Annotated in this window: 65 protein-coding genes, 1 other RNA gene and 1 pseudogene (2 of these 67 only partly in view); 36 read left to right on the top strand and 31 right to left on the bottom strand. The window is 51.5% G+C overall.

What is annotated here, in order from left to right:
• From ACSOSI_RS20060 to ACSOSI_RS20020, 9 genes are all read left to right on the top strand, one after another.
• Positions 1-332, top strand: the end of a protein-coding gene (locus tag ACSOSI_RS20060; protein WP_115183981.1) for a fimbria/pilus periplasmic chaperone. The gene continues 418 nt to the left of window position 1, outside the view; the window shows 332 of its 750 coding nt (coding positions 419-750); its start codon lies beyond the left edge, outside the window; the stop codon is at positions 330-332.
• A 38-nt stretch (positions 333-370) separates the two neighbouring features.
• Complete coding sequence (locus ACSOSI_RS20055) at positions 371-1,033, top strand: fimbrial protein (RefSeq protein ID WP_476706031.1); 663 nt, start codon at positions 371-373, stop codon at positions 1,031-1,033.
• A 9-nt stretch (positions 1,034-1,042) separates the two neighbouring features.
• Positions 1,043-1,549, top strand: a complete 507-nt coding sequence (locus tag ACSOSI_RS20050; RefSeq protein WP_112350009.1) for a fimbrial protein — start codon at positions 1,043-1,045, stop codon at positions 1,547-1,549.
• 14 nt (positions 1,550-1,563) lie between these two features.
• Entirely contained in the window at positions 1,564-2,046 is a 483-nt protein-coding gene (locus tag ACSOSI_RS20045) for a fimbrial protein (protein WP_476706030.1), read from the top strand.
• Positions 2,047-2,059: 13 nt separating this feature from the next.
• Complete coding sequence (locus ACSOSI_RS20040) at positions 2,060-2,551, top strand: fimbrial protein (protein ID WP_476706029.1); 492 nt, start codon at positions 2,060-2,062, stop codon at positions 2,549-2,551.
• A complete protein-coding gene (locus ACSOSI_RS20035) occupies positions 2,548-3,081 on the top strand; it encodes a fimbrial protein (protein ID WP_476706028.1) in 534 nt (177 codons plus the stop codon). Before ACSOSI_RS20040 ends, ACSOSI_RS20035 begins: the two co-directional genes overlap by 4 nt.
• Positions 3,074-4,042 (top strand): reverse transcriptase domain-containing protein, encoded by a 969-nt coding sequence (locus ACSOSI_RS20030; RefSeq protein ID WP_476706027.1) that lies wholly within the window; start codon positions 3,074-3,076, stop codon positions 4,040-4,042. The genes ACSOSI_RS20035 and ACSOSI_RS20030 overlap by 8 nt, the downstream gene beginning before the upstream one ends.
• Before the next feature lie 1,121 nt (positions 4,043-5,163).
• Positions 5,164-5,778 carry a helix-turn-helix transcriptional regulator gene (locus ACSOSI_RS20025; protein ID WP_476706026.1) on the top strand — a complete coding sequence of 205 codons (615 nt, stop codon included), beginning with the start codon at positions 5,164-5,166 and terminating at the stop codon, positions 5,776-5,778.
• A 96-nt stretch (positions 5,779-5,874) separates the two neighbouring features.
• Complete coding sequence (locus ACSOSI_RS20020; protein WP_476707285.1) at positions 5,875-6,327, top strand: cupin domain-containing protein; 453 nt, start codon at positions 5,875-5,877, stop codon at positions 6,325-6,327.
• Positions 6,328-6,703: 376 nt separating this feature from the next.
• On the opposite strand, the gene ACSOSI_RS20015 is transcribed toward ACSOSI_RS20020, so the two are convergent.
• From ACSOSI_RS20015 to smpB, 11 genes are all read right to left on the bottom strand, one after another.
• Positions 6,704-9,037 carry a primase-helicase zinc-binding domain-containing protein gene (locus ACSOSI_RS20015; protein ID WP_476706025.1) on the bottom strand — a complete coding sequence of 778 codons (2,334 nt, stop codon included), beginning with the start codon at positions 9,035-9,037 and terminating at the stop codon, positions 6,704-6,706.
• A gap of 14 nt (positions 9,038-9,051) precedes the next feature.
• Entirely contained in the window at positions 9,052-9,387 is a 336-nt protein-coding gene (locus ACSOSI_RS20010) for a DUF5375 family protein (RefSeq protein WP_151415990.1), read from the bottom strand.
• Entirely contained in the window at positions 9,384-9,647 is a 264-nt protein-coding gene (locus ACSOSI_RS20005; protein ID WP_017891201.1) for a hypothetical protein, read from the bottom strand. The genes ACSOSI_RS20010 and ACSOSI_RS20005 overlap by 4 nt, the downstream gene beginning before the upstream one ends.
• A complete protein-coding gene (locus ACSOSI_RS20000) occupies positions 9,644-10,189 on the bottom strand; it encodes a host cell division inhibitor Icd-like protein (protein ID WP_262211165.1) in 546 nt (181 codons plus the stop codon). Before ACSOSI_RS20000 ends, ACSOSI_RS20005 begins: the two co-directional genes overlap by 4 nt.
• A 5-nt stretch (positions 10,190-10,194) precedes the next feature.
• Positions 10,195-10,440: a hypothetical protein gene (locus ACSOSI_RS19995; protein WP_262211164.1), complete on the bottom strand. Its 246-nt coding sequence runs from the start codon at positions 10,438-10,440 to the stop codon at positions 10,195-10,197.
• Positions 10,437-10,700, bottom strand: coding sequence for a helix-turn-helix transcriptional regulator (locus tag ACSOSI_RS19990; RefSeq protein WP_476706024.1), 264 nt, complete (start codon positions 10,698-10,700; stop codon positions 10,437-10,439). The genes ACSOSI_RS19995 and ACSOSI_RS19990 overlap by 4 nt, the downstream gene beginning before the upstream one ends.
• A gap of 878 nt (positions 10,701-11,578) precedes the next feature.
• On the bottom strand, positions 11,579-13,354 hold the full coding sequence (locus tag ACSOSI_RS19985) for an ATP-binding protein (RefSeq protein WP_476706023.1): 1,776 nt from the start codon (positions 13,352-13,354) through the stop codon (positions 11,579-11,581).
• A complete protein-coding gene (locus ACSOSI_RS19980) occupies positions 13,342-14,493 on the bottom strand; it encodes an SIR2 family protein (RefSeq protein ID WP_476706022.1) in 1,152 nt (383 codons plus the stop codon). Before ACSOSI_RS19980 ends, ACSOSI_RS19985 begins: the two co-directional genes overlap by 13 nt.
• Before the next feature lie 21 nt (positions 14,494-14,514).
• Positions 14,515-15,708 carry an integrase domain-containing protein gene (locus ACSOSI_RS19975; RefSeq protein WP_476706021.1) on the bottom strand — a complete coding sequence of 398 codons (1,194 nt, stop codon included), beginning with the start codon at positions 15,706-15,708 and terminating at the stop codon, positions 14,515-14,517.
• 192 nt (positions 15,709-15,900) lie between these two features.
• Positions 15,901-16,281: a transfer-messenger RNA gene (gene ssrA / locus ACSOSI_RS19970) on the bottom strand.
• A gap of 49 nt (positions 16,282-16,330) precedes the next feature.
• Positions 16,331-16,813 carry an SsrA-binding protein SmpB gene (gene smpB / locus ACSOSI_RS19965; protein ID WP_012146396.1) on the bottom strand — a complete coding sequence of 161 codons (483 nt, stop codon included), beginning with the start codon at positions 16,811-16,813 and terminating at the stop codon, positions 16,331-16,333.
• A 161-nt stretch (positions 16,814-16,974) separates the two neighbouring features.
• On the opposite strand from smpB, the gene ACSOSI_RS19960 reads away from it, so the two are divergent.
• A complete protein-coding gene (locus tag ACSOSI_RS19960; protein WP_012146395.1) occupies positions 16,975-17,409 on the top strand; it encodes a type II toxin-antitoxin system RatA family toxin in 435 nt (144 codons plus the stop codon).
• Positions 17,402-17,686: an RnfH family protein gene (locus ACSOSI_RS19955; RefSeq protein ID WP_012146394.1), complete on the top strand. Its 285-nt coding sequence runs from the start codon at positions 17,402-17,404 to the stop codon at positions 17,684-17,686. Before ACSOSI_RS19960 ends, ACSOSI_RS19955 begins: the two co-directional genes overlap by 8 nt.
• Positions 17,687-17,946: 260 nt before the next feature.
• Here the strand turns inward: ACSOSI_RS19955 and bamE are convergent, their stop codons facing one another.
• The 3 genes from bamE to nadK all read right to left on the bottom strand — a co-directional run bounded on the left by bamE (position 17,947) and on the right by nadK (position 21,025).
• Positions 17,947-18,285, bottom strand: a complete 339-nt coding sequence (gene bamE / locus ACSOSI_RS19950) for an outer membrane protein assembly factor BamE (RefSeq protein ID WP_012146393.1) — start codon at positions 18,283-18,285, stop codon at positions 17,947-17,949.
• Between the two features lie 113 nt (positions 18,286-18,398).
• A complete protein-coding gene (gene recN, locus ACSOSI_RS19945) occupies positions 18,399-20,060 on the bottom strand; it encodes a DNA repair protein RecN (protein WP_476706020.1) in 1,662 nt (553 codons plus the stop codon).
• An 86-nt stretch (positions 20,061-20,146) separates the two neighbouring features.
• Positions 20,147-21,025, bottom strand: coding sequence for an NAD(+) kinase (nadK, locus tag ACSOSI_RS19940; protein ID WP_012146391.1), 879 nt, complete (start codon positions 21,023-21,025; stop codon positions 20,147-20,149).
• A gap of 124 nt (positions 21,026-21,149) precedes the next feature.
• On the opposite strand from nadK, the gene grpE reads away from it, so the two are divergent.
• Complete coding sequence (gene grpE, locus ACSOSI_RS19935; RefSeq protein WP_017893731.1) at positions 21,150-21,722, top strand: nucleotide exchange factor GrpE; 573 nt, start codon at positions 21,150-21,152, stop codon at positions 21,720-21,722.
• 50 nt (positions 21,723-21,772) lie between these two features.
• On the opposite strand, the gene ung is transcribed toward grpE, so the two are convergent.
• Entirely contained in the window at positions 21,773-22,456 is a 684-nt protein-coding gene (gene ung, locus ACSOSI_RS19930) for a uracil-DNA glycosylase (RefSeq protein WP_476706019.1), read from the bottom strand.
• Positions 22,457-22,800: 344 nt separating this feature from the next.
• Between ung and grcA the strand changes: the two genes are divergently transcribed.
• The 3 genes from grcA (at position 22,801) to ACSOSI_RS19915 (ending at position 25,081) form a co-directional block, all read left to right on the top strand.
• Positions 22,801-23,184 carry an autonomous glycyl radical cofactor GrcA gene (grcA, locus tag ACSOSI_RS19925; protein ID WP_012146388.1) on the top strand — a complete coding sequence of 128 codons (384 nt, stop codon included), beginning with the start codon at positions 22,801-22,803 and terminating at the stop codon, positions 23,182-23,184.
• 186 nt (positions 23,185-23,370) lie between these two features.
• Entirely contained in the window at positions 23,371-24,333 is a 963-nt protein-coding gene (locus tag ACSOSI_RS19920) for a Tle-like phospholipase domain-containing protein (protein ID WP_476706018.1), read from the top strand.
• Complete coding sequence (locus ACSOSI_RS19915; RefSeq protein WP_476706017.1) at positions 24,326-25,081, top strand: ankyrin repeat domain-containing protein; 756 nt, start codon at positions 24,326-24,328, stop codon at positions 25,079-25,081. Before ACSOSI_RS19920 ends, ACSOSI_RS19915 begins: the two co-directional genes overlap by 8 nt.
• Before the next feature lie 60 nt (positions 25,082-25,141).
• On the opposite strand, the gene srmB is transcribed toward ACSOSI_RS19915, so the two are convergent.
• Positions 25,142-26,467 carry an ATP-dependent RNA helicase SrmB gene (gene srmB / locus ACSOSI_RS19910; RefSeq protein WP_012146385.1) on the bottom strand — a complete coding sequence of 442 codons (1,326 nt, stop codon included), beginning with the start codon at positions 26,465-26,467 and terminating at the stop codon, positions 25,142-25,144.
• A 99-nt stretch (positions 26,468-26,566) separates the two neighbouring features.
• On the opposite strand from srmB, the gene trmN reads away from it, so the two are divergent.
• The gene (gene trmN, locus ACSOSI_RS19905) at positions 26,567-27,349 is read left to right on the top strand and encodes a tRNA(1)(Val) (adenine(37)-N(6))-methyltransferase TrmN (RefSeq protein WP_476706016.1); all 783 of its coding nucleotides are present in this window, start codon (positions 26,567-26,569) and stop codon (positions 27,347-27,349) included.
• 40 nt (positions 27,350-27,389) lie between these two features.
• Here the strand turns inward: trmN and nadB are convergent, their stop codons facing one another.
• The gene (gene nadB / locus ACSOSI_RS19900; protein ID WP_174354903.1) at positions 27,390-28,991 is read right to left on the bottom strand and encodes an L-aspartate oxidase; all 1,602 of its coding nucleotides are present in this window, start codon (positions 28,989-28,991) and stop codon (positions 27,390-27,392) included.
• Positions 28,992-29,204: 213 nt separating this feature from the next.
• On the opposite strand from nadB, the gene rpoE reads away from it, so the two are divergent.
• Genes rpoE through rseC form a run of 4 tightly spaced genes read left to right on the top strand, consistent with a single transcriptional unit; the run spans position 29,205 to position 31,896 of the window.
• Complete coding sequence (gene rpoE, locus ACSOSI_RS19895; RefSeq protein WP_012146382.1) at positions 29,205-29,780, top strand: RNA polymerase sigma factor RpoE; 576 nt, start codon at positions 29,205-29,207, stop codon at positions 29,778-29,780.
• 30 nt (positions 29,781-29,810) lie between these two features.
• Positions 29,811-30,464 carry an anti-sigma-E factor RseA gene (rseA, locus tag ACSOSI_RS19890; protein ID WP_012146381.1) on the top strand — a complete coding sequence of 218 codons (654 nt, stop codon included), beginning with the start codon at positions 29,811-29,813 and terminating at the stop codon, positions 30,462-30,464.
• Positions 30,464-31,423: a sigma-E factor regulatory protein RseB gene (rseB, locus tag ACSOSI_RS19885; protein WP_012146380.1), complete on the top strand. Its 960-nt coding sequence runs from the start codon at positions 30,464-30,466 to the stop codon at positions 31,421-31,423. Before rseA ends, rseB begins: the two co-directional genes overlap by 1 nt.
• Complete coding sequence (gene rseC, locus ACSOSI_RS19880) at positions 31,420-31,896, top strand: SoxR-reducing system protein RseC (protein ID WP_041418661.1); 477 nt, start codon at positions 31,420-31,422, stop codon at positions 31,894-31,896. Before rseB ends, rseC begins: the two co-directional genes overlap by 4 nt.
• On the opposite strand, the gene ACSOSI_RS19875 is transcribed toward rseC, so the two are convergent.
• Positions 31,893-32,732 (bottom strand): hypothetical protein, encoded by an 840-nt coding sequence (locus tag ACSOSI_RS19875; protein ID WP_476706015.1) that lies wholly within the window; start codon positions 32,730-32,732, stop codon positions 31,893-31,895. The genes rseC and ACSOSI_RS19875 overlap by 4 nt on opposite strands.
• A 542-nt stretch (positions 32,733-33,274) precedes the next feature.
• Here ACSOSI_RS19875 and lepA point away from each other — a divergent pair.
• The 7 genes from lepA (at position 33,275) to acpS (ending at position 39,778) form a co-directional block, all read left to right on the top strand.
• Positions 33,275-35,071: a translation elongation factor 4 gene (lepA, locus tag ACSOSI_RS19870; protein WP_012146377.1), complete on the top strand. Its 1,797-nt coding sequence runs from the start codon at positions 33,275-33,277 to the stop codon at positions 35,069-35,071.
• Positions 35,072-35,107: 36 nt separating this feature from the next.
• Positions 35,108-36,085: a signal peptidase I gene (gene lepB, locus ACSOSI_RS19865; RefSeq protein ID WP_012146376.1), complete on the top strand. Its 978-nt coding sequence runs from the start codon at positions 35,108-35,110 to the stop codon at positions 36,083-36,085.
• Positions 36,086-36,267: 182 nt separating this feature from the next.
• Entirely contained in the window at positions 36,268-36,948 is a 681-nt protein-coding gene (rnc, locus tag ACSOSI_RS19860; protein WP_012146375.1) for a ribonuclease III, read from the top strand.
• The gene (gene era, locus ACSOSI_RS19855) at positions 36,945-37,853 is read left to right on the top strand and encodes a GTPase Era (protein ID WP_012146374.1); all 909 of its coding nucleotides are present in this window, start codon (positions 36,945-36,947) and stop codon (positions 37,851-37,853) included. Before rnc ends, era begins: the two co-directional genes overlap by 4 nt.
• Positions 37,854-37,861: 8 nt before the next feature.
• On the top strand, positions 37,862-38,593 hold the full coding sequence (gene recO / locus ACSOSI_RS19850; RefSeq protein WP_012146373.1) for a DNA repair protein RecO: 732 nt from the start codon (positions 37,862-37,864) through the stop codon (positions 38,591-38,593).
• Between the two features lie 73 nt (positions 38,594-38,666).
• A complete protein-coding gene (pdxJ, locus tag ACSOSI_RS19845) occupies positions 38,667-39,398 on the top strand; it encodes a pyridoxine 5'-phosphate synthase (RefSeq protein ID WP_017893719.1) in 732 nt (243 codons plus the stop codon).
• Complete coding sequence (gene acpS, locus ACSOSI_RS19840) at positions 39,398-39,778, top strand: holo-ACP synthase (protein ID WP_012146371.1); 381 nt, start codon at positions 39,398-39,400, stop codon at positions 39,776-39,778. Before pdxJ ends, acpS begins: the two co-directional genes overlap by 1 nt.
• 64 nt (positions 39,779-39,842) lie before the next feature.
• Here acpS and ACSOSI_RS19835 read toward each other — a convergent pair whose 3' ends face one another.
• Positions 39,843-40,103 (bottom strand): YfhL family 4Fe-4S dicluster ferredoxin, encoded by a 261-nt coding sequence (locus ACSOSI_RS19835; protein WP_476706014.1) that lies wholly within the window; start codon positions 40,101-40,103, stop codon positions 39,843-39,845.
• 215 nt (positions 40,104-40,318) lie between these two features.
• Between ACSOSI_RS19835 and ACSOSI_RS19830 the strand changes: the two genes are divergently transcribed.
• A complete protein-coding gene (locus ACSOSI_RS19830; protein ID WP_476706013.1) occupies positions 40,319-41,716 on the top strand; it encodes a tyrosine-type recombinase/integrase in 1,398 nt (465 codons plus the stop codon).
• A 160-nt stretch (positions 41,717-41,876) separates the two neighbouring features.
• Complete coding sequence (locus ACSOSI_RS19825) at positions 41,877-42,821, top strand: hypothetical protein (RefSeq protein WP_476706012.1); 945 nt, start codon at positions 41,877-41,879, stop codon at positions 42,819-42,821.
• A gap of 336 nt (positions 42,822-43,157) precedes the next feature.
• Here the strand turns inward: ACSOSI_RS19825 and ACSOSI_RS19820 are convergent, their stop codons facing one another.
• The 11 genes and pseudogenes from ACSOSI_RS19820 to ACSOSI_RS19770 form a co-directional block, all read right to left on the bottom strand.
• On the bottom strand, positions 43,158-43,490 hold the full coding sequence (locus tag ACSOSI_RS19820; RefSeq protein WP_476706011.1) for a hypothetical protein: 333 nt from the start codon (positions 43,488-43,490) through the stop codon (positions 43,158-43,160).
• Positions 43,491-43,548: 58 nt separating this feature from the next.
• Entirely contained in the window at positions 43,549-43,734 is a 186-nt protein-coding gene (locus tag ACSOSI_RS19815) for a hypothetical protein (protein WP_476706010.1), read from the bottom strand.
• A gap of 5 nt (positions 43,735-43,739) precedes the next feature.
• Positions 43,740-43,909, bottom strand: a pseudogene (locus tag ACSOSI_RS19810) (DNA polymerase III subunit theta).
• Positions 43,910-43,943: 34 nt separating this feature from the next.
• Positions 43,944-44,294, bottom strand: coding sequence for a hypothetical protein (locus ACSOSI_RS19805; protein ID WP_476706009.1), 351 nt, complete (start codon positions 44,292-44,294; stop codon positions 43,944-43,946).
• Positions 44,295-44,451: 157 nt separating this feature from the next.
• Positions 44,452-44,679, bottom strand: coding sequence for a hypothetical protein (locus tag ACSOSI_RS19800; protein ID WP_476706008.1), 228 nt, complete (start codon positions 44,677-44,679; stop codon positions 44,452-44,454).
• Positions 44,672-44,962 carry a Lar family restriction alleviation protein gene (locus tag ACSOSI_RS19795; protein ID WP_476706007.1) on the bottom strand — a complete coding sequence of 97 codons (291 nt, stop codon included), beginning with the start codon at positions 44,960-44,962 and terminating at the stop codon, positions 44,672-44,674. Before ACSOSI_RS19795 ends, ACSOSI_RS19800 begins: the two co-directional genes overlap by 8 nt.
• Positions 44,963-44,996: 34 nt before the next feature.
• Positions 44,997-45,215, bottom strand: a complete 219-nt coding sequence (locus ACSOSI_RS19790; RefSeq protein WP_476706006.1) for a ParE family toxin-like protein — start codon at positions 45,213-45,215, stop codon at positions 44,997-44,999.
• Positions 45,212-46,027: a ParB/RepB/Spo0J family partition protein gene (locus ACSOSI_RS19785; RefSeq protein ID WP_476706005.1), complete on the bottom strand. Its 816-nt coding sequence runs from the start codon at positions 46,025-46,027 to the stop codon at positions 45,212-45,214. Before ACSOSI_RS19785 ends, ACSOSI_RS19790 begins: the two co-directional genes overlap by 4 nt.
• 93 nt (positions 46,028-46,120) lie before the next feature.
• Entirely contained in the window at positions 46,121-46,930 is an 810-nt protein-coding gene (locus tag ACSOSI_RS19780) for a DUF2303 family protein (protein WP_476706004.1), read from the bottom strand.
• Between the two features lie 33 nt (positions 46,931-46,963).
• Positions 46,964-47,326 carry a hypothetical protein gene (locus ACSOSI_RS19775; RefSeq protein ID WP_476706003.1) on the bottom strand — a complete coding sequence of 121 codons (363 nt, stop codon included), beginning with the start codon at positions 47,324-47,326 and terminating at the stop codon, positions 46,964-46,966.
• A gap of 176 nt (positions 47,327-47,502) precedes the next feature.
• Positions 47,503-47,631, bottom strand: a complete 129-nt coding sequence (locus tag ACSOSI_RS19770) for a hypothetical protein (RefSeq protein ID WP_410528947.1) — start codon at positions 47,629-47,631, stop codon at positions 47,503-47,505.
• Between the two features lie 181 nt (positions 47,632-47,812).
• On the opposite strand from ACSOSI_RS19770, the gene ACSOSI_RS19765 reads away from it, so the two are divergent.
• Positions 47,813-48,295, top strand: coding sequence for a hypothetical protein (locus ACSOSI_RS19765; RefSeq protein ID WP_476706002.1), 483 nt, complete (start codon positions 47,813-47,815; stop codon positions 48,293-48,295).
• Between the two features lie 433 nt (positions 48,296-48,728).
• Here ACSOSI_RS19765 and ACSOSI_RS19760 read toward each other — a convergent pair whose 3' ends face one another.
• Positions 48,729-49,391, bottom strand: a complete 663-nt coding sequence (locus ACSOSI_RS19760) for a LexA family protein (RefSeq protein WP_476706001.1) — start codon at positions 49,389-49,391, stop codon at positions 48,729-48,731.
• A 104-nt stretch (positions 49,392-49,495) separates the two neighbouring features.
• On the opposite strand from ACSOSI_RS19760, the gene ACSOSI_RS19755 reads away from it, so the two are divergent.
• The 6 genes from ACSOSI_RS19755 to ACSOSI_RS19730 form a co-directional block, all read left to right on the top strand.
• A complete protein-coding gene (locus tag ACSOSI_RS19755) occupies positions 49,496-49,726 on the top strand; it encodes a helix-turn-helix transcriptional regulator (RefSeq protein WP_476706000.1) in 231 nt (76 codons plus the stop codon).
• Positions 49,727-49,785: 59 nt separating this feature from the next.
• Positions 49,786-50,295, top strand: a complete 510-nt coding sequence (locus ACSOSI_RS19750) for a YmfL family putative regulatory protein (RefSeq protein WP_438934536.1) — start codon at positions 49,786-49,788, stop codon at positions 50,293-50,295.
• Positions 50,296-50,790: 495 nt separating this feature from the next.
• On the top strand, positions 50,791-52,314 hold the full coding sequence (locus tag ACSOSI_RS19745; protein ID WP_476707284.1) for a DEAD/DEAH box helicase family protein: 1,524 nt from the start codon (positions 50,791-50,793) through the stop codon (positions 52,312-52,314).
• On the top strand, positions 52,311-53,297 hold the full coding sequence (locus ACSOSI_RS19740; RefSeq protein ID WP_476705999.1) for a toprim domain-containing protein: 987 nt from the start codon (positions 52,311-52,313) through the stop codon (positions 53,295-53,297). Before ACSOSI_RS19745 ends, ACSOSI_RS19740 begins: the two co-directional genes overlap by 4 nt.
• Positions 53,281-53,859, top strand: coding sequence for a recombination protein NinG (locus ACSOSI_RS19735; RefSeq protein ID WP_476705998.1), 579 nt, complete (start codon positions 53,281-53,283; stop codon positions 53,857-53,859). The genes ACSOSI_RS19740 and ACSOSI_RS19735 overlap by 17 nt, the downstream gene beginning before the upstream one ends.
• Positions 53,856-54,155, top strand: the beginning of a protein-coding gene (locus tag ACSOSI_RS19730; protein ID WP_476705997.1) for a hypothetical protein. The gene runs 372 nt beyond the window's last position; only the first 300 of its 672 coding nucleotides appear in the window; it begins with the start codon at positions 53,856-53,858; its stop codon lies off the right edge, out of view. The genes ACSOSI_RS19735 and ACSOSI_RS19730 overlap by 4 nt, the downstream gene beginning before the upstream one ends.

The following is a 54,155-nucleotide window of genomic DNA, read 5'->3' as shown; positions in this document are numbered from 1 at the left end:
GCCCGAAGGCCATTGCGGTGACCAACAGCGAAGCGGCGGTGCCGTGGCAGGAGCAGATCACCCTGAGTAAACAGGGCGACAAGTACCAGGTGAGCAACCCGACCCCGTACTACGTGACTCTGGTTGACGCCAGCAGCAAAAAAGACGGTGCTAGTGCGCCAGGCTTTGAACCGCTGATGGTCGCACCCAAGAGCAGCGACACCCTGAGTGTCAGTGCCGCAGCGCTCGGTGCCACGCCGGTACTGACCTATGTGAATGACTACGGTGGCCGCCCGCAATTGACCTTCCGCTGCAGCGGTGCGTCTTGTCAGGTGAATGCGGATAAAAAATAACGGGTAACACCCGCGAGCTAAACGGCCAGGAGAGCAGCATGCAAAGGATATTTCGGCGAGGAACGCGGTCACCTTACCACCGTCACGATCGGCAGTACGCGCTGGTGATCGCGGCATTGGTGATGATGGTGCCCTTGACCGTGGGTGCGGTGCTGGTGCTGTTACCGGCATCCATGGCGCAGGCGGCGGACAATGCCCATGTGGATGGCGCCAACGGTGTGCTGCGGGTGCGCGGCGCCCTGACCGAGAGCGCCTGCAGGCTGGAGATGGCCTCGGCCCACCAGACGGTGCAGTTGGGTGTGACCGGCACCGGGCGGCTGCTGAAAGTGGGTGACCGTGGCACGCCGGTGGCGGTGCGCCTGCAACTGAAAGACTGCCTGCGCAGCCCGGCTAATAACCGCGATGAACGCACCGGCAGCGTGCTGTGGAGTACGCACCAACCGGCAGTGTCGGTGAGCTTTGCCGCTCCGGCGGATGCCAACAGCCCTGAACTGGTGCAGGTACGGGGTGCGGGTGGGCTGGGGTTGCGCATGACCGACAGCCAGGGGCGGGACATCCGCCTCGGCAGCCGTGGGGCACCCCTGTTACTGACCCCGGGGCAAGATGCGCTGAACTACCAACTGGTGGCAGAACGTACGCGTGCGCCGTTAGAGGCTGGGGCTTATTCGGCCCACCTGGATTTCCGGCTTAACTATGACTGAGGGGCCGCTATGAACAGCATTTTTGATACGCGGTACCTGGTTAGTGCGTTGAGTCTGGCGCTGTTGGTTGTATTTCCTGTCGCACAGGCGGCTGAAACGGCCAACGTCACCGTTAAGGTAACCATTGTGGCGGCGCCGCCGTGCGTGATCAACAACAACAATCTGATCGAAGTGAACTTCGGTAATGATGTGTTGACCACCCGGGTAGACGGCTCGGCCTACAAAAAGATGCCGGTGACCTATTCGATAAACTGCAGTGGTGGCCCGTCGAACGCGGTGAAAATGCTGATAGAGGGCACCGGGGCCGGGTTTGACAACGCTATGTTGAGGACCAATCAGACCGATTTTGGCATTGCGTTGCTCAATAACGACAGGCGCTACCCGATTAACAGTTGGCTGAATTTTAACGCGTCATCGCCACCCCAGCTGGAAGCGGTACCGGCCAAGCGTAGTGGGGCAACGTTGAAGGGCGGGCCATTTTCCGCCGGGGCGACCATGAAGGTCGAATACCAGTGAAGGGAGACAACCTGATGCAACATCGTACTCTTCTGGCCCTGTGGGCCACCGGCATGCTACTGAGTGGCAGCGCGCAGGCAGACAATATGCGTTTTTACGGCACCCTGATTGAGCCACCACCCTGTGTCATCAACAATGGTCAACCGATCGAGGTTAACTTTGGCAACGACGTGATGACCTCGCAAGTGAACGGCACCAGCTATAAAAAAATGCCGGTGCCCTACACCCTGAGCTGTACCGGTAATGCCACCAATGCGCTGCGTATGCAGATCGAGGGGACGGCTGCGGGGTTCGAAAATCGGTGGCTCAACGGCAACAAAACCAACTTTGCCATTGCGCTGTTCAAGGACGGCACAGTGCAGGGGGTTAACCGCTGGTTTAACTTTACCTACCCGACGGTTCCAGTGTTGGAAGCTGTGCCGGCAAAAAATCGAACGGGGGCGCTAACTGGCGGTCCCTTTAATGCCACGGCCACCATGAAGATCGACTACCGCTAACAGGAGCGCGAGCATGACGCGATATTCCGCGATGACCCGAATGCTGTTGCTGACTGGGGTGTGTTTCAGTGCTGCTGTGGCTGCGGCGGACGATGTGACCTTCCGTGGCACGCTGATTGAGCCGCCTGCGTGCAGCATCAACAACGGCGAGGATATTGACGTCGACTTTGGCGAGCGGGTCGGCATCAAGAAGGTGAACGGGGTGAACTACCTGCAGCCGGTCAGTTACCGCATCACCTGTGAGCCGAGCGCCAGCAAATGGAACATGACGCTGGCGGTGATCGGCACTCAGGCGGCCTATGACAAGGCGGCGGTACGTACCGACGTCACCGATCTGGGTATCCGGCTGATACAAAACGGCAAGCCGTTTGAGCTGAACCTGCCGATACCGGTCAACCCGGCCAGCCCGCCAAAACTTGAAGCGGTGCCGGTGCAGCGGCCGGGGGCGACGCTGGAAGAAGGCAAGTTTGTCGCCACGGCGACCCTGCAGGCGGTGTACCAATGAAGGCACAAAAGATAATTTACGGCACGCTGATTGGCCTGCTGTGGGTAGTGATCCAGCCCTCGCTGGCGGCGGACAATATGCGTTTCCACGGTGCGTTGGTGGCGGAACCCTGCATCATTCCGCCGGGGGATGAAAAGATCCTGCTGGATTTTGGCACGGTGATCGATAAGTACCTGTACCTGAACACCCGTACTAACAGCCAGCCGTTCGAGATCCGCCTGACAGAGTGTGACCTGAGCCTGGGCAAAACGGTGAAGGTGACCTTCAGCGGCAAAGAGAACCTGAATTTGCCGGGGCTGTTGGCACTGGAGGCGGGCAGCCAGGCCAGCGGCATTGGTATTGGGATGGAAACCGAGGACGGCACACCGTTGCTGCTGAACAAGCAGGGGCCGGGTTACAAACTGGTGAGCGGGGCCAATACCCTGACCATTCGGGCCTATGTAAAAGGTGAGCCAAAGGCGATCGCCGACCAGACCATTGAGCGCGGCCCGTTTAACGCTATCGCCACCTTTGGCCTGGAGTATGAATAGGGCGGATGCGGATTGGCAGGCGGCCTGGCGTTGGTTATATCAACGCCGACGACATGCGCCGGCCAATGCGGATATCTGGCATCTGCGTTATCACCGGCCACGGCTGGAGCCGGCACTGTATGCCCTGGTGGTGAGCGGCCAATACCGCTTGTCGGCGATGCAGGTGCACCATTACGCAGAACGCAGTTGGGTGCAGTGGTGCGCGCAAGATGCACTGGTACTGAAGTGGGTGGCGTTACAGGCCGAACGGCTGCTGCCGACCCATAAACGCTGTGCGCATTTACGTGGGCATGGCGGCAGCCGCCAGTCGGTAGTAGAAGTGCGTCAGGCCTTAGGCTCCGGCGAGTATGCTTTTGTTTACCGTACGGATATTCGCGGTTATTACCGGCATATGCTCAAAGCGCAGGTGATGCGCCAGGTACGGGGGTATATCGCCAACCCGGTGCTGCATGATGTGATTGCGCAGTATGTGCATTACAGCGTGGAAGATGGCGGGGAGTTTTATACGCCAGAACACGGAATTTGTCGGGGTTGTGCACTCAGCCCGTTAATCGGCGGCAGTTTACTGCACCTCGTCGACCGTTACTTTAGCGTACAGGAGGGCACCTTTTATGCACGCTATATGGATGACTTTTTGGTGTTCACCCGTACGCGCCGGCAACTGCGGCGCTGCGTTAAAGGGTTACATGCATTTTTTAACCTGGGCGGGTTTGAGACCCATCCGGATAAAACCCAGTTGGGCAGGATTGAACAGGATTTTGACTGGCTGGGTGTGCAGTTCAGCACCGCGGGGGCCACCATCGCGCCCCGGGCATTAGAAAACCACCGTGCGCAACGTGTGCGGCTTTACGAGCAAGCTCGTCGACAGCGGCTGTCATTGGCAGATACCGGGGTGCGGGTGCGGGCGTATGAGGCACGGTGGACTTTTTGGGCGGAGGGGATGTTGAAAGAACTCAGATGAAGTTCCGATGCATATCCCACCGTCTGTTCTATTTTCACAGATCGAAAAAAATCGAGAAAATTAATACTATGCTGCCTTCTCCATTAGTCGCCATTGCTATCCTCGCATCTTCTCTTGTCCTCGCCCCACCTCCTGCCTTGGGCGCCGTAAAGCTCGATTGCCCTACCGGCACATCTGTTGGTTCCATCTGTATGGCTTACGGCGTAATAACTGGTTCTTTCACACCTGGCTCCGCATCAAATGCATCTTGTAAGGCTTACCTTATCCAACGAACCCCTTACTACATCAGTGTCGAAGCTAATAGTGACGTGCTGTTCCCCGAACAACCCATACTCTATAGATGCACACAACCCGAACTGCAACAGCGTCTACGGGAAAAACTCCTCAGTGGCTTGCGCGTCCGCGTCCAGGCGTCGTTGCCCAATGGCGGTGAGAACGGCCCGTTCTCTGGCGCATGGACTATTGCCGGTGGCAGACAGTGGCTAGCGCCAACCGATGTTACACTTGGCCCAAAACCCGTAAGTTGCTCAATGGGTCCGCCGCTCACCTTTGATTTCGGAGCGCTACCCCCAGGCCCCGTACAAGCTGAAATGTCCCTACCTTTTCCAATCAACTGCACCGGTAAAACCACCGGGACACTGACTCTCCGCAACTCTCCCAAGTCAGTCATAAAGGTTGGAAATAGCGGGTTGGTGGCCGGGATTTCTGCCAACAATAATCCTTTAGGATCTAAAATCCAATTTTCTAAAGGCGTGACGAATGTAACTATCCGTGCCGTACTCTCTGGTAATACTACGAGTGTCGGTGTTCAAACCGGGTCGGGCGTGCTAGTACTGGAAGTGCCGTGACAAATTATTGGGTGTAACACATGCCATTTTATTTTGGATATTGTGAATTGTATCTATGATTGTCAAGAACCTATTTGTGGTATTGCAATGTCTGTAGCGGTGATTATGATTGTCGAAATAAATTACATATAAAGCCTGATTAGATTTCCGGTAAGTTTATGTGTGCCGGATGGTGGTCAATAAGCGTACTTACGTAATGCTGACTGAATAGCATGCTATCACCTCATTACACTTTGTGGATTGTGTAAAACATAATTATACCAGAATGGTGTTATGAAACTTATGATCCCTGATTTGATCAATATTCTTATAATAGACCACAATACATATTACCGCAGTGGTCTTTGCAGGATGCTGAACGATCACTATAACAACCACGTACAGTCCGTCACGTTTGTGTCGCAATACCCCTGTGACCGTGCAATCGATTTGGTGTTGCATGCCGTCAATTACGGCTCGATCGATCAGGTTTGCCACTATTTTCCTCCCGAGAAGCCTCCTCCGATTTTATTTGTGATCCGGGATAGTCGTGACTATATCTGCCCGTCGGCGCTGCGCTGTACCCGCAAAAGCGGCACTATCTACCGCGACCAACCGGTGGATGATATTTTGGCTATGATCACTGAGACGATGCGCAATCGCCGCTATATGCCTGCCAAACCGCCGCCCAGCTGTGGCCCTTGTACCGACAACCAGCTTAGTGCGCGTGAATGTGAAGTGCTGCGCCACCTTAAACGAGGTAATAGCCAGGTGAAAACCGCCGAAACTATGCAGTTGCAAGTCAAAACGGTGAATTCGCATAAACGCTCGGCTATGAAAAAACTCAACTTCACCCGCAATAACGAATTGCTTAACTGGATGTTGCGCGGAGGGCTTTCATCCCGCTAACAGACAAAGAGATCGAAGGTATCAACACTGATCCTAATTTTAAATTTTGGGGTGGGGTTGTCACGGATTTTTTTAACAAGGAAAGTGTTATTAATGATGAATAAAGCAAAACTCTTGCTGTTACTCACCGCAGGGTTAACGTTCTCACTAGCAGGCCATACGGAGTCGGTTAAAAAGGGCGATGATAATGGTCGGTTACCCGCGTACCGTTTAATCAACACACCAGACAACCGCGCCGCCTTTATTAAAGGCAGCGTTCCGGGGCTAAAGAAAATCCCTGCACACAGCTTTTGGTTCAGTAATACCATTGAAGAGTGGCAAAAAGGGGTTCACCCGGCACCAAGAAAACAGTATGTGGTGACGCTCAAGGGCACATTAAGATTTAAGGTCAGCGACGGTTCTACCTTTATGATCGCCCCCGGCACGGTACTGTTGGCGGAGGATACTGAAGGGGAAGGGCACAGTTGGGAGATGGTCGACGGTGACGAATGGATCCGGGCTTATATTCCCATCAGCGGAACCGATAATTATTTTATTGCGGATAAATAATAGCCTGAATTTGTAGCTTCCGCCTTCAGGGGAGGCTCACTTCAACACGCGACTAAAGGCATGCCAATCCAAGGCACGCTTTACGGCGTCACTTTGTGCATCACTGCAAGGCTGTTACGTGGCGAAGACGGACTGCTTTCCGAAAAGGCAAAGAGTGATAGGAGCTATTGAATAGACAAAAACCGGCCTGAGCCGGTTTAGTGATTATTGCTGTTATTGTTATGATGTCAGCCACAATATGGCTCGCGCGATGCCCTGGTGTTGCTCTGTGTCTTTTCTCCACCGCCACTATAGGCCGCCTCATCAGTAAGCGTCCAATGGGTTCGGCAGATCAATAACTGCTGATTGATCGGTCTCACCGATCTTTAACGCTACATCATGCGCTATCGCACTTGGGCAACCAGTCCGCCTCACACTCCTCACTCAACGTCAGGTTGGTTTGCATGCCCTGATTGGTTCTGCGTTTAAGCAACGTCAGCTCATGCTCCCTGAGCGTTTGTGGCACAGCCAAACCGAAGGAGGTCAGGTTCATGGTATTTTGATGCCCACGCGCCTCCATAAACGACAGGTAGGCGTGATAGAGGTAACGCCGTGGATTGGCCGGTCTGATATTGCCGTTCCCCATTAACATGCCCACCGGGGTACTCAGGGTCGTCAGGTAGCCGCAGAAGTCCATTAACGGGTCGGACTGACGTTTGACGGCTAATGCTTCCTCTGAACTCTGCTGTGCCTGCAGTAAATCACGGGCATCGTTCGGGTTAGCAAAGTGTTGCATCAGGTGACGGACAATGACCGCCAACTCTCCGCTGATTTTCTCCAACAGCTGCGGGTCACGTTCCTTCGCCGGTATCGCTTCGGGAAACGTGATAATCACCCGGCGACGCGAGACACCGCCGCTGCGGTCACTGAAACGCATCGGGTTGTTATTGACCGCCAGAATCACGGCGGGGATGTAGGTTGAGTAGGCATCGCGGTATTTCGGGTCGATAGCCACTGCATCGCCCCCGGTGATGGCCTTGATACCTGCACCGTCACCGCTCCATTTCTCCTGGTCAGGCAGGATAATCAGCGAGAACCCGACCACAGAGGCGCGTTCCCGCGCCGATTCCAGGTTGTCGATGGTCGCAGAGGTGGTGTTGTCGGCACCCGCCAGCAAGCGGGCAATGGAGGCCATCACGCTTTTTCCGCTGCCGCCGGGGCCGGTCACCTCCAGGAACAGTTGCCAGTCGTAACGGTTCGCCAGCACCATAAACAGTGCCGCCAGAATGCGTTCCTGCTTGTCGTGATTGTTCCCTGCCGCCCGCGTCAGCCACTGCCAGAAATGCGGCGCATGGTCGGCCAGGTTTTCTCCCGTGCGCGGCGGGGTGTAGTCCACGCTGTTGACGGTGCGCAGCCAATGCTCTTTATGGTGTGCACTGAATTGTCCGCTAGCGGTATCAAACACCCCATTGCGAAAGCCAATCAGGCGCCTCACCGGTTCACCCATTTGCGGCACCATCAGCTTGAGCGTATCCAGAATGCTGTTGATACCCGCCGCCGAGAACGGCGCACGGACCTTCTGAAACAGCGCGGCAATCTCCCGGCTGAGTTGCCGATGCGGCAACACCTGCCAGGCACCCTGCGTGTAGCGACACAGTTCCTCACCGACTAATGGCACCGCCAGGGTATTGCCATAATGTTCAGCCAGGAGTTCTGCCTTCTCACTGGCGCTCATGGCTTTCAGGTCCGCATCGCTGAGCGTATCAAACGGACTGGGTTGCTTGGGCTGGCTGAAGGCCGTCAACTGCGCGAGCGCGGCCAGTTTGCCCTGTTGTTGGTAAACATCGTTCCAGTCACCGGTTTCTGACGGCAATGCAAGCTTACCGCCGCTCAATTGGGCGGCCTCGGCCGCGCGGGTCTGGCCGGTGCCGTTCTCGTCATTGTCCGCCGCCAGCAGCAGCTCCGCATCGGGGTAGTGAGCGCGCAGCTGTTGCGCCATCGCGGGCAGGTTATTGGCACTGAGCGCCACGCAGACACTTTCCCCTGTCAGTTGATGCACGGTCAGGCCGGTGGCATAACCCTCGGTCAGCCAGATAACGTCAGTATTCTGGCCGGACAGGAAATGGCAGGCGTCTTTCACCTGTCCCCCTGCCAGCGTGCGCTTGTCACCTGCGGCGTTAATCAACTGGACGTTGACCACCTCACCGGCACTGTCGGTCAGGGGTAACAACAGGTCGTCGGGCTGGTAAGTGATACCGCCCACGCGCAGTGGCGGCCCCTGTAATGTCAGGGTATCGGTGTCCGGCCAGCCTTTGGTGGTCAGGTAGGCATTCCCGGCTTGTTGCCGGGCGCTGGCAAATAGCTGTCTGGCCTGCTGCGCTGCGTTATTTCGCGCCTGCGCTTTGTCCTGCTGTTCTTGTTGCAGATTGTACTCCGGCCATGCGGATCCGGTTTGCTCACCCAATACCCCGGCCACCTTCACGGCGGCCTCTTTGACAGTCACAGCCAGTACTTTCTCAACCAGATTCAGACCATCGCCACTGCCGCACTGATTACAGAACCAGGTGCCGCGCCCCTGTTGGTTATCAAAGCGAAACCGGTCTTTGCCGCCGCAGGCCGGGCACGGCTGGGCTTTGCCGTTCGGTTGCAGGGCAATGCCAAGGGCCGGGAGTATCACCGGCCAATGGCCGGTGGCGGTGCGTACGGTCTGTGATACGAAATGGGCGTTCATCGTCTTGTTCTCCCTTAATGCACGGTAGCGTGACTGGCAGTTGCCAGATGGTCGCAGCACAGCTCGTCCATCAGCTTTTGCCCCAGCGTGGTCAGGCGCGGCGGTGCCACCAACACATCCGGCTGCACCATATCGCTGAGCATCGTGCATGCCATGTCCATGCCCGCTTCTGCGCCGTGCTGTTGCACAAAGTACCCTTCCAGGCGATTGGCAATCAGCATCTGCAGTTCGTCCAGCGTGTAGCCAAGGCTCACCCGGTAAAAGGCACAGGTGTCGCTATAGGCCTGTGCCACGGCGCGACGGAAAACGGCGGTACGGACTTCAATCGGTAAACAGGATTGGGTACTCATGCGGCGGGTGCCTCCATGCTGGCAAGAAGTTGGGGTTCACAGGTGTTGACAACGTGGCCGAGCTGGTCAGTCAGCACGGCAATGACCGAGGCGAAAGCCGCCTGTTGAAAGCCGTCGGGACGTTGCCCGCTCAGGTCGAGACTGTCCAGCATGTCAAGGAACAGCACGCCGGTAGAATGTGCGTGCTGAAGACGCAGGAAGTCCGCATGCGGAATGGCGTAATGGGTTTCACTGTGGAAACGGGCGGCCAGCGTATTCATGCCACCCCCTGTACGGGCAGGCGACCGGCAAACGCCAGAATATAGTCACGTGCCAGCAGGCGGCGGGCACTGCGCTCGGAATCCGCCACGGTGCGCAACATGCACGGGGTTGCCGTCAGGGTGTTACGGCGAATAGCCGCAAACAAGAAACAGAATTTGGGGTGAGTCGGGATGAGGGTCGTAGCCATGGTGGCAGCCTCCAATAAGTATTGGTTATTGCTACCACCGAAGTTTCCACGCTTATGGGTGGTAGCCCAGACGGGGGTGGAAATACCGGCCTTATTGGAAACCGGCCTGACCGAAGTCAGCCCCGCCTGAGCCACCATTGTTTGACTGCTGCGATAGCATAACATCCATCGCGCAAAAAATGAGCGCACACAGGCTACGACATAAAAAAACACGCCTGGCGCGTGTTGTGTCGCCAATAAGTTACTCGGGTTTCCACGCCCGGCTGCCGATTTTGCGACAGCGGGGGGACTATAGCGCAGCGCCGGACGTGGGGGCAAGCCGTAAGACGCCCCCGGACGTTCAATCGATCGCATAGTGATCAACGACCGGTTTGCAGGTGGTGATGGGTGTCGGCGGCTGCGTCGCTCAGAGACACCGGCCCGGTGCAAAACAGGTGTGGTGCGCCCTGGCGGCTGGTCAGACGGATGACACCGTGTTTAGTGCTGCGGTGTTCCGGTAAGACAATATCCGGGTGCTGGCGTTGCAGCAGGATAGCTTCGGCCACAAACAGCGCGTCGTTGTCGCTCAGGGTAAAGCTGTGTCGGCCCAGGGTTAACTGCATCATGCGGTGGCCCTCTGATGACGGTTGGCAATGCGCTCATCCATCCACTGCTCCACTTCGGAGGCCAGCCAGGCGACGTTTTTGCCGCCCAACGAGATTTGGGCCGGGAATTGCTCGCGGGTCATCATCTCGTAAACGGTAGAGCGTGACAGACCGGTGGTGTAAAGCACTTCCGGCAGACGAATAAAGCGTTCGCGTGGGGTGTAATCACTGTGCACAGCAGGGGAAGGTGTGGTGTTAACGGGACGGGAAACTGAAAGCATGTATTGCTACCTCTTTGTGTCCGGTCAGCTCTGACCGGGACTGTGTGAACTCTGGTAGCACCCTATTATGTGAATATTTTGGGGGTTGGCAACAAGGGGATGTTGTGTGGTGGATTAGGGAGTCGTATATAAAAACAACAAATTACACCGAATCACATTAACCCATCACTCTTCGTCATTCCTCGTTATTACCCCATAATTTTTAGCAATCAATGAGGGGTTATAAATAGGTAGGAACATCAAAAATAAGCCTAACTGCGGCTAGCCAGAGAAGAGGTTATTTTTGGTTGAGTGCATAGTGGTGAACACTGAGTGATGAGTTTAAAACTCACTAGTCACGGTTTTATTTATTGATTTAATTATGTTTTTTACTTAAGTGAACAGTAGTGAATAGTTTATATAAGAATTAAAACCTCAGTGGTGGTCTTCCAGCCAGCGTTTAGAACGGTTATCCAATAAAAAACTTTGCCGGGAAAACTGCGATGCTGCACGGCAGTCGAGTCGATTGGCCTCACATAGGACGCAGGGTAAACCAGAGATAATTCCCGACCATCAACATGATGTGATGACCAGGTGCACTGTCAAACCGATGTTGTCACATCCTCATTCTTCACCCGAAAACGGCCTTTTTCCTGGCTAGCCTGTGCCAAATTACGCGTGCATGCATAGGGTGCATGATTTTGCATGTAATAAAATGCATGTCGTAGACCCTCCCGCACCAGTGCTGGCGCGGTTTGCATCCATTAATGCACCTGCATGAAAAGCGACACATAAAGCGGGCAGGCGAGGCGGGGGTAGCATTGCGCGCACAGAGGTTTGAGCGACTTTTCGTTTAATGCGTCAGCGCCTCTTTGAGGCGTCTCCTATTTAATAAAATTTTACCAAAATGAATCAAGATCTATTGTGTCACTCTCTGGTGCTAAGGTCGAAGGCAGCCGTTGCATTTGAACTACCATAGGTGTGTGGAATGCGGTTCCTGACACGACACATGCTCCTGCAGGTAAAACTGGTACTAATGCTCGAGATGAACTATCAAGCGTGCTAATTGAGTTTTTGAGTAAGAATAGGTCGTTTTCATTAACCAATCGATGAAGAAAGTAATTGTGAATCTGAGATATTATCGTTGGTGATATATCTGCCGGGCGTTGACTTGCAATAGTAACGAAATAACCAAATTTCCTGCCTTCTTTAATTATCTCTTCGAAAAGTTCAAGCCGATAATCTTTCCATGTTTCTGACTCTCTATTTGATGATTCTGAGAGTATATTATGAGCTTCATCTATTATAAGGTGGAAGCTGTTTTTTGACGTGTCTTTTCTTTTATGTTCTAAAAATGAGCACTTTGCAATCATCATTGGTATTGTTTTTTTTGTCTCTTGATTGCAATTCCTCAATGATATAAACAAGAGAGGCTTCAATCCTGTTTCTAGATCATCAATAATGTCTATTACTTTTTCAAGTGAACTAGTAGAAGAATTTATTTTGCCAATTAATGGGCTTATATGTTCATACTGGACGTAGTTTCTAGATACAGATTGAATCAGTTGTAGTGTTGCCCTGACTGTGATTTGTTGGAAAGCCGAAATATTTTCCATTGAAATATTGGTTTTAGATAATATTGGTAGATGAGCTAAATATGCTTCTGGAGTGTTGAATGAACTCCCATTTTTGTAATATTTATTATTATCGCCTCTAGAATACCAACTAAACTCGGAGAGTTCTTCATTGATTTTTTGACTATTTTTTGGATTGATGATGTTTATTATTGATCGCAGTACACTAATGGTCTCTCTATGTTGGTTTTGACCAAACATTACTTTTATCGTGCTATGAAAGTAATCGTTTAGTTCATCCCCAAATTTATCTCTATTTCGTACCAATATGTTAAGGAAGGGTTTCTGTGTTTTCTCAGTTGCTGAAAATAAAACCGATAACAATTCTGAATCCCAGAACTCTGATTTCTTGATTTTTAGTTTGTTGTTCCCATTTTTTAAATGAGTATCTAGCTCTAAATATGTGCTTTTATCCTTGAACTGGTTATGAATTGGTTTGTATTCTCCGTTAAAATCTATGAAAACAAACGTGGATTTTTTTAATACTGTGTTACCAAGACTCGAGAACAATTCATGGTATATTTTTGCTAAAGAATTTGACTTCCCGCTGCCGGTATTTCCAAATATTCCTATATGAGAGTTAAAAATACCATTTACAGGGATATGAACAGGTATTTCTTCAAGTAGTGACTTCCCTATTAATATCTTTTTTGAACCAATTTTACCATCAAATGCATAAATGGCAGATATTAATTCATCAGAAATTAGATGTAATTCGTCTTGAATCATTGGTAAGTACTTTATGCCAGAACGAAATTTACCATCTAGAATATAACCAATTATTTTGATATCAATGAATCTATCAAACTTATCATTGTTTGGCATCGATTCATTAAAGGACTTCTTCTCAATAATCTCTTCGCCTTCTATTTTTCCAATAATATCGTGATAACCTTTCTTTATGACGATAAATTCATTTATTGCTACACCTCTGTACAAGCTGCCGTCATAAATATAGGTGGTTTGATATAAATTAGGATGTACAATAGCGCGTACAGTTGTACCTCTAACGGCGGTAACATACCCAATTATAAGCTGCATGATAAACCCTCGGTTGCATCCTTGCTATCTAAAGAGAATATACATTCAATGAATCTATTTAAATCGATGACATTATCACTTTCATCAGTATCAGGAGATATGAAGATAACTTTTTTATTATCGATCAATTCTTTTATTTCAGATTTGTTTTGCTTTTTATAGCAAAATACGTAAACAATCAGTGAAGGATTGCTTAGTGAACGATGAATTATCTCTCTTATATGTTCATCTTTGAAAGAAAATCCAAAGCATATCAGAACAGTCTGCGGTTTTTCTAATTCATAACTTAATAACCTTAAAGATTGATAGTAATGCTGCTGAAAAACAGTTTCTTCAAATTTGGCCTTTGTCGGGTTAACTATTGCCAGTTTATTATATTCCTGTCGAAACTTCTTAAGCTTTGACTCATCCTCATCTGCCATGTCTATTATTTCTTTGCAGGTTTTTAATGTTGAGTTTTTTTCTATTTTTGTGACTATTTCTTTTATATCATAATTATCTATTTCAATTTCCAATCCTGATGGAAATTCATTTGCATAGCTTACTTCTATAATGTCATTACTCCTTTTCTGCCATGATACGGAACCATGCATTTTTATAAGGTTTACTGTTGGTATTTCAAATTTATATAAATCATTAGTTCCTTGATGCCATGTGGATGTATGAAAATTACTAATTTTAAGATAGCGCCTAGAAAGACCTCTTGCACCATCATTAAATATAAAATTCAATGATTTACGTAGTAATTGATCAGAGGCTTTCTCGATAAAAAGATCATAGTTAGTTGTAAATATGTTGGCTCTGCTTATTAAGTTGGCACCTTTTTTATCAATTAAATTCACGATGTTTTCTATTAAAATCTTATAGGAACTTAATGTTTCCCTTCGTTTTCTTCGTGATAAAGTTCCATCGGGTAAAAAACAAAAACTCTTCTTTAATATGTTTTTGTAATAACTATGAAGAATCAAATCATTAATATCAGAATAGTTTACATCAGTGAGAATATCCTCATATGTTTTATCTTCATTAATCATTAATGTCGGTATATATGAAGCTGACGCGCCAGAACCAATTAGGAAGTTAATGTTTTTATCACATAGAGCAGAGGCTTTAAATGCTGTAAAAATATCGTTAGCCATGATAGTCCATCTCCTTATTACTCACATGTTTTTTTTGCAAGATATCCCCCACCAATCCATCAATTCTTTTCGATGCTCTAAATAACTTGATCTATTGTATGCCCTTCGTACCTCATTTTTATCGTTATGAGCAAGTGCAGCTTCTATTACGTCAGCATTAAACCCTGCCTCATTCATAGCAGTACTAGCTATAGATCTCAACCCATGGGCAACGAGTTTTCCGCCATAACCGATACGCTTTAGTGCAGCATTCGCTGTCTGGCTGTTCATGGCCTTACGCGGGTCGTTGCGGCTTGGGAATACATGCTCACGTCTGCTGCTGATAGGGCGCATGATTTCCAGTATCTCTAGTGCTTGGTCTGACAGTGGAACGATATGCTCACGCTTCGCCTTCATCCGTTCTGCCGGGATGCGCCATTCACGGTTTTCTATATCGATCTCGGCCCATGCGGTTGCCGAGGCTTCGGAAGGACGTATTAGCGTCAACAGTTGCCATTCAAGCAAGCAGCGGGTTGGGATTGATAGATTGCTCATCGAGATTGTACGCATCAGCTTAGGCAGTTCTTCAGGCCGTATGGTCGGCATATGTTGTTTCTTAGGCCGTTCGAATGCGTTACCAATACCAGAAGCCGGATTAGCATCAATCAAGCCAGTGTTGACGGAGTAGATCATGATTTCGTTAATACGCTGCACTAATCGTCGAACTGTCTCTAATGCGCCACGGGCTTTGATAGGTTCTAGCACTTGGATCAGCAAACGCGCTTTGATGTCCTGAACCGGGATATTTTCAATAGACGGTAATATGTCCTTCTCGAGAGAACGCCAGATGTCTTCCGCATGCTTCGCGCTAACGCTGGCCTGCTTCAACGCGAACCATTGCTTTGCCACATTCAGGAAAATGCTTTCTTGGGCTACCTGCTTTTGTTCTGCTTCTTCTGCTTCTTTGGCCTGTGGGTCAATGCCTCTTGCCAGTATCGCGAGCTTTTCGGCACGTATTTGTCGGGCATCGGCAAGTGACAGGGCAGGGTAGGCACCGAGGCTAACCATTGTTCGTGAACTGGTTCCGGGGCGGAGGTAGCGGAAACGCCACAACTTCTTGCCGGTGGTTTTGACTAACAGGAACAGGCCGTCACCATCATGCAGGGTGAGGTCTTTCTCTATGGCTTTGGCTTTTTGTACTTCGGTATGTGTGAGGGGGCGTGTAGTCCGCGCCATGTAAGGGTTCTTCCATAATTGGTATACGTTTATGGCATACATTTTAACGTATACCTAAACGTATACCAATAAATCCCGGATTTAGCTGGATGCTCTCGGACTGCTACAGACACAAAAAAGCCCGCAAACCTAGGTGGGATGCGGGCTTTCCGTACTTCTCCGGACTTATCTGGTAATACCCGGATCATCATTTGGTGGAGCTGGGGGGATTTGAACCCCCGTCCGGAATTACTACACCGTCGGCACTACATGCTTAGTCCAATCTTCACATTCGCCGGTCAGCTGCGGATGGACACGCCACTAACAAACTAGCCTGATTGGGTTTAACGCTTCAGCCCCAGGCAGGACATCCACGCGATCTCTTTTGGGTTTGACCTCTCTTGATCCCCGTCCTAAGAGCGGAGGCTAGGGAGAGAGGGAATCTTCAGTTTCTTAGGCTGATTAAGCTGCTAAAGCAGCAGATTCGAATTGCGAGTCGTTTGCAATTATTTTTTTTGCGGCTTTTAACGAGGCAAACCGCCCCTCGGCATGCTCCTAAGGCCTCACAATCCCGTCGAATCCAGAATCAGCCCCAAGTTACGTCGCGCAGTATAACAGAAGTTTATCCCGTTAAGCCAGAGGCTTATCGGTTGGCGTGCTTCATGATACGGGATTTCGCCGTCTGCCATTCACGATCTTTGATGTCATCGCGCTTATCGTGTTCTTTCTTACCTTTAGCTACGCCGATTTTGATCTTGGCCCAGGCATTTTTCCAATACATGGACAAGGCAACCACGGTGTAACCGTCACGATTTACACGGCCGAGCAGTGAGTCCAGCTCACGCTTTTTCAGCAGGAGTTTACGGGTTCGTGTCGGATCGCAGACCACATGAGAAGAAGCTACGTTGAGCGGTGAGACAGTGGCGCCAAACAGGTAGGCTTCACCATCGCGAAAAGTCACGTAGCTGTCACTGATGTTGGCTTTGCCGGCACGCAGCGATTTGACTTCCCACCCTTGCAGAGACAGGCCCGCTTCGAATTCTTCCTCAATGGCGTATTCGAAACGCGCACGCTTGTTTTGCGCAATGGTGGCAGAGCCGGGTTTGTGTGCTTTTTTCTTTGTCATAGTGTGTTCATTATACTGGATGCGTCAGCGAAAGAAATCCTTTCCCGCTCAGCACCTGCGCAATTTTTCGCATTTTTGGCCTCTGTGTTGCATAGCAGATTTTTTGTTTGCCGATAGATAAATGGTATGATTTGTATGTTTTGTGTCTCACAGGAAATGATATGCCCCAGATCAGTCGATCTGCGTTAGTGCCATTCAGCGCCGAGCAGATGTATCAGTTGGTTAACGATGTTCATTCTTATCCCGATTTTCTGCCAGGTTGTACCGGTAGCCGGGTGATTAACGCGTCCAACAATGAAATGACCGCTGCAGTAGATGTTGCCAAAGCCGGTATCAGCAAAACTTTTACCACGCGCAACACGCTGCTGGATAACCAAAGCATCAATATGCAACTGGTTGATGGTCCGTTCCGCTCCTTGATGGGGGGCTGGCACTTTACGCCGCTCAGCCCGGAAGCCTGCAAGGTTGAGCTGCACCTTGATTTTGAATTTACCAACAAATTGATCGAGTTGGCGTTCGGCAAGGTGTTTAAAGAGCTGGCGGGTAACATGGTGCAGGCATTCACCCAACGGGCGAAAGAGGTCTACAGTGTCTGAGATACGGGTCGAGGTGGTTTACGCCTTGCCGGAGCGTCAGTATCTGCGCAATGTCACACTGGCGGAGGGCAGCAGCGTTGAGCAGGCGATTGTCGCCTCCGGCCTGCTGGAACTGCGTGGTGATATTGACCTGCAAAGTAACAAGGTGGGCATCTATAGCCGACCGGCCAAGTTGGCTGATGTGCTCAGCGATGGCGACCGGGTGGAAATTTATCGCCCATTGATTGCCGACCCCAAAGAGCTGCGCCGTCAACGGGCAGAGAAGGCAAAAAAATAAGGCGCTAAGAGCGCCTTAATTTGATGACAAACACCCGAAAAACGTGGTTTTCGGATGTTTGGGGTAAACCTGAAGCCATCATCCTTTGTTTTTATTAGTACACAAAACATAACGTTTAAGTACAAAGGACTTTGTCAGCAGTCTGAGGCGCTAAGAGCGCCTTATTTTTTATCAGAATTTTATCTTCCGAGTTGCAGCCTGGTACTGTCATGAAGAACTTGACGCGTCCCTCACGGGCCGGACGATAGTTCCTGCGCGGATTACTTGGTCAGCGCCGGCTTGTTCTGAATATCGGTCAAGACACCCGCGCTGTTAAAGGTCAGCGTCAGGGTTTGCTGGGTGATATTTTCATGACCAGGTTGCTGACGGAACACATAGAACCACGTCTGAGTACCGAACGGGTCCTGCAGCATTGGGGTGCCCAATGTATAAGCGACCTGTTGCTGGGTCATACCTTTTTGAATTTTAGCTACGTCGGTGGACGTCAGGTAGTTCCCTTGGTTGATGTCAGGCCGGTAAACCACCTTCTCAAAAGTAGAACAGCCTGCAGTCAGCATCACAAGAACCACAGCGGCGGCAGTCAGCGTTTTACAGCGCATAGTAATCACATTCCTTTAGGGCATAGGATGCCGATGATAATAGACCTTGCAGCAGTTGGAAACCTTTACAGGGCCCCAATATGACCTCAGGAAAGTAAAAAAGTTGAGCTTTTCTATGCAGCAAGCAGTTCTTTCGCGTTTGCCAGGGTATTTCTGGTGACTTCACTGCCGCCCAAAAGGCGCGCCAATTCTTGCAAACGAGCGCGTTTATCCAGTGGTGACATCTGTGTTTCGGTTTCCGTGCCGTCGGTCTGTTTGCTGACGAACAGATGCTGATGACCACAACCGGCTACCTGCGGCAAGTGAGTAACGCACATAACCTGGGTCGATTCCCCCAACTGGCGCAGCAGGCGACCGACAATGGCGGCGGTTGGGCCGCTGATACCTACGTCCACTTCGTCGAAAATCAGCGCCGGTGTTTCCATCTTGCGGGCGGTAATCACCTGGATTGCCAGCGCGATGCGCGACAGTTCGCCGCCAGAGGCCACTTTCGCCAGCGCCTGCAGTGGTTGGCCCGGGTTGGTGGAAACGCAGAACTCGGTGCGGGTTGCGCCTTCAGCACTCAAATATTGCGGCTCAAAGCGCACGTCGATATTGAATTTACCGTGCGGCATGGAGAGTGCCTGCATGCTGTCGGTAATCAACGTGGTCAACTCAGCGGCATAATGCTGACGCTTTTGATGCAGTTGCTCTGCCAACAACAGCGCTTGTTGATGATGCAGCGTGACCGCCTCGGCCAGATGTTCGTGGTCGTTTTCTTGCTGTGACAGCAGCTGTTGTTCATCCAGCATTTGCTGGTGCAACTGCGGCAGTTCTTCAGGCGCGACGTGATGTTTACGCGCCAGGTTGATTTGCCGCGACAGGCGCTGTTCCAGTTCTTGCAGGCGGTTTGGATCCAGATCCATACGATCGGCGTAGTGGCGCAGTTCATCGCTGGCTTCACTGATTTGGATTGACGCCTCTTCCAGCATATCCAGCAGGCCAGTGAGTTTTTCATCCATGCCGACCAGCTCAAGCAACAGGTGTTTGGCGGTATAGAGCTGGCTCAGCATATTATTTTCTTCGCTATCGGCCAGTAGTTGCAGGGTTTGCTGGCTGATGGTCAGCAACTGGCCGCTGTTGGCCAGGCGTTTGAATTCGGTGTCGATTTGTTCAAACTCACCGGCCTGCGGCGCAAACTCGTTCAGCTCTTTCAATTGGTATTGCAGCAGCTGTTTGCGTGCGTCGCGCTCGATGGACTGTTGCTGATGATGAGCCAGTTCGCGGCAGCTTTGGTGCCAGCGCTGGTAAGCTTGCTGCATTTGCGTCAGCATGGCGGGTTCATCGGCGTAGGCGTCGAGCAGTTGTTTTTGGTGCTCAGGCTTGAGTAACAACTGGTGGGCATGCTGGCCATGGATCTGAATCAGGCGCTGGCCGAGTTCGCGCAGTTGCGAAAGCGGGACGGCGGTGCCATTGATAAAGCCACGGGAACGGCCATCTGCGTTGATCACCCGGCGCAGCAGGCACTCATTGCTGTCGTCCAACTGGTTCTGCTCGAGCCATTGTCGTGCAGAAGGGGTGTCCGCCAGTGAGAAACGGGCGCAGATATCGGCACGGGCGGCTCCCAATCGGACGACGTTACCGTCGGCGCGATTACCGAGGCACAGCCCCAGCGCGTCGATGGCGATCGATTTGCCGGCGCCGGTTTCACCGGTAATCGCCGTCATACCCGGTTGAAAATCAATTTCCAACTCACGAACGATAGCAAAATTGCTGATGGTCAATTGCGCCAGCATGGGAACCTTCCTGTGTATAAATACATAACTGTAGTTTCATACAGTATAGACTGGTTTTATATACAGTAAAGAGGCTGGCGCAGTTTTTAGAATAATTTTTTTGACCAACCCAGCTTGGTGCTTAACGTATTGAAATAGCTGTAGTCCTTTGGATGAATAAGATTCAAATGGAAATCACTACGGCGTATCAATACCTCTTCACCTTCCTGGATAGGCAGGGCGATTTGGCTGTCGCAGCTGATCTCCAGATCGCTACCAATCTGCGAAAATTTCAGCCGGATAGTGCTGTTGCCGTTGATCACCAACGGGCGGGCTGAAAGGGTGTGCGGGAACATCGGCACCAGCGCGATGGCTTCCAGCGACGGCGTCAGGATCGGCCCGCCGGCAGAGAGCGAATAGGCGGTCGAACCGGTCGGGGTGGCGATGATCAGGCCGTCAGAGCGCTGTGAGAAGGCGAAGCGATCGTCGATATACACTTCGAACTCAATCATGTGCGCCACTTTACCGGGGTGCAACACCACTTCGTTGATAGCGGTGCTGATGCGGCACTGCTGGTTTTCCTTGTGGACGATGGTTTCCAGCAGGAAGCGCTGTTCATCGATATATTCGCCTTCCAGCACGTCGGCCAATTGCTGCAATGCGTTGTCGGGATCAAGATCGGTCAGGAAACCGAGATTTCCGCGGTTAACACCGATCACTTTAATATCGTAACGTGCCAGCACGCGCGCTGCGCCCAGCATATTGCCGTCGCCGCCGACCACTACGGCCAAATCGGCCTTTTGGCCAATCTCTGCCAGGCTGCCGGTGACGGCGTCTTTTAGCCCCAAATCCTGGGCTATCTGCCGTTCAACCATCACCGAATAGCCTCGGGCGACCAGCCAGTGAAATAACATCTCATGCGTTGCCAGCGCCGAAGGGTGACGCGGGTGGCCAACAATGCCAATACAGGCGAATTTTTTATTCATTGTTGTGATTTTCCTCACCGGGACCAGTTTATGCCCCACATTGTGACCGGTTGACTTGAAACCCCGGTTTTGATCCCCATAATAAGCCAAGTTGCGAGATTAATGCTAAAACGCGGAGATATTCATGAGTAGTAAAGAACAGAAGACGCCAAACGAGCAAGTCTCGGAAGAAATGGAACAGCAGGAAGTCTTGCCGGAAGCGGCTGAGGGCGTCGATCTGCGGGATGAGCGCATTGCTGAGCTGGAAGCTCAACTGGCCGAAGCCCAGCAGCATGAACGCGACAGCCTGCTGCGCGCCAAAGCGGAAATGGAAAATGTCCGCCGCCGCACCGAGCTGGATATTGAAAAAGCGCACAAGTTTGCTCTGGAGAAATTCTCCGGTGACCTGCTGCCGGTGTTGGATAACCTGGAGCGTGCGTTGGATCTGGCGGATAAAAACAATCCGGAGCTGACGGCGATGATCGAAGGTATCGAGCTGACGCTGAAGTCCCTGCAGGACGTAGTGCGTAAGTACGGTATCGAAATCGTTGGCGACACTAACGTGCCGTTCAACCCGGAAGTACACCAGGCAATGAGCCTGATGGAATCGGCCGATCACCAGCCAAATCACGTAATGATGGTGATGCAAAAAGGCTATACGCTGAATGGCCGCCTGCTGCGCCCGGCGATGGTCGCGGTTTCCAAAGCCAAGGCTTAAGCGAATTAAGTAAAGAAAAGGCACCTTAGGGTGCCTTTTTTACGTCTGAATCAGCTCTGCGGCAGTTGCGGCAGCCAGTCGATAGATTGCAACCCCTGTTGCACCAGCAACTGATTAGCCTGCGAGAAGTGGCGGCAGCCGAGGAAACCCCGGTGGGCGGAAAGCGGTGAAGGGTGCGGCGCTTTCAGCACGTGGTGGCGGTTGCTGTCGATAAAATTGCCTTTCTTCTGGGCGTGAGCGCCCCACAGCAGAAACACCACGCCTTCGCGGTTTTCATTCAGCGCGGCGATCACCTTATCGGTAAAGGTTTCCCAGCCCAGTTTGGCGTGTGAATGCGCCTGGCCACCTTCCACCGTCAACACCGTGTTCAGCAGCAGCACGCCTTGTTCCGCCCAACTTTGCAGACAGCCGTGGCTAGGGCGTTCAAAACCCGGGATATCCGTCGCCAGCTCTTTATACATATTCACCAGCGAAGGAGGAGCAGGCACGCCGGGCAGCACCGAGAAAGACAGGCCATGGGCCTGATTCGGGCCGTGGTACGGATCCTGACCGAGGATCACCACCTTCACGTCTGCCAGTTCGGTATAGCGAAAGGCGTTGAACACGTCTTTTTGCGGTGGGTAAATGGTCTTACCGGCCTGACGTTCAGCGGCAACAAAGGCAAGCGTTTCATGAAAATAGGGCTGCTCTTTCTCCTTGCCGATGACATCATGCCAGGTGAGGGAGGTGGACATAAACGCTCTCCTTTGTTTTCGTTAACAATTCACTGGGCATAGCTTACCGTTTAGCTTCACTCAGTGAAACCCGCTTTTATCCTGGCGTCTTTTCGTTTTATGCAAATATTGTTGAAAATTTACAAAAATAATTGCGAGGTGTCTTGCGGGGAAAATTGACATAAAACATAAACTTGCCCCCTTGTGCTGTGCGGGTACCCCGTAAAAATTGACTTTAATCAAAGAATTGCCCCGGCCAGACTGGTATACAGAACAACAAGACAACAATGGTTTTACCAAATGGCCGAAACCAACATTGGGTTTTTTCGAAGTAGAATTTTTCGCCCTTGTACGGAGGCAACAACATGATTACTGGTATTCAAATCACTAAAGCGAACGACCAGGCGCTGGTGAACTCTTTCTGGCTGCTGGACGATGAAAAATCCGAAGCTCGCTGCGTTTGCGCGAAAGCCAACTACGCGGAAGATCAGGTCGTTCCGGTCAGCGAACTGGGCCAGATCGAGTACCGTGAAGTGCCGCTGGAAATGCAATCTACCGTGCGCGTGGAAGGGGGGCAGCACCTGAACGTGAACGTACTGCGCCGCGAAACGCTGGAAGATGCGGTTAAGCATCCGGAAAAATACCCGCAATTAACCATTCGCGTGTCCGGTTATGCGGTGCGTTTTAACTCGCTGACGCCAGAACAGCAACGCGACGTGATTACACGTACTTTTACAGAAAGCCTGTAATTGGTTGCGTGATTAATAAGGGAGCTTCGGCTCCCTTTTTCATTGCTGAGCCCGCCAAAAAGTGAATCCTGATCACATTCCTTGCAAAGATAATCACTCGCATTACAGAACTGCTCCGACCTGCCGATAGCTACAGCAGCACTCATTTGGGTGCGGCATAGATAAGTCTATCGACAAGGAGTCGGCATGAGTATGTCTTTGAGTTTTACCTCTGCGGTCAGCCCTGCGGCCATTCAACCCCCGGTGGCCCGTGCGGTACCGCAACCCCTGAATTCGCCACAGCCGATTGAGCCCACAGCGGCTAAAGCCCCTGCGGCCACGCTTTCCCCAAACAGTCTGAATGCCCAGAATCTGCTTAATACGCTGGTGAGCGATATGTCGACCGCTGCGCCGGTGGCTGCCAGTCAGGGCGTGACGCGTGGGCAACAGTCACAGCAAGGGGACTATACGCTGGCGTTACTGGCCAAGGACGTTTACAACACCGCCAGTCAGGGCGTTGGCGGTTTCACCCGCTTGAACGACAGTGCCTTGCTCGGCGCAGGCATTGACCCCGCCAGCCTGCATGACTCGGCATCGGGTTTCCAGGCCGGGATCTACAGCGATAATCAGCAGTATGTCTTGGCCTTTGCCGGCACCAATGATATGCGTGACTGGTTGAGCAATGTGCGTCAGGCGACCGGCTATGATGATGTGCAGTACAATCAGGCGGTCGCGGTTGCCAAAAGCGCCAAAGCGGCGTTTGGCGAGGCATTGGTGATTGCCGGTCATTCGCTTGGCGGTGGCCTGGCTGCAACGGCGGCACTGGCGACCGGCACGGTGGCGGTGACTTTTAACGCCGCAGGCGTTTCCGATTACACGCTGAACCGTATGGGGATCGATCCGGCAGCGGCGAAACAAGATGCGCAAGCGGGGGGGATCCGCCGTTACAGCGAACAATACGACATGCTGACCGGCACTCAGGAATCCACTTCGCTAATCCCGGACGCTATCGGGCATAAAATCACGTTAGCCAATAACGATACTCTGAGTGGCATTGACGACTGGCGGCCGAGCAAACATGTGGATCGCAGCCTGACCGCGCATGGAATCGATAAGGTTATCAGTTCGATGGCGGAGCAAAAGCCATGGGAGATCAAGGCCAATGCCTGACAGGCGGCGCGTGCGGCAGACGTTGATTATCGCCATACTGGCGTTGGTTGCGATCGCCGGTTTGCTGACTATGGCTAAGGAGCAACAGATGAATCAGGATATCTCTCCGTTCAACGGACGTGGCAATGCAGCGCTGGCTCAGGCGGTAGCGCGCGGTGATGTACAGAGTATTGCCGAACAGGCCACACAGGGGCGTCTGAGCGAGCTGGGTGAGCGTCAGGTCACTTTGCCGCAGTGGGCAATACTGGCGCAGCAACCGCAAAGCCTGGCCTTGCTGCTGGAACTGGGAGCTGATGCTTCCATTCCGGGTCTGGATGGCAACAGCACGCTGCATACCGCGGCGGCGGTGAAGGATCCGCAGTATTTGCGGCTGTTGCTGGAGCAGGGGGGAGCGGTTAACCCACGTAATGCGGTAACCGGCGCCACACCCTTGGCGACTGCCGTGTTGGCCGGGCGGGAAGAGCAACTGCGGTTGCTGTTGGTCTCCGGGGCGGACGTCACGTTGAGCGATCGGCTGGGCGATACGCCTTTGCACGTAGCGGCAAAAACCAACGCGCCGCAGTTGGCGCTGATGCTGTTGCAGGCGGGGGCGGATGCTAAGGCCCGAAATCAGCAGGGGATGGCCTTTCAGTTCTATTTCTCACAAACGCCAACGTCGTTGCAGAGTGAAGAAATGCGCGAGGGTTATCGTCAACTGAATGCCTGGCTGAAAGCCCATCAGCAGGCAACGCATTACGCGCAGCAGTAAGCAGGCATAAAAAAACCGCCTTCAGGTTAATGGAGGCGGTTTTTATTCACTACGGCAGCATTACTTCGCGCCGTTGCTCTCAGGTTTGGCCTTCGGCTGGCGACGTTTGCCCACGTTTTTCGCGTCGCGATGACGTACTTTCACCTTGGCTTTTTCTTTGTTCTTTTCTTTGTCGGCTGCGCGTTTGGCAATCACCTTCTTGGAAGGCTTGCCGTTGCTTTTTTCGCTCGGTACTTTGGTTGACGGACGCAGCTCTTCGATCACCCGCGCTTTCAGCGGCTCGTTCAGGTAACGGCCCACTTTGCCCAACAGCAGGTGGTCGTGCGCCTCAACCAGCGAGATCGCGGTGCCTTTACGCCCGGCACGACCGGTACGGCCGATGCGGTGCAGGTAGGTATCCGCCGTGCGCGGCATGTCGAAGTTGAATACGTGGGTGATATCCAGGATATCCAGGCCACGGGCAGCAACGTCGGTGGCGACCAGCACGTTGACACGGCCATCCATCATGCGTTTTACCGCTTCGTTACGCTTGGCCTGCACCATTTCGCCTTCGAGGTAACAGGTATTGATACCGGCCTCGCGCAGCCAGGCTGCCAGCTCATGCACGCGCTCGCGCTTACGCACGAAGATTACGGATTTCTGCACGTCCGGTTGTTTCAGCAAATGCACCAACAGGGCGGTTTTATGCACCACGTCGTCGGCGCGGTAGTACCACTGCAGGATCTTTTTGCGCTCACGGCGTGACGGGTCAGCTTCGACTTCCACCGGCTCTTTCAGAATGCGTTCGGCGAATTCGCGGATGGCATCGCCTTCCAGCGTCGCGGAGAACAGCAGGGTCTGGTTACGCCAGCGGGTTTCGGCGGAAATAGTTTCGATGTCCTGCGCGAAGCCCATGTCGAGCATGCGGTCGGCTTCATCAAGGATCAGCGTTTCTACCGCGCGGCAGTCGAAGTTTTCTTCTTTAATGTACTGCAGCAGACGACCGGTAGTGGCAACGACCACGTCCTGGTTTTCGCTGAAGACTTCCGCGTGGTTCATATAGGCGACGCCACCGGTGATGGTAGCGATATCCAGCGAAGTATGAGCAGCCAGTTCACGTGCCTGATCGGCTACCTGCATCGCCAGCTCGCGTGTCGGGGTCAGGATCAGTACGCGCGGTGGGCCGGACTTCTTGCGTGGGAAGTCGAGCAGATGTTGCAATACCGGCAGTAAAAATGCAGCGGTCTTGCCGGTGCCGGTCGGCGCCGAACCCAATACGTCGCGCCCATCCATCGCAGGCGGGATCGCCTCGGCTTGAATGGCGGTTGGGCGTTCGTAGCCTTTATCACGCAGGGCGTTTATCAGGCGTTCATCGAGTTCGAGCTCGGAAAAATTGGTTACTGTCATGGTCTACCTCTACTTGGGGCGCCGATTATAGACGGGTTGGCCGCGTTCTTCACCTATTTAAGCGGAAAGCATCTCTTTTCCCAAAAATCAGATTGCCTTATGCTACGCCAGTTTTGTATTCAGGTGGTTATTGTGAGCACTCAATCGAAAGCGAATTTTACTCCGCGTCGCGGCGGTTTTACCTTTAAGCAATTTTTTGTTGCTCACGATCGCTGTGCAATGAAAGTGGGTACCGACGGCGTGCTGCTCGGTGCATGGGCCCCCCTGGCGCAGGCACAACGGGTGCTGGATATCGGCAGCGGCAGCGGATTGATCGCGCTGATGCTGGCGCAGCGTACCGCCGAGAACGTGCAGATCGACGCTGTAGAGCTCGATGAAGCCGCCGCTGCACAGGCGCATGACAATGTGCTGGAATCCCCTTGGTCGCTGCGCATTCAGGTGCATGCGCAGGATATTCACCATTTTGCCCAATATCATGCCGGTCAATATGACCTGATCGTCAGCAACCCGCCGTATTTCGAGCCTGCGGTCGCCTGTCGCGACCAGGCGCGTCACAACGCACGTTACACCGAAACCCTGACCCACGATGCCCTGCTGGCCAGTGCGGAACAGTTAATCGCACCGCAGGGGACCTTTTGCGTAGTACTGCCGCATGACATTGGTGAAGCTTTCGAAACTAATGCGCAGCGCCGTGGCTGGCATACTGCGCAGCGGCTGAATGTCAGCGATCGCGCGGATACGCCGATGCACCGGGTATTGTTAGCCCTGACGCGTCAGCCTGTGGAAGAGGCAACCGAGCAGAAGCTGGCGATTAAGTTGGCCGATGGCAGTTACACCGATGATTTTCGCCGTCTGATTACCGATTTCTATTTGTTTTACTGAGATGAAAAGGGCGCCATGGTCAGGCGCCCAGGCGGCATCATTAGGGCTGCAGAATGGTCGGCAGCGCTTCCGGCAGTAGATCCGGATAGTCCAGCGTATAGTGCAACCCGCGGCTTTCCTTGCGTTCCATGGCGCTGCGAACGATCAGCTCCGCCACCTGCACCAGATTGCGCAGTTCCAGCAGGTTGTTGGAGATGCGGAAGTTGGCGTAGTACTCGTCAATTTCTGCCTGCAAGGTATTGATGCGGCGCAATGCGCGCTCCAGCCGTTTGGTGGTGCGCACTATCCCTACGTAGTCCCACATAAACAATCGCAACTCATGCCAGTTATGTTGGATCACCACGCGTTCGTCGGCGTCGTCAACCCGGCTTTCATCCCACTGCGGCAGCTGTTTCGCCAGCTTGATAAACGGCAGACGCATCATGATGTCTTCCGCCGCTGACCACCCGTAGACCAGACATTCCAGCAGTGAGTTGGACGCCATGCGGTTAGCGCCGTGCAGGCCGGTATAGCTGACCTCGCCAATGGCATACAGCCCGTCAAGGTCGGTACGGCCATGCTGATCGACCATCACGCCGCCGCAGGTATAGTGCGCGGCAGGGACGATAGGGATCGGCTGGCTGGTCAGATCAAAGCCCAGCGTCAGCAGTTTTTCATGGATCATCGGGAAATGCTGGGTAATGAATTCAGCTGGTTTATGGCTGATGTCCAGATACATGCAGTCCGCACCCAGACGCTTCATTTCGTGGTCGATGGCTCGCGCAACGACGTCCCGTGGTGCCAGTTCGCCGCGAGGGTCAAAATCGGGCATAAAGCGGCTGCCATCCGGGCGCTTCAGATAGGCACCTTCACCGCGCAACGCTTCGGTCAGCAGGAAGTTACGCGCCTGCGGATGGAACAGACAGGTCGGGTGGAACTGATTGAATTCAAGGTTGGCGACTCGGCAACCTGCGCGCCAGGCCATGGCGATCCCGTCGCCGGATGAGATATCCGGGTTGGTGGTGTATTGATAAACCTTGGCTGCACCGCCGGTAGCCAGCACCACTGTTTTGGCGCGGTAGGTTTCTACCTGCTCCAGCTCGCGGTTCCACACATAGGCGCCGACCACCCGACGAGTACCCGGCAGGCCGATTTTGTTCGAGGTGATCAGATCGACCGCATTACGGCGTTCCATCACGCAAATATTCGGGTGGTTGCTTGCTTTCCCCACCAGGGTAGTCTCTACTTCTTTACCTGTAGCATCAGCGGCATGCAGGATACGGCGGTGGCTGTGCCCCCCTTCCCGCGTCAGGTGGTAATGTGCTTCGCCCTGAGCGTTGACCTCGGTGTCGAACAATACCCCCTGATCGATCAACCACTGCACGCAGTGGCGCGCATTGCCGGCGATAAACTCAACGGCGTCTTTGTCACACAGGCCGGCTCCGGCAATCAAAGTGTCATCTACGTGTGAGGCAATGCTGTCCGTTTCATCGAAAACCGCGGCGATCCCGCCTTGGGCATAAAATGTGGCGCCTTCGTTGAGCGGCCCCTTGCTGAGTACGGTAACCTTGCAATGCTGCGCCAGGCGCAGCGCCAATGACAGGCCGGCAGCTCCACTACCGACGATCAGTACATCGCTAACATGTTCAGATGATGGTTGCATAGCGTATGATGTGTGCAGAAGAAGAGTGAAATTCATGTTAGCCTAATTGTCCGGGCAAAAGCCACGGATGGGTGACATCAACATAAAAAACAATGGCAATACGGAACTTCGTGTTCTGTATGAACTCCAAGCGAGTGCTTGCTCAGGAAAATAATGTATGGCTGGCAGTACAATTTTACGCGTGGAGACGGATTTGGGGAGAGTTTACCTCGGATGAGCGAGCAGTTAACGGATCAAGTTCTGGTTGAGCGGGTCCAAAAGGGCGATCAGAAATCGTTTAACTTACTGGTAATTCGTTACCAGCATAAAGTGGCGAGTCTCGTTTCCCGATATGTACCGCAGGGCGATGTGCCGGATGTGGTACAGGAGTCGTTTATTAAAGCCTATCGCGCACTGGAATCGTTCCGTGGGGATAGCGCTTTCTATACCTGGTTGTATCGAATTGCTGTGAATACGGCAAAAAATTATTTGGTGGCTCAGGGCCGTCGTCCGCCATCCAGCGATGTGGATGCCAACGATGCCGAAAATTACGAAAGTGCGGGTGCACTGAAAGAAATTTCGAACCCTGAGAACTTAATGTTGTCAGAAGAGCTGAGACAGATAGTTTTCCGTACCATTGAGTCTCTCCCTGAGGATCTTCGCATGGCGATTACCCTGCGGGAGTTGGATGGTCTAAGCTACGAAGAGATAGCAGCCATCATGGATTGCCCGGTAGGAACCGTACGCTCGCGTATTTTCCGCGCCAGGGAGGCTATCGATAATAAAGTTCAACCGCTGATTCAACGTTAGCAATGGCGGACACAGGAAGGGTACTTAGGCATGCAGAAAGAAAAGCTTTCCGCTCTGATGGATGGGGAATCGCTCGATAGCGAGCTGCTGAGTTCGTTGTCTAAAGACAGGGCGCTTCAACAAAGCTGGCAGAGCTATCACCTGATACGTGACACACTACGGGGTGATATCGGACAAGTTATGCATCTCGATATCGCAGATCGTGTTGCTGCTGCACTTGAGAAAGAACCTGCACGTCTGGTTCCTTCTGCAGTTCCGGAATCTCAGCCGCAACCTCACACCTGGCAGAAAATGCCGTTCTGGCACAAAGTCCGCCCTTGGGCCAGCCAGATCACACAGATTGGTATGGCGGCCTGCGTGTCGCTGGCGGTGATTGTAGGCGTACAGCAATACAATCAACCGGCTGCACAATCTGGCGCCGCTGAATCACCGGCGTTTAATACCCTGCCAATCATGGGGCAGGCGTCACCGGTCAGCCTCGGCGTGCCGGCAGACAGTTTCTCCACCGGCAGCGGTCAACAGCAGCAGGTGCAGGAACAGCGCAAACGCATTAACGCTATGCTGCAGGATTATGAGTTGCAACGTCGTTTGCATTCTGATCAGCTGCAGCTTGAGCAAAGCACCCCACAACAGGCTGCCGTTCAGGTTCCCGGAACTCAGTCTTTAGGAATGCAACAGCAGTAATGAAGCAAATTTGGTTCTCCGTCTGTCTATTGACGGGCAGCCTGCTCTACTCAAACATCGCCCCGGCGCAGCCCTCTGCGTCCGGGGCGTTGTTACAACAGATGAGCAGTGCCAGCCGTTCGCTCAATTATGAACTCGCCTATATCAGCATCAGCAAGCAGGGGATCGAATCGCTGCGCTATCGTCATGCGGTGATTGACCAGCAACCGCTCGGCCAATTACTGCATATGGACGGCCCGCGCCGTGAAGTGCTGCAGCGTGGCGGCGGAATTAGCTATTTCGAACCCGGCCTGGAGCCCTTTACGCTGTCCGGCGATCACATCGTCGATGCGTTGCCGGCCATTGTTTATGCTGATTTTGACCGTCTGGCGAAATATTACGATTTCATCTCCGTCGGCAGCACCCGAATTTCCGATCGTCCATGCGAAGTGATCCGCGTGGTTGCTCGCGATGGTTCACGCTATAGCTACATTGTCTGGATGGATGAAGCCACCAAGCTGCCGTTGCGGGTGGATTTGATCGACCGTGATGGCGAAACGCTTGAGCAATACCGGGTGATTTCGTTTGTCGTCGGGTCGCAGGTACAAGGCGCGATGCAGGGGCTGATCAAGGCTAATCTGCCACCCTTGCTGTCGCTTCCGGCGATAGATAAAATCAAGTTGAGTTGGAGTACGGGCTGGTTACCGGCTGGGGTCGATGAAGTCGCACGTAACCGCCGCAAGTTGCCGAATGTGAACGAACCTGTTGAGTCACGGCTCTACAGCGACGGCTTGTTTAGTTTCTCGGTCAACGTCAGCCCGGCGGGCAGCGGTGCCGGCCAGCAATATTATCGCCAGGGGCGTCGTACTATCCAAACCGAAGTGCGTAACGGCAATGAGATCACTATCGTGGGCGAACTGCCGCCGGCAACGGCCAAGCGTATCGCTGACAGTATTTCCTTCAAGGTGTCACCACAATGATGAAAGAGTGGGCCACGGTCGTTTCGTGGCAACAGGGCGTGGCGCTGCTGCGCTGTGAGCCGAAAGCCGGATGTGGCAGTTGTACTGCCCGTTCTGGCTGTGGCGCGCGGGCGTTGAATGAACTGGTGCCGGAAACCGAACACCAGTTGCAGGTTCATATCGAGCAGCCGCTTGAGCCGGGCCAGCGGGTTGAGGTGGGTATTGCGGAAGGCAGCCTGTTGCGCTCAGCAATGCTGGTTTATCTGACGCCGCTACTGGGCATGATGCTGGGGGGCAGCCTGTTGCAATACTGGTTGGGTACCGATGCTTCTGCCGCGCTTGGCGCACTGCTCGGCGGTGTCGCGGCCTTTATGCTGGCGCGCAGTCTGGCACACCGCCTCGGTGAACAGGCAAATTACCAACCCATCGTTTTGCAAATTGGTTTACCGCCTGGGGCCATGCGCCTGCAAACGGAAAACCAGCCTCTGCATTAAAACTGCTGCCGCGTCATCGCCGGGTTATGGTAGGCGGTGATGCGGGCGTAGATCATATGCTCCAGCAGCGCGATAAACAAATCGGCGCTGAGCAGTGAAAAATAGCCGATAGTAAATAACGCATTGCCCTGATTATCCAACAGGCGAATGGTGCCGCGCTGCGGATTATTTTCCAGTTCGCGGATCTGCTCAATCGGGATAGACCCCTGAGCTGTGATCAGTGCCGTTGAACTCAGGCTCAAGGTTTGGGCCGATTGTCCTTTCCGATGGCCAGGCAGCAATTGGGTCAGCCAGCGAGCGCCACAACTGAGATAGCGAAACGACAGCACTTCCCCCTGATACAGTGCATTCAACGCCTGTGGTCCACGCTGTTGGATCTGCTGAGCGATAATGGTATCGGCCAGCCGCAAGGAGTGGGAAACATTGCTGAACACCGGACACCAGGGTTGATCAGCCGACGCGCGAAATGCCATCACATCCAAGACTCCCCCAAATAAACGACCGCCGCGAAAACGATAAATATCACCAATTTTTTCAAAGGGGATAAATCGTTCTTTATGACTATGTGGGTTAATCACCCGAACACCCTGTTCGTACAGGCGATAGGTCAATGCTGGCCGCAGGTAATGGCGCAGTGCCAGCAGGATACAGCCGAGTAAAATAGTCGCTGCGCCGGTTTGCAGTAAGGTCAGTACCTCATTTTCATCCATGTTGCTCAGCAGCGGCAGCAAAAGCAGTGCCGCACCGAGAGTTAACAACAGCGCTGCCGCTGCGAGAATGCCCCAATTGACCTTTGAAAAATCGTGCCGGCTCAGCATTTGCCCTTTATCGATCATTATGCACCTTCCAATCAACACGCAGAGATATGCTGGTGAACCCCGGTGGGCATGCCGATGTAGTGCCCTGAATTATGTTTTATCGCGGTGTTCACCCTCATTTCTATAGGAGCAGCCGGCGAGCGTACATCGGGTTTTTCCTAAAGCCCGGGGGGCAAAGTGCAATTCTAAGATGTTGATCCAAATATTATTTTGTTCAGAATTAGGAGAGGGTTTATTGCGTTATTGGCGGATATGTATTAACGGGCGATCCCGTCAACGGCTGGCGAGGCAATATGGGAGGGCAAGATTGTTATAACTTACCCTGTCGACCGCGTCGGGCTTTGTTAACATCCGCTTTCATAACCCGGAGCGCTCTGTAACATTAAAGTGTACATAATAGAATGCCTTCACTGCACCGATCGCTAGGTTTTCAGTGTTGTGGCATGTAGAATGCAGCGATTCAGGCGCAAGACGGCCGAACCCATTCACTGTCGCTTTAGGTCCATGCGGGTTTCTATAGGCGAGTAATTCAGAAATACCAAGGCAGAAAAACTTTTATAATGAAGCATATACGAAATTTCTCCATTATTGCCCACATTGACCACGGTAAGTCGACGCTGTCCGACCGTATTATCCAAATTTGCGGTGGCTTGACCGAACGTGAAATGGCCGCGCAGGTGCTCGATTCTATGGATCTTGAGCGCGAGCGTGGCATTACCATCAAAGCGCAGAGCGTGACGCTGGATTATAAGGCGCAAGACGGCCAAACCTACCAGCTCAACTTTATCGACACCCCTGGACACGTTGACTTCTCCTACGAGGTTTCCCGTTCACTGGCCGCCTGTGAAGGTGCACTGCTGGTGGTCGATGCCGGGCAGGGCGTAGAAGCCCAGACGCTGGCCAACTGCTACACCGCGCTGGATATGAATCTGGAAGTGGTGCCGGTACTGAACAAAATTGACTTGCCGGCAGCCGATCCCGATCGCGCCGCGCAGGAAATTGAAGACATCGTTGGCATCGACGCTACCGATGCGGTGCGTTGCTCGGCCAAAACCGGCGTTGGCGTACCAGAAGTGCTGGAACGCCTGGTGCGTGATATTCCGGGGCCGGCAGGCGATCCGGAAGCGCCACTGCAGGCACTGATCATTGACTCCTGGTTCGATAACTACCTGGGCGTAGTTTCCCTGGTGCGCGTCAAGAACGGTACCATGCGCAAGGGCGACAAGATCAAGGTCATGAGCACCGGCCAAACCTATAATGCCGATCGTCTGGGCATCTTCACCCCGAAACGTGTCGATCGCGACGTGTTGAACTGTGGTGAAGTGGGCTGGTTGGTCTGTGCAATCAAAGACATCCTTGGCGCACCGGTGGGCGATACCCTGACACTGGCTCGCCAACCGGCGGACAAAGCCTTGCCGGGCTTCAAAAAAGTGAAGCCGCAGGTTTACGCGGGCCTGTTCCCAATCAGCTCCGACGACTATGAATCCTTCCGCGACGCGCTGGGCAAGCTGAGCCTGAACGACGCCTCGCTGTTCTACGAGCCAGAGAGCTCCACCGCGCTGGGCTTCGGCTTCCGCTGTGGCTTCCTCGGCCTGTTGCACATGGAGATCATTCAGGAACGTCTGGAGCGTGAATACGATCTGGAGCTGATCACCACCGCGCCAACGGTAGTGTATGAAGTGGAAACCACCAGCAAAGAGACTATCTACGTTGATAGCCCATCCAAGCTGCCGCCACTCAATAACATCGAAGAGCTGCGTGAACCGATCGCCGAATGTCACATGCTGATGCCGCAGGAATTCCTGGGTAACGTGATCACGTTGTGTATCGAGAAACGCGGTGTGCAGACCAACATGGTTTACCACGGTAACCAGGTTGCGCTGACTTACGAAATTCCAATGGCGGAAGTGGTACTCGACTTCTTCGACCGTCTGAAATCTACCTCGCGTGGTTATGCGTCGCTGGATTACAACTTCAAACGCTTCCAGACCTCTGACATGGTGCGCGTCGACGTGTTGATCAACAACGAGCGCGTGGATGCGCTGGCGCTGATCACTCACCGCGACAATTCGCAGTACCGTGGCCGTGAGCTGGTAGAGAAGATGAAAGAGCTGATCCCACGCCAGCAGTTCGATATTGCCATCCAGGCCGCTATCGGTACTCATATCATCGCGCGTGCGACGGTGAAACAGCTGCGTAAAAACGTTTTGGCTAAATGCTACGGCGGTGACGTCAGCCGTAAGAAGAAGCTGCTGCAGAAGCAGAAAGACGGTAAGAAACGCATGAAGCAGGTGGGTAACGTCGAGTTGCCACAAGAAGCGTTCCTGGCCATTCTGCACGTTGGCAAGGACAAGTAAGTAACAGCGATAAAGTCGCGAAACTAGGGAGTTTGCATGGCGAATATGTTTGCCCTGATCCTGGCACTGGCTACATTGGTTACCGGGATCATCTGGGCCTTTGAGCGCTTCAGATGGGCGCCGGCCCGCCGAGCGAAGATTGCGGCGGTGAATGCACAGACTGCGGGCGCCGTAGATGATAAAACGCTGGCAAAAGTAGCGAAACAACCGGGTTGGATTGAAACCGGCGCGTCGGTTTTCCCGGTATTGCTGCTGGTCTTTGTGGTGCGTTCGTTTATTTACGAACCTTTCCAGATCCCGTCCGGTTCCATGATGCCGACGCTGTTGATTGGCGATTTTATTCTGGTGGAGAAATATGCCTACGGCATTAAAGATCCTATTACCCAGACCACGCTAATTGAAACCGGTCATCCGAAACGCGGTGATATTGCGGTATTTAAATATCCGCTGGATCCGAAACTCGATTATATCAAGCGCGTAATTGGTCTGCCGGGCGACCGTGTGAGTTACGATCCGATCAATAAGCGTGTGACCGTTCAGCCTTCGTGTAATAGCGGCCAGTCATGCGACACCGCATTGGCAGTGACTTATAACGACGCACAGCCAAGTGACTTTGTGCAGCTGTTCAGCCGCAGCGGCATGGGTGAGGCCAGCAATGGTTTCTACCAGATCCCGCTGAGTGAAAATGTGCCGCAGGGCGGCATCCGCCTGCGTGAACGCCAGGAAACGCTGGGTAATGTTTCTCACCATATTCTGACCGTGCCGGGCACGCAGGATCAGGTGGGCGCTTACTATCAGCAGCCGGGTAAACAGTTGGCGGAGTGGGTTGTGCCGGCGGGTCATTACTTCATGATGGGTGATAACCGCGACAACAGCGCCGACAGCCGCTATTGGGGCTTCGTACCGGAGAAAAATCTGGTAGGCAAGGCCACTGCTATCTGGATGAGTTTTGAAAAGCAGGAAGGCGAATGGCCTACCGGCGTAAGATTTAGCCGCATCGGTGGAATTCATTAATCCAGCGTCTATTAACGCAGCATTATATTTCCACTCGTTGTAGAATACCGGCTCGAGCGATAAAAAGTTGGCTCCCTGTTGGGGGCCACTGCAAACGAAACAGCTTTGGATTGGCTTTCGGCAAAGCAGGCCTGTTCCGTATGCTGCAAGTTTTTGACGCATTCTTGATCTATTGGTAACTCATGAACCCCATCGTAATAAATAGGCTACAGCGGAAGCTGGGCTACACTTTTCAACAGCAGGAGCTCTTGCTGCAAGCGTTAACTCACCGTAGCGCCAGCAGTAAACACAATGAACGTCTTGAGTTTCTGGGTGACTCCATTCTCAGTTTTGTCATCGCCAATGCGCTGTTCCAGCGTTTTCCTCGCGTAGACGAGGGCGATATGAGCCGTATGCGCGCCACACTGGTGCGCGGTAATACGCTGGCAGAGATGGGGCGTGAGTTTGATCTGGGCGAATGTCTGCGTCTTGGTCCGGGTGAGTTGAAAAGTGGTGGATTCCGCCGCGAATCAATCCTGGCGGATACGGTGGAAGCCTTGATTGGCGGCGTTTTCCTGGATAGCGACATCCAAACTGTTGAACGACTGATTTTGGACTGGTATCGCAGCCGGTTGGACGAAATCAGCCCCGGTGATAAGCAGAAAGACCCAAAAACCCGTTTGCAGGAGTTTTTGCAGGGTCGTCATCTGCCATTACCTTCTTATCTGGTGGTGCAGGTTCGCGGTGAGGCGCACGATCAGGAATTTACTATCCACTGTCAGGTGAGTGGTTTGAGCGAACCCGTTGTGGGAACCGGCTCAAGCCGCCGTAAAGCCGAACAAGCGGCAGCGGAACAAGCGTTAATAAAGCTGGAGCTTGAATGAGCGAAGAGAAACAATACTGTGGTTTTATTGCGATAGTCGGTCGCCCCAACGTGGGCAAGTCCACGTTGCTGAACCAACTGCTGGGGCAAAAAGTCTCCATCACCTCGCGTAAACCACAGACGACCCGTCACCGCATTATGGGTATCGACACCGATGGCGCCTATCAGGCCATCTACGTCGACACCCCGGGTCTGCACATCGAAGAAAAACGCGCCATCAACCGTTTGATGAACCGCGCGGCCAGCAGCTCAATCGGCGACGTCGAGCTGGTGATCTTCGTTGTGGAAGGAACCAACTGGACCGCCGACGATGAAATGGTGGTCAACAAGCTGCGTAGCCTGAAATGTCCGGTGCTGCTGGCGATCAACAAGGTCGACAACGTTACCGACAAATCCAAGCTGTTGCCGCACATTGCGTTCCTCAGCCAGCAGATGAACTTCCTCGACGTAGTGCCGATTTCTGCCGAAAAAGGTATGAACGTGGATACCATCGCTGCTATCGCACGCAAGGTATTGCCGGAAGCGGAACACCACTTCCCGGACGATTACATCACCGACCGTTCCCAGCGCTTTATGGCGTCGGAAATTATCCGTGAAAAGCTGATGCGTTTCCTGGGTGAAGAACTGCCTTACTCGGTGACGGTTGAGATCGAACAATTTGTGCCGAACGAGCGCGGTGGCTACAACGTGCACGGGTTGATCCTGGTTGAGCGTGAAGGCCAAAAGAAAATGGTCATCGGCAACAAAGGCGCCAAGATCAAAACCATCGGTATCGAAGCCCGCCAGGATATGGAACAGATGTTTGAAACCAAAGTGCATCTGGAACTGTGGGTGAAAGTGAAATCGGGCTGGGCGGACGACGAACGTGCGTTGCGTAGCCTGGGCTATACCGACGACCTGAAATAAACTATCCAATGGACGGCTGGGAACGCGCTTTCGTCCTGCATGGACGACCGTACAGTGAAACCAGCCTGATGCTGGATATGTTTACCGAAGGTCATGGGCGGGTGCGTTTGCTGGCAAAAGGCGCGCGCAGCCGCCGTTCCAATTTAAAGGGTTGTCTGCAACCCTTTACTCCTCTGCTGGTACGCTGGGGCGGTCGTGGCGAAGTCAAAACGCTGCGTAGCGCCGAAGCGGTCTCTCTCGGTTTACCCCTTAGCGGCATGATGCTCTACAGCGGCCTATACGTGAATGAATTGCTGTCACGGGTGCTGGAGCAGGAAGCAAACTACTCGGTATTATTCTTCGATTATCTGCAATGTTTGCAGGCGCTGGCGGCAGAAGACGTTTCGCCGGAGCAGGCATTACGTCAGTTCGAATTGGCCTTGCTTAATCACCTGGGCTACGGCCTGGACTTCCTGCACTGCGCCGGTAGCGGCCTGCCGGTGGACGACGGCATGACCTATCGATACCGCGAGGAAAAAGGCTTTATCGCCAGCCTGGTGGTGGACCATTACAGCTTTACCGGCCGCGAGCTGCGTGCGCTGGCAGAGCGCCAGTTCCCGGACGTGCAAACCTTGCGTGCCGCCAAACGTTTCACCCGCATGGCGCTCAAACCTTATTTGGGGGGCAAACCACTGAAGAGCCGCGAGCTGTTTCGTCAGTTTGTTCGTAAACAGCCGGATCCGCCGGTCGACGACGCCTGACCTTTTCCCCTTTTGCAGCACTGTCCCCGCGTGTAAACTACGGCCACTGAAAATCGTTTTTTAGAGGGTTGTCATGGCTGATTTGCTGCTGGGCGTCAATATCGATCACATCGCCACGTTACGTAACGCGCGCGGAACCCAATACCCGGATCCGGTTCAGGCGGCATTTATTGCCGAGCAGGCAGGGGCCGACGGGATCACCGTACACCTGCGTGAGGACCGCCGTCATATCACCGATCGCGACGTTCGCATTTTGCGCCAAACCATCCAGACGCGTATGAACCTGGAAATGGCTGTGACCGATGAAATGCTGGATATCGCCATTGAGTTGAAGCCGCACTTTTGTTGCCTGGTACCTGAAAAGCGTGAAGAAGTGACCACCGAAGGTGGGCTGGACGTCGCCGGGCAGCAAGACAAGATGGCCGTTGCGGTTGAGCGTTTGGCAAAGGCCGGCATTCTGGTTTCGCTGTTTATCGATCCGGATCATCGACAGATCGATGCGGCGGTTGCGGTGGGCGCTCCTTACATTGAAATTCATACCGGCGCCTATGCCGAAGCCGAAGGTGAACTGGCGGTGAAAGCCGAGCTGCACCGCATTGCCGTTGCCGCTACCTACGCCGCAGAGAAAGGCCTGAAGGTCAACGCCGGCCACGGCCTGACTTACCATAACGTTCAGCCAATTGCTGCTCTGCCGGAAATGCATGAGCTGAATATCGGCCATGCAATCATCGGCCAGGCAGTGATGTGTGGATTGCCGGCAGCGGTGACAGATATGAAGTTACTGATGCGCGAAGCGCGTCGCTAATGGCGGTGCTGGGGCTGGGTACCGACATTGTCGAAATGGCGCGCATTGAAGCCGTCGTTGAGCGCAGTGGCGATCGTCTCGCGCGCCGCGTGCTGAGCGAGGCTGAATGGGAATTGTACCAGCAACATCAGCAGCCGGTACGCTTTCTGGCCAAACGTTTTGCGGTGAAAGAAGCCGTCGCCAAGGCGTTTGGCACAGGTATTCGCAATGGGCTGGCGTTTAATCAGTTTGAAGTTTTCAACGACGGTCTCGGCAAGCCGAATATTCGCCTGCATGCTCGCGCCGCCGAGCTGGCAAAGGAAATGGGGGTCACCTCGATCCATGTTTCGCTGGCGGATGAACGTCGCTATGCCTGTGCCACGGTGATTATCGAAGGGTAATGGTTTTATCCGGCGACAAAATCAAAGGGCGCCTGTAGGCGCCCTTGTTGATCTGACTGCGTGGTCAGAGTCGGTCGGCGTGGTGCAGCACCACAAACTTGTCCCACAGCTGTTCGTTGGTTTCGTTGTGCTGCGGATCAACCACAATAGTGTTATCGATAGGGCACACCTGCTGGCAGGTGGGAACATCGTAATGGCCGACGCATTCGGTGCAGCGATCGGTATCAATCTGGTAGATATCCTCGCCCATCGAAATGGCCTGATTAGGGCATTCGGGTTCGCACATATCGCAGTTGATGCACCGCTTTGTAATTAGTAACGCCATATCAATCACTTACGCTTTTATTCTATTCAAATCATGCAGTTATCTGCATTTCCTGTTGCGCACGATTCCGCACTATGTGTATATTTATACAGTATTTCAAACATTGAAAAACCATGTTCAGCAACACAGAATGGCAACACATGCCCTTTTTAGCCTCCAGATAAAACCTCATGTGTGAGCTTCATGCTGGTGGCCTCTGATACAAGGAAATATCAATGTCGCGCACTGTAACACAGAAGCAGGATAACCCCAATAATGATGAGTTCTTAGCCGCATCGGCCCGTTGGGAAGACTGCAAGCCGCCCTACGCAAGCTCACACATAAGGGTCTGTGTTGTTGCTGCCAAAATCATTTTGGCGCAGGTCGGACAGGCCCGGCGTTCAAAGTACGAAAAGGACAGCTACCTCCGCATAGATTTCAGCAAAGCAGGCAAGGTGACGTTCTATGCTGAGTTCCCTAAAAAGATGGGATTGAAGGGTAAAAAGTTAGGGGAGTGGCCAGAGTTAGCTATTCAGATTGCCAGGGAAAAGGCGAAGGATATTGCGGATAATGGTTTGAAGGCTGAGTCAGTTCAGATGGCCATCAAAGAGTATGAAGGGGATTTACAGGCGAAGGTTGAGCGTCAAAAGCTGGGTGAGGATAGTTATAAAACTTACTGCACCAGGACAAAGCAGATCGCCGCCGCATTTGGTGAGCGTGAAGTTTTTAGCGATATAACGTACAACCGACTGCTTGAGGTTCTCGACCTTTGGATTGAAACAAAGTCCAATAACCAGGCACTGGAGTTGTCGGCGGAACTTCGGCGTTTCTGGAAGTTCGGTGCGCCTCGTTACTGCAATGGCCGTAACGTTGCCGCAAGCCTACCAAGTGATTATATCTCGTCGCGAGTCCAGAAGCCGACGCCAACCCGTCTGTATACTGATATTGAGTCGATCGCCGGGCTATGGTTGAACATTGCGGCAACAAGCTCCGTGCACCAAAAAAATGCTATGAGGTACATGATTCTAACGGGGGTGCGCCCAATTAATGTAAGCAACTTGCGGTGGGATTTTATTAATAAGGAAGAGAGTGAGATTATCTATCCTGCAGGGGTGATTGGTATGCGAGGGGCGATGAAAACGCAGAAGGAATTCCGTCTCCCGATCACGTCAGGGATCAGGCAAATTCTGGAGGAGCAGAAGAAATGGAGAGACTCAGTAGAAATATGCAATAAGGAGTATGTCTTCCTTCAGCCGCGTGACCCGGCGAAGCCATTTGCCAAACGTTCTCTGGACAAGCTAATCAAAACATACAGCCCTGAGAACGCGGTGAAGGGTGTTAGACATGATGGCACTGTGAAGGGAAAGGAAGGTGCATTTAATACAATGTGCCGTAAATTCCTCAAGAGTAATATCATTGCTGCGATGCGTAACAAGGGGCATTCTCGCAGTGACTCGAAAGAAATTAGCATTCTTTGCATGCATCACTCTGATAAGGAATCAGACCCAATGGGGGAATTTTATGATTTCTCGGATGAGATTTTAAACGAAGAAATGGCATTAAAGCGGCTGGCCTTTGAAGCCCATGAGACCAGCATACTCGCTCAGGTGGCATTGATAAGAAAGAAACGTTAATATGTATCTACTCTAACTTGTCTTGGCACGATTACATAATATGGATAAAATCAATCTACTAGGCAGTCCTGAGTTAGAATCGGTGTTGCTAAGCTCGCGTTAAATTAATGTATGATGGGCAGGAAAAACGCCTATGGTTTATTAAAGAGATACTTTATTTATGAAAATGACTTTTAATATCAATGGGAAGAAAGTACCGCCTCAATCCTTGAAGTATAAAAGCAAAGAGGACCAGATTGAAGTTATGCGAAGTTGGTTTTTCGAAAACTTCGAAAACCCAGTGCACTCTTGCCCTTATAATGGCCGTGGGGGGGGCTATACTTACATTTATGGCGGCCCATTCGATGCTCAAGAACAACTAGAAATGACGTTTGGAGAATACATAAAATATAATTATATTGAGGACTTAGTAGGCGAATTACAAAATGAATGTTATGAGTGGTCAGGTAGCTCTAATAATTATGATGATGATGATGATGATTGGTACGGTAATGATTTATATAGTGCGGTAACATCTTCAGATGAACCAATGATTAAGTTTGAAGAAAATATAAATATAATAAAATCATTGGGGGAGGGTGAGTATAAAGAAGATCAAAAAAAACACTTGCTTAATATTTTGTACACTAATGTTATTACTGCTCTAGAGACACTTTATGTTGAATTGTTCATAAAATCATTAGATGTAAATCAGTCTTATATTTTGGGTTTAATAGAAAAGGGAAAGTCAGAGTTTAAATGGAGTAAAGAAACTTTATCTTTGCCATTTAAAAGTGAGTCCATTGAGCAATTAAGGATGGAGTTAATAAAATCAATCAAAGAAAACTTGGTGAGTGCAAGTTGGCATAATATCGATCAAGTTTTAAAACGTTACAAGGCTGCATTTGACATTAAAACGAGAAATGACTGGCCGACACTCGAGATTGAAGCAGCAACACTCATTCGCAATCACTTAGTGCATCGTGGTGGCAAAGACAAAGACGGAAATGCAGTCAATATTACAGAACAAAACTTAGAAGAATTGTTAGGTAATGCAACGTCTCTTGCCAAAAAACTTTACGAAAGCCTAAACAATGCTTTACAGGATGAAGATGGCGAGTTTTGAGTGAAAAGGAGTTTATTAGAAGCTATAGCCATCATGACTGTGCAGGCGATTCATAGCTGTTTTTGCTTATGAGATGTTGTCCGCCATTTTTAAAATCAAACTGTCTGATCAGATTTGAGTGAATACAGTTAATAAGAACTTCTGCATTTAGCAATAAAATCTAAAACGTTTTGGCGCTCATACCGGACTACTTTATGCGTAAACCGAATGGGTGCCAAAATTTGCCGGTGGCGATGAGTAATGTTCCATTCCCTCAACGTTTTTGTAGTAACCCCTCCAATCAGTTTACAAACCTCTTCAGGGGTTAGTAAATCCAGCTCAGTAACTTCATTTTTTTTATTCATTGGATACCTCTACGATATAGCCTTGCTTCTCAAGATGCATGAATAGTTCGTCAGCATTCAAATAAACGCGGATGCCTTCTTGTGGAACACCTAAAGGTACAGGCATGCGAATGATTTTTGTCTTAGTGCCAATCACCTGGTCAGCGAAAACATCTACCGCATCCAGTTCTCCAGTTCGCGTATGTGGGTGGTCAGGCTCAATATGCTTTTTCAGCACATAATTAAGCCGCTCCCTAAGTTGCCATGAGCCTTGAAAAGTTATAGCCACTTCGAGCAGAGCGTTCACGCAATCACGATAGATGTGTGGAGCGATTCTTGGCTTCATATTTTCTCCAGGCAATAAAAAACCGCCATGAGGCGGTTATGCAATGAATCAGGTGGCCTTACGCTGGGCGAACCCTAACCATTGTTGGTTGGCATACATTTTCAAAAATTGGCCCAGATACAGAATCAATGACGTAATCGCTCTTTGTTCCATTGCGGACAAGAGTTATTGTCTGACCTGCATGGGGATCGAAACCCAACTCATGATCCTCTTCAATACCGGTATCACTAAAAATAATCTTCATTTTACCTACTTTCCTCTGTGGGATAAAAAGTTGGGTCTGGACTCGTTCCGATAGTGCGTCAATCGCTCACGGAAGTATTCGCGCAAGTGCTTAGGCAGCTATCTTCTACTTGCCCATGTATCATTGGCATGTTCATGCGTTCCTTGTATGCCACGCCTGATGCTGCCAAATCCACGTTTACCTTCTAGCGTTCTGCTGGAGACTGAAGGTTAGTCAATCAAGCAGCTCTCCACCACATCTTTTCGATTGTCGGCTATGGTATAGCCCATGCCAAAGGTTTTGTAGAATTTAACAGAAGAACCTGTTCCATTTTTGGTGACATCGGCGAACATGGTGTCTTTCCATGTAAATACCGTGATTTTATTATTAGACTTCTCAACATGTGTTGTATTGTCGCGTTCAAGCATTACGCGGGTGTTGGTCCATCTTTCGTAGATACATTCGCTAAGGACTTGCGGGGGTTTGGGACTTTCTCTAGTCAACAATGGCCCGTCGTTTCTTGCTTCATTAGGCGTCGATAGACATCCTGAGAGAAGTACAGATGAAGCTAAAATAAACACTATTCCTTTCCTCACGATTTTTCCTTACGCTATTCCTAAATTTTAGGTTGCAAGTATAGCTTCAACTTGATGTTTTTTCAGCGCCTCGGAGCCGGTAGTTAGCCGGATTTATCTTTTCCCCAGTAGTCGGCAACGTCTTTAAGTAGATTGCTGCTCATCACTTCACCTCAACATCAGTGGTTATGACCTGTATTACTGGTCGCCCGACGATCTGCATGTTTGACTGACCCTGAAATATTTTCCCCAGCTTGCCGACAGCTTGATCCAGAGCCTGCTTGTATACCTGGTGAATTGGGCACTCTGGCCCCCACGAGCCGAGATTTGTCAGCTCAAGGGTGAGAGTGACCTTTGCGCCGGTTTTGGTTCTAACGATGGGTTTAGCCATGCTGGTCTGCCTTAGCGCCGCAGTAGTGCCATCCTTCTGGATGGCTGGTTTTGCGGCCACAGCGTTCACAGGTGATTACTACGGGTTCTTGATAGTCGTCAGGCAGCTCGTTATGGGCAACGGCACGGAGGTTCCAGCGTTCTATAGCTTCGGTGTATCCATCTGAAGGGCCTCTTGACCCACATGCCAGGCAGATAACTTGATTGCTTAAGTTGCCGACGTATTGAAGTTGCACATCATGATCGCCACAAAACGGGCACGATTTAAGTTTAACTTTCTCCATTATTGTCCACCTTAATTTGGGCCGGAGTAGGTAATTAGATATCGATTACTGAGTTGTAATCATTGTGGGTAAGCAGTTGCCAATTCTGGCCGTCATCTTTTGAAAGTAACCGCCAACGCTTATTAACCCGGAGGGTGAAATACTTTTTACTGTGGGTTTTTCTAGGGAATATTTGGCAGGCACTGAATTTATTTAATATTTCCAGTGCTCTTTCTGTTATCCACAAAGGGGCGTTATTTAAATTGACGCTCATTGCTGGTGGGTTTCATTGCGATAATCACTGATTATCTGCATCACCTCGTCTTTACTTCCGCTGGGAAGCATCAGCATATCGCTTTCGCCTTGGACAATCGGAACTGCATCAAAGAGCAACTCCAGCATACGGCGGGCTTTCTTTGCGCTGAATTGCGGCTGTGCGATGCTTTTAGTGACTTTAGTTTTACCTGCGTCCTCTGCCTTTTTCATTAATCTGGCAGCTTCCTTGTCGGCATAAACTCCGTGCTCGCGGTTAATGCTGATGGCCAAGGCATAATTCATCGTACCGGAGCGGACGAGGCTTTTAACGTATGGGGTGCATTCCTGCAATTGCAGGTGCTGGAGAATGTCAGACTCAGACCGCTTAACCTTCTTGGCGATCTCTGCGTTGGTCCAGCCCTGATTAACAAGCCGCTGGTAAGCCGCGCCACGTTCGATCGGGGAAAGTGCCAGCCCTTGCGAACTGGTGACCATGAATGCGATTTTATCTGCCTCTGTGCCGACGAAATCCTTACACTCAAGACGCAACACTTCATGACCGGCAGCAGACGCTAGCAACGCACCGTGGTAGCGGTGGTGACCGTCGATCACTTTCACACCCTGTTCCGTTATTTCAACAGCGAGAGGGGGAATAAACTCACCGGCAATCCAAGCATCCCTAAATTCTTCAACGTGTGCCTGGTTTAATTCACGAACGTTATAGCCTTCCTCTGCATAAATTTCATTGAGAGGAACCATAAACGTTTTACGGGTGGAAATATCGGAGCCAATACTTTCACGCGCAGCATAGCGCTGACTTAAAGTTGCCATAATTTATCTATCCATTCTGAGGGGTGAAAATGCTTCACTATGCGCCACACACGGCGGCGCATAAGGCTTCACTTTATTGAAATTTATTTAGGCTTAAATGCGGCCTTCAAAAACTGGAACGTCCGGCAATTGGTTTTGCAGATCGACCAGAATTTCGTTGTACGCATGTTCAATGATTTTTTTCGGGTCGATCAGCTCATACCAGAGCGCCAGCTTGCCTTCACGTAGACGGTAGCGAATACGAGCATCAATCTGATAAGGCGTGCCGTTATGGAATGGCGAGATTGCCAGCGAGATTTTTTCCGGCAATTTGGTGTTACCACTACCGGTTGTTTCGTTACTGAAGGCCATCTGGAAAGTGCCATCACTTAAGCGAGTCACGGCCTTAAAATTAGAAGTGCGCGTTTCCTGGAAAGCCAGTACCATTTCTAATAACTCATTACCGGACGTTTGGTTTGAGTCAGATGTGGGTGCAATACAGTTAATATACTGCTCAATAAACTCAGCAAACGTCACCTGATCCATTTTTTCAGCGTTATAACGAGTAAACGCTTTCCACTCATCGGACAGTGGGCAGTCATACGTTACAACATGCGTATTTTTGAAGGGTGTTTTGCCATCCAGGTGATAGTCAAGCACCGCGCGAAAGCGAGTGTTTTCAGTGTCGGCGAAAATAACACTGCGCTCATCTTTGAAGCGGACAACATAACCAATTAACGATGATGGCGAGATAACAGCAACGTGTTGCTTAACCTGCTCTTCATCAACGATGAAGTCTTTCAGTGATTCAACCCGGTAATCGCGCGGTACAAGCGCATACGGGATATCAGTCTTAATTAAGCTATTTGTTACTGCTAGCTCGGCAATATGCTTAACGGTTTCATTATTGTTGGTAATGTCCATTTAATATCCTTTCCAGTTATGGATGGTTTTGGGTTAGCTGTTTTGCGCTAATTTAATAGGCGCGGCGGCAGGCTTGGTATCAATCACTTTCAAATCCATCTGCACTTGCGATGGATCATCACGCATTAAGTCGCCGTCTGCGGTTGAGAACATAATGGTGTCAGCCCGATCAAGTTCAGGAATGGATTTCTTGACGTTGGGGGTGATCTTCATTGTGTTTTCGTCGCGGGTGTTCAACATCTGGCAATTAAGCGTCAGAGTAATAGCGCCTTTCTTGCCAGTTTCGCGGACTTGTTTAATTACCTCGGCGAGCGCTTCGGTAAGTTCGGCATCGAGTGCGCCACGGTTGATATAAGCCAGTTGTTGGCTAAATGGGGTGCTTTTATTTTCTGACATGATATTTCTCCTCGTCACATACAGAGAAGAACTCAGGCGGGGTGACGCCCTCCAGGGTTAATGGATGCCTAAGCGCTTCTCTCTATGAAAAAGGGCGACCAGCCTATGAACATTATCTTCACCTCTCGTGGGTTGAAGTTCGGTCTGGTCGCCAAAGACTACACACAGCAAAACTATTAAAGCGGGTGGCCTTTCTGGCAGAGGATTTTGCGCAGACGGGCAAAGAAGGTGAGGCGAACGGCCTGCACGGATGGGGCAGTGCGCATACCGTCTACAACGATTGTGTTAACATTCAGATTGATCATGTTGAATCTCCGTTCTACTGGTCATGCCCCGGCAAAGATGGGGGCTGCAGCAGGGGCTATTTCTGTGTGGTATAACATGGTTTATGGAATCATTTTCCGTGCAATATGTAAGATGTGGTATTGTTAATTAGAAGTCCTTTAGTACTTCTCACTGATAATAATTTGTCTGCTAGGGGTGTTCATGAGCGCAAAAGACGAGTTTTTAAAAGCTGTAAATCAGAATTCAGCTCGGGCAGAAGAACTGCAAGTGGTTGAAGTTAGAGATATATCTAATTACCAGCGTGCTTATAGGGAACTCGCTAAGGATATGCTCCCTTGGGTATCAAACACGCCTTTAAAATTAACGATAGTTGAAAAGCAATATTTTGATGAAACGTGCAAGAAGCAATTCCCTTTCCATTATATAACCATCTCCAATGGTTCGAAGAGAATAACAATTGAGCCTGAAGGTTTGTATTGGGTTGGTGTTATGGGGGTTGCTAACATAACAGTCTCGGGAGGCGCTAAAGTTCCAACCAACAAATATTCGTTAGCTATAAAACATTTTAAGCATGAATCGCCCTCTGAAGATTATTTAATACTCGTGATAGCAGATGGATCTAGTGTTAAAACATCGCTGTTTGATGAAGATGCATTTTTCAAAATTATGACTTTGATTGCATAGCTATTCAACGATAGTGTTCTTATTGAACACTATCGTTTTCTCTCCAAAATATATTCATTTCGTCATGATAAGTTTACTCTTTCCCTAAAGAACGTTACCGATCGATCCCTCTTCGGGGCCGGGGAGTGATTGCATCGCTCACCCCTTGGCGTGTTGCCTGTTGGCTTCCTGCCATTCCCGTAACGTTTGTGGCGGTGGTTTGCTGGTGGCGTTGCGGTGTTGATGTGGCGAGTATACAAATTGTATTCACTCCATGCAATACGATATGTATACTAAATTTCGCATGAATACGTAATGTGATGTTTTTTATTAAAAAATAGTTGTTTGAAATTTGCTCTTTGAGCAGGGGGGAACTGCTTTAATCAACGTGGGAGATATTGCGGATACAAAAAACCCGACTCAGAGGTCGGGTTATGGACAGCGAGGGAAAATGTTAAACAAGGCGCATCATAGTTTGAACAGCCACACCTATGATTTTACAGTTGCCATTTATCTCCTTCATAGGCCATGCAGGGTTAAGCCCTTTCAGGTACTTCTGACCACCATCAATGATCAGTTTTTTGAAGGTGGCTTCGTTTGCGTCAACCATTTTGGCAATCACTAGACTACCGTTTATAGGTTCACGGCCTGTATCAACCAGCACTAAAGTGCCTTCTGGGATACTTACGCCAGAAGGTGCCGTCATAGACTCACCCTCCACACGAAGCCAGAAAGCCTTACCGAAAACCTTCGTATCGGACTCATACCACTCATCGATCTCGTCCAGAGTATACGGTTCCATTGCTTCTGCCCACGCACCAGCCTGAACCCAGCTTATTAGTGGGAATTCTCGTCCTTTATGGTAAGGGCCTGCATATTTAATGTTTGAGGTTTCAGCCTCTGAAACTGATGCATTCTTCCCTGGGTTAACTACGAAATCACTCATACCAATAAAATTCATAATATTGGCAATGATTTGTATGCCCGGCTCTCTACGACCATTAAGCCAATGACTTACGGCACCCTTGGTTACACCTAGATGCTCTGCAAGTTGTTCTTGGCCAATCTTAGATGCCTTCATTTTGGCTTTGGCGGCTTCATACCATTTCATGTTCATTCCTGAATTATACGTTTTGTATAGCAGCCCGCGAGACACAATATGTATACTTTGCTTGCCTTCATTGAATACGATATGTATACTTTTCGGAAATAGGAGGCTTCATGAACAACATACAAGTGATTCGTAAGCGTCTGGGGCTGACTCAATCTGAGTTAGCGCAGCTTGCAGGCTGTACGCCAGGTGCTATCTGCCATTACGAAGCCGGACGACGGAGCATGGATATCCAGACTTGCCGTGGTTTCGTGGCGATTTTCAACAAGCTTGGTGAGTCTGTTGGGCTGGATGAGGTTTTCCCCCCGACAAAACAGAGTGAATCTAACCCATCCAATTGATGAGTGAGAGTATCTCGCAATTAACAAGTAATCGTAACCACAGCCCGAGGAATACAACTGTGTCACAGCAAAAAGCGCCGGACTGGCAGGCAGAGAAACAGCCTGAATGGGTGATTAGTGCCGCCCGCAAAATTATCACTGGTCTGCCTGGCGGTTATGCAGAGGCAGCTAACTGGCTTGGGGTTACTGAAGACGCGTTGTTTAACCGTCTGCGCCCGAACAGCAATCAAATTTTCCCGATCGGCTGGTTCATGGTGTTGCAGCGTGCTGGTGGCAATACCCACTTTGCCGACGCTGTATCCCGTCAATCGCACAGCGTGAACGTACCTCTGCCGAAGGTGGAAGACGTCGATCGCGATGATATCAACAGCAAGTTGATGGAAGCTATCGAGTACATCGGCAAGCACTCCGAATTAGTCCGCAAATTCACCGAAGACGGCGAGATTGACGACGTTGAACGGAAGGCTCTGGACGAAAACACACACAAGCTGATGGCGACGTTCCAAGAGCACGTCATCTTGCTTTACAGCGTGTTTTGCCCTGCAGAGGAACCTACAACCGTGAGGTAAGCGTATGCAGTCTGCAGCGTTTGTTCGAACCGTCATGCCCACGGTGTTTTGCCGTGAGGATGCCGTATGGATTCAAGAACAGCTTGGCATGTTACCGCCTGCGCAACGCGGAAAGATTGCGCTCGCATACGCGGAGGCTTACCAGGCCGCGTTTGACCTCGAAGAGGTTTCATACCAGCAAGACAACGCAGGCCGCAGGGCAGCGAATACACGGCTCAGGACTTACGTCGAACGGTATTCGCGAGCAGGCCAGGGATTAACTACCGCGCCACCGCTGGTGGGTCAAAACGGGAAAGCGGCATGAAAATTTTCAACGGTGTTTTTTTAAACGGGGGAGAGGGGAAGGGTAAGAGGGGGGAAAGGGGGGTGATCGGGTTGGGGTGTGGGGGCAGGAACAGGCTTTACCAGAGGGAAGATCTTTAAGGGATCGAGTTGTTAAAAAGCGCCAAACGGAAATTTAGACGGCTAGACGATAAAACGAGGAATGAAACGATGATGCTTACTATCCAGCCACGCGAAAAACAGATTGTTGCACTGAATATGCTGCGCTCGGCATGGAAGCAACACGGTTCATTCATGATGTATGCGCCGGTAGGGTTCGGCAAAACGGCAATCGCTGCGCTTATCGCTAGCGGGTTCATCAGCCGCAACATGCGCATAATGTTTGTGGCCCCGTACACCGTCCTGCTTGACCAAACCGCTAACCGTTTCATTGAGTACGGATTACCTGCTGAAGAAATTGGTTATATCTGGCGTGACCATCCGGCCTACGACCCGCAGCGCCTTATTCAAATTGCATCGGCTGATACGCTGATTCGCCGCGACTTCCCGGAAAACATCGATCTGCTGATCATCGACGAAGCCCACCTGAAGCGCAAAAAGATTCTGGAAATCATCGACCACCTGACGGCTAACACTGACGTGAAGGTTATCGGCCTGTCGGGTACACCGTTTTCAGCATGGCTCGGGACGTATTACCAGAAGCTGATCAAGCCGACCACGATGAAAGAGCTGATCAGCATTGGCGCACTAAGCAAATACGAATTTTACGCCCCGTCACACCCCGATATGAGCGATGTGAAAACGTCGGTTCAAGCAGGTTATGGCCGAGACTACAACGAAGCGCAATCCGGTGATGTCATGAGTGACCCGACGCTGGTGGGCGATATCGTCAAGAACTGGCTGGAGAACGGCGAAGACCGCCCGACGATCTGCTTCTGCGTCAACGTGGCCCACGCCAATTACGTGACCGTTGAATTCAGCCGGGCGGGTGTAATGGTTGAGGTTATGACGGCATCAACACCCCATGAAGAACGCCAACTGACGATCAGCCGCTTTGAACAGGGCATCACTAAGATCATCATCAACGTGGGTGTGCTGGTGGCTGGCTTTGACAGTGACGTCCGCTGCATCATCTTCGCCCGGCCAACAAAGTCAGAAATACGCTGGATTCAGATTCTTGGCCGTGGTCTGCGCCCTGCGCCTGGGAAAGATCACTGCATCATCTTCGACCACACCGGCACCGTCCATCAGATGGGCTATCCCGACGATATCGAGTATGACTACCTGCCAGCCACCTCTGACGGGATGGAGGATGCCCCGGCCCGTGTGGTCAGAACCGAACAACCGGAACGCCTGCCGAAAGAATGCACCCAATGCCATTACGTGAAGCCGGTCGGCATCTACATCTGTCCGAAATGTGGTTTCAAGCCGATCGCCGGTGAAGATATCGACACAGACAAAACACGCAGTCTCAAGAAAGTTAAGCAAGCCAAGGAAGTAGTCACCACGGCAGTTAAGCAAGCCTGGTGGAGTCAAATCCTCTATTACCAACGCACCCGCAGCGCTCAGGGCAAACCTGTTAGCGATGGCTGGTGTTCGCACGTCTATAAGAAAAAATTCGACGTCTGGCCGAACGGGCTGCACAGAACGCCAATGGCTATCACGCCGGTGGTGAGCAACTTCATTAAATCAACACAGATTGCCTACGCAAAATCTAAGCAGGGGAAAGCCGCATGAATACCAAACAGGCAGCTATCGGCCACTGGCCGAAAATACTCGAATTTTACGGCTTACCTCCAGTCACTGGGAAAAATCATTTTAAAGGGGAATGTCCGCTGTGCGGACGTAAGGGAAAATTCCGTTGCGACGACAAGAACGGCACCGGCTCATACATTTGTTCATGCGGCGCGGGTGACGGCTGGGCATTGTTAACCGGTGCAACCGGCAAGGACTTCAAAACACTGGCGTCAGAGGTCGATACGCTGGTGGGGCGGACATATTCTCCGGAAGAGAGCTACCAGGCTGGTGGGCCTTCATCTGGCATAGCCTCCCAACGGAATCGCGTGAGCTGCAAGTTTGCAAAGTTAACAGGGTTGCGCGGTACCGGCGCAGACAACTACCTGAAACAACGGGGCATCACCAGTCTGCCGATCGAGAACGTGCGTTTTTGTGAACGTCAACGCGCAGCCGGTGGCGAGTATCAGTCTATCTATGCGTTGGCAACAGACGATAAGGGCGAGCTGTGTTACCTGCACCGCACCCTGTTGGACGGAGATCAGAAAGCAACAGTTGCTGGCGCACCAAAGAAGATGATGAAGCTGCAAGAGGACAGCTACCTTGAACACGCATCATCGGTGGCCATCCGTATGTTTCCACCGTCCGCAACGCTGGGTATCGCCGAAGGCATAGAAACGGCTCTGTCTTGCCACCAAATAACCCAGTGCAACACCTGGGCGACGCTTAACGCCACTTTCATGAAGAAATTCCGCGTACCCCGTGGAGTACAACGCCTGATCATTTTCGCCGATGCTGACCAATCCGCTACCGGCCATGCTGCTGCGTTTGAATGTGCCCGTGCCAACCTACTGGCAAAAAACGATCTCCAACAAGTCTCAGTCCGCTGGCCTAAAACCGGCGACTTCAACGATCTGCTGCTTAACGGCTCAGAAGTCTACGAGTGGATATTCCACCGTGAGGGAAAAAATGAAAAAGCCAACTAAGCCCAAGCAGTACAAGGATAAGGTCTGCGCTCAGTGTGAAACGACATTCACGCCGGAAAAGTACCTACAGAAAGTCTGCGGCCCGCTCTGCGCTATGGCATACCAGCGTGACGCACGTAAGCGCCTGGCTGAAAGGGAACGCAAAGCCAAGCTGAAGATTCGCAAGCTGGCCGTTAAGCCGTTGCAGTATTTCATCAACCTGGCACAGACCGAATTTAACGCCTACATCCGTGAACGTGACGCTGACCAGCCTTGCATCAGTTGTGGCCGCTATCACGAAGGCCAGTATCACGCCGGGCATTACCGCACAGTGGGGAGCAATCGAGAGCTGCGCTTTGATGAAGATAATTGCCATAAGCAGTGCTCGGTCTGTAACAACTTCAAATCAGCGAACCTGAGCGAATACCGGCCTAACCTGATAGCCAAGATAGGTCAGGTGAGATTTGACCGGCTGATAGGCCCACCGCCGAAAGCAGACAAGTTAACCCGCAGTGACTACGAACGTATCCGCGATACATATAAAGCCAAGCGCAAAGCATTGAAGCAGGAGAAGGCGGCATGATGACCCCGAATCAGAGACGACAAATAAAACACAACGCATGGACAACTGTTGCCGGAGTTTCTCGCAAGAAGTACCTGGGCAAGTTCCAGCGTCTTACCCGTCTACAAACATTGTGGATCACCTACTTATTGAATGCCTGGGGCGATATGTACGGTGGTAATACCGATGGGAAATTGAAGTGCAGCGGTGGCGGCGGTGTATGGGGGCAAATCATGCCTGAGCAGTGGGACGATGAAAGTGCGGCCCGTATCGTGAAAGTAATGGCGGACTTGCGCACCCTCGGCTATCGCGGCGAA

Source organism: Serratia sp. AR11 (assembly GCF_056376275.1).
The sequence above is the reverse complement of the archived record's forward strand: the minus strand, read 5'-3'. Positions and strand labels throughout refer to the sequence as shown.

What these genes read in the sequence shown, in the direction of transcription:
- ACSOSI_RS20010 (WP_151415990.1), bottom strand. Translation starts at nt 9,387, where the DNA reads ATGAGTACCCAATCCTGTTTACCGATTGAAGTCCGTACCGCCGTTTTC.
- ACSOSI_RS19800 (WP_476706008.1), bottom strand. Translation starts at nt 44,679, where the DNA reads ATGGCTAAACCCATCGTTAGAACCAAAACCGGCGCAAAGGTCACTCTC.
- era (WP_012146374.1), top strand. Translation starts at nt 36,945, where the DNA reads ATGAGCGAAGAGAAACAATACTGTGGTTTTATTGCGATAGTCGGTCGC.
- ACSOSI_RS19815 (WP_476706010.1), bottom strand. Translation starts at nt 43,734, where the DNA reads ATGAAGATTATTTTTAGTGATACCGGTATTGAAGAGGATCATGAGTTG.
- grpE (WP_017893731.1), top strand. Translation starts at nt 21,150, where the DNA reads ATGAGTAGTAAAGAACAGAAGACGCCAAACGAGCAAGTCTCGGAAGAA.
- ACSOSI_RS19980 (WP_476706022.1), bottom strand. Translation starts at nt 14,493, where the DNA reads ATGGCTAACGATATTTTTACAGCATTTAAAGCCTCTGCTCTATGTGAT.
- srmB (WP_012146385.1), bottom strand. Translation starts at nt 26,467, where the DNA reads ATGACAGTAACCAATTTTTCCGAGCTCGAACTCGATGAACGCCTGATA.
- ACSOSI_RS20035 (WP_476706028.1), top strand. Translation starts at nt 2,548, where the DNA reads ATGAAGGCACAAAAGATAATTTACGGCACGCTGATTGGCCTGCTGTGG.
- ACSOSI_RS19985 (WP_476706023.1), bottom strand. Translation starts at nt 13,354, where the DNA reads ATGCAGCTTATAATTGGGTATGTTACCGCCGTTAGAGGTACAACTGTA.
- nadB (WP_174354903.1), bottom strand. Translation starts at nt 28,991, where the DNA reads ATGCAACCATCATCTGAACATGTTAGCGATGTACTGATCGTCGGTAGT.
- ACSOSI_RS19820 (WP_476706011.1), bottom strand. Translation starts at nt 43,490, where the DNA reads ATGAAGCCAAGAATCGCTCCACACATCTATCGTGATTGCGTGAACGCT.
- recO (WP_012146373.1), top strand. Translation starts at nt 37,862, where the DNA reads ATGGACGGCTGGGAACGCGCTTTCGTCCTGCATGGACGACCGTACAGT.
- ACSOSI_RS19990 (WP_476706024.1), bottom strand. Translation starts at nt 10,700, where the DNA reads ATGCTTTCAGTTTCCCGTCCCGTTAACACCACACCTTCCCCTGCTGTG.
- rseC (WP_041418661.1), top strand. Translation starts at nt 31,420, where the DNA reads ATGATGAAAGAGTGGGCCACGGTCGTTTCGTGGCAACAGGGCGTGGCG.
- ACSOSI_RS20025 (WP_476706026.1), top strand. Translation starts at nt 5,164, where the DNA reads ATGAAACTTATGATCCCTGATTTGATCAATATTCTTATAATAGACCAC.
- rseB (WP_012146380.1), top strand. Translation starts at nt 30,464, where the DNA reads ATGAAGCAAATTTGGTTCTCCGTCTGTCTATTGACGGGCAGCCTGCTC.
- ACSOSI_RS19825 (WP_476706012.1), top strand. Translation starts at nt 41,877, where the DNA reads ATGAAAATGACTTTTAATATCAATGGGAAGAAAGTACCGCCTCAATCC.
- ACSOSI_RS19760 (WP_476706001.1), bottom strand. Translation starts at nt 49,391, where the DNA reads ATGAACATGAAATGGTATGAAGCCGCCAAAGCCAAAATGAAGGCATCT.
- ACSOSI_RS19790 (WP_476706006.1), bottom strand. Translation starts at nt 45,215, where the DNA reads ATGAGCGTCAATTTAAATAACGCCCCTTTGTGGATAACAGAAAGAGCA.
- ACSOSI_RS19995 (WP_262211164.1), bottom strand. Translation starts at nt 10,440, where the DNA reads ATGATGCAGTTAACCCTGGGCCGACACAGCTTTACCCTGAGCGACAAC.
- lepB (WP_012146376.1), top strand. Translation starts at nt 35,108, where the DNA reads ATGGCGAATATGTTTGCCCTGATCCTGGCACTGGCTACATTGGTTACC.
- ACSOSI_RS19735 (WP_476705998.1), top strand. Translation starts at nt 53,281, where the DNA reads ATGAAAAAGCCAACTAAGCCCAAGCAGTACAAGGATAAGGTCTGCGCT.
- ACSOSI_RS19785 (WP_476706005.1), bottom strand. Translation starts at nt 46,027, where the DNA reads ATGGCAACTTTAAGTCAGCGCTATGCTGCGCGTGAAAGTATTGGCTCC.
- ACSOSI_RS19770 (WP_410528947.1), bottom strand. Translation starts at nt 47,631, where the DNA reads ATGATCAATCTGAATGTTAACACAATCGTTGTAGACGGTATGCGCACT.
- ACSOSI_RS19795 (WP_476706007.1), bottom strand. Translation starts at nt 44,962, where the DNA reads ATGGAGAAAGTTAAACTTAAATCGTGCCCGTTTTGTGGCGATCATGAT.
- grcA (WP_012146388.1), top strand. Translation starts at nt 22,801, where the DNA reads ATGATTACTGGTATTCAAATCACTAAAGCGAACGACCAGGCGCTGGTG.
- pdxJ (WP_017893719.1), top strand. Translation starts at nt 38,667, where the DNA reads ATGGCTGATTTGCTGCTGGGCGTCAATATCGATCACATCGCCACGTTA.
- ACSOSI_RS20005 (WP_017891201.1), bottom strand. Translation starts at nt 9,647, where the DNA reads ATGAATACGCTGGCCGCCCGTTTCCACAGTGAAACCCATTACGCCATT.
- ACSOSI_RS20030 (WP_476706027.1), top strand. Translation starts at nt 3,074, where the DNA reads ATGAATAGGGCGGATGCGGATTGGCAGGCGGCCTGGCGTTGGTTATAT.
- ung (WP_476706019.1), bottom strand. Translation starts at nt 22,456, where the DNA reads ATGTCCACCTCCCTCACCTGGCATGATGTCATCGGCAAGGAGAAAGAG.
- ACSOSI_RS20055 (WP_476706031.1), top strand. Translation starts at nt 371, where the DNA reads ATGCAAAGGATATTTCGGCGAGGAACGCGGTCACCTTACCACCGTCAC.
- nadK (WP_012146391.1), bottom strand. Translation starts at nt 21,025, where the DNA reads ATGAATAAAAAATTCGCCTGTATTGGCATTGTTGGCCACCCGCGTCAC.
- ACSOSI_RS19960 (WP_012146395.1), top strand. Translation starts at nt 16,975, where the DNA reads ATGCCCCAGATCAGTCGATCTGCGTTAGTGCCATTCAGCGCCGAGCAG.
- acpS (WP_012146371.1), top strand. Translation starts at nt 39,398, where the DNA reads ATGGCGGTGCTGGGGCTGGGTACCGACATTGTCGAAATGGCGCGCATT.
- ACSOSI_RS19765 (WP_476706002.1), top strand. Translation starts at nt 47,813, where the DNA reads ATGAGCGCAAAAGACGAGTTTTTAAAAGCTGTAAATCAGAATTCAGCT.
- lepA (WP_012146377.1), top strand. Translation starts at nt 33,275, where the DNA reads ATGAAGCATATACGAAATTTCTCCATTATTGCCCACATTGACCACGGT.
- smpB (WP_012146396.1), bottom strand. Translation starts at nt 16,813, where the DNA reads ATGACAAAGAAAAAAGCACACAAACCCGGCTCTGCCACCATTGCGCAA.
- rpoE (WP_012146382.1), top strand. Translation starts at nt 29,205, where the DNA reads ATGAGCGAGCAGTTAACGGATCAAGTTCTGGTTGAGCGGGTCCAAAAG.
- recN (WP_476706020.1), bottom strand. Translation starts at nt 20,060, where the DNA reads ATGCTGGCGCAATTGACCATCAGCAATTTTGCTATCGTTCGTGAGTTG.
- ACSOSI_RS20045 (WP_476706030.1), top strand. Translation starts at nt 1,564, where the DNA reads ATGCAACATCGTACTCTTCTGGCCCTGTGGGCCACCGGCATGCTACTG.
- ACSOSI_RS19920 (WP_476706018.1), top strand. Translation starts at nt 23,371, where the DNA reads ATGAGTATGTCTTTGAGTTTTACCTCTGCGGTCAGCCCTGCGGCCATT.
- ACSOSI_RS19755 (WP_476706000.1), top strand. Translation starts at nt 49,496, where the DNA reads ATGAACAACATACAAGTGATTCGTAAGCGTCTGGGGCTGACTCAATCT.
- ACSOSI_RS19975 (WP_476706021.1), bottom strand. Translation starts at nt 15,708, where the DNA reads ATGGCGCGGACTACACGCCCCCTCACACATACCGAAGTACAAAAAGCC.
- ACSOSI_RS19745 (WP_476707284.1), top strand. Translation starts at nt 50,791, where the DNA reads ATGCTTACTATCCAGCCACGCGAAAAACAGATTGTTGCACTGAATATG.
- ACSOSI_RS20015 (WP_476706025.1), bottom strand. Translation starts at nt 9,037, where the DNA reads ATGAACGCCCATTTCGTATCACAGACCGTACGCACCGCCACCGGCCAT.
- ACSOSI_RS19775 (WP_476706003.1), bottom strand. Translation starts at nt 47,326, where the DNA reads ATGTCAGAAAATAAAAGCACCCCATTTAGCCAACAACTGGCTTATATC.
- ACSOSI_RS20040 (WP_476706029.1), top strand. Translation starts at nt 2,060, where the DNA reads ATGACGCGATATTCCGCGATGACCCGAATGCTGTTGCTGACTGGGGTG.
- ACSOSI_RS19915 (WP_476706017.1), top strand. Translation starts at nt 24,326, where the DNA reads ATGCCTGACAGGCGGCGCGTGCGGCAGACGTTGATTATCGCCATACTG.
- trmN (WP_476706016.1), top strand. Translation starts at nt 26,567, where the DNA reads ATGCTACGCCAGTTTTGTATTCAGGTGGTTATTGTGAGCACTCAATCG.
- ACSOSI_RS19780 (WP_476706004.1), bottom strand. Translation starts at nt 46,930, where the DNA reads ATGGACATTACCAACAATAATGAAACCGTTAAGCATATTGCCGAGCTA.
- rseA (WP_012146381.1), top strand. Translation starts at nt 29,811, where the DNA reads ATGCAGAAAGAAAAGCTTTCCGCTCTGATGGATGGGGAATCGCTCGAT.
- rnc (WP_012146375.1), top strand. Translation starts at nt 36,268, where the DNA reads ATGAACCCCATCGTAATAAATAGGCTACAGCGGAAGCTGGGCTACACT.
- ACSOSI_RS20050 (WP_112350009.1), top strand. Translation starts at nt 1,043, where the DNA reads ATGAACAGCATTTTTGATACGCGGTACCTGGTTAGTGCGTTGAGTCTG.
- ACSOSI_RS19835 (WP_476706014.1), bottom strand. Translation starts at nt 40,103, where the DNA reads ATGGCGTTACTAATTACAAAGCGGTGCATCAACTGCGATATGTGCGAA.
- ACSOSI_RS20000 (WP_262211165.1), bottom strand. Translation starts at nt 10,189, where the DNA reads ATGCGATCGATTGAACGTCCGGGGGCGTCTTACGGCTTGCCCCCACGT.
- bamE (WP_012146393.1), bottom strand. Translation starts at nt 18,285, where the DNA reads ATGCGCTGTAAAACGCTGACTGCCGCCGCTGTGGTTCTTGTGATGCTG.
- ACSOSI_RS19875 (WP_476706015.1), bottom strand. Translation starts at nt 32,732, where the DNA reads ATGATCGATAAAGGGCAAATGCTGAGCCGGCACGATTTTTCAAAGGTC.
- ACSOSI_RS19740 (WP_476705999.1), top strand. Translation starts at nt 52,311, where the DNA reads ATGAATACCAAACAGGCAGCTATCGGCCACTGGCCGAAAATACTCGAA.
- ACSOSI_RS20020 (WP_476707285.1), top strand. Translation starts at nt 5,875, where the DNA reads ATGAATAAAGCAAAACTCTTGCTGTTACTCACCGCAGGGTTAACGTTC.
- ACSOSI_RS19830 (WP_476706013.1), top strand. Translation starts at nt 40,319, where the DNA reads ATGTCGCGCACTGTAACACAGAAGCAGGATAACCCCAATAATGATGAG.